The sequence below is a fragment of the Polyangium jinanense genome (genome assembly GCF_028435265.1).
GTDB lineage: Bacteria > Myxococcota_A > Polyangia > Polyangiales > Polyangiaceae > Polyangium > Polyangium jinanense.
In genome coordinates, this window is sequence record NZ_JAGTJK010000053.1 from 1 (window position 1) to 57,671 (window position 57,671).

The following is a 57,671-nucleotide window of genomic DNA, read 5'->3' on the forward strand; positions in this document are numbered from 1 at the left end:
CTGCGCATCGCGCAGTTCTTCCACCCCGAGTCCAGGGCTTGCCCTGGTTCGGGTCGAGGGGCGAACAGCCCCCGCGGGGCCCGGGGCAGCGCCCCGGCGCGGCGCCTCGCCCTGTCTATCTACCGGGCTTGCCCCGATTTCTCATTCGCTGCCCCCTCCGCGCCGGCGATGCATACACATGTCATGCATCCGCCGAACGTCACCACGATCAGCCCCAGAACGGCGATGAGCGCGACCGTCGAAGGGTGCATCTTGCCCTTGTTCGGATCCACTGGCGCCATTGGCTGCATCGGCTGCGCGCCATACGCCGTCCCGTAAGGCTGCTGCGGCGCCTGCAGGCCATACCCCTGCGGCGTCGCCCCCTGCGGGCCATACCCCGGCGGCGGCTGCGCATGGTATCCCGGCGGCGTCGGGCCCTGCGGACCATACCCTTGCGGCAGCTGCGAATGGTACCCCGGCGGCGTCGCCCCCTGCGGGCCATACCCCGGCGGCGTCGCCCCCTGCACGCCGTAGCCCGAATGCGCAGGCCCCAGCGTCGGGCCCGTCGCATACCCCGTCCCCGCGATCGTCGGCGCCACGCCGCCCTGCTGCACGGCCGGGCCCGGGCCCGGAGGCGCCACCGAGATGCCCGTCCGCGGCGCCACCATCGCCCCGGCCGGCGGGACGGCGACACCCGTGATCCGACCAATCCGCTCGGCGGACACACGCGCCCGCTGCGGCGCGAACGGGACGAGCGCCGCCGCGAGCTCGCCGACGCTCGCGAACCTCCGCGCGGCGTCCTTTTCGAGGCAACGCAGGATCACCGCTTCGAGCGCGGGCGGCGCGTCCGGGCGCAGCGCCCGCAAAGGCGCCGGGGGATCGCCGAGAATGGCGGCATAGACCTCCGGCACGGTCGAGCCCTGGAATGCGAGCTTGCCGGTCAAAAGCTCCTGCAGGATGACCCCGAGCGCCCAGATGTCCGTGCGCGGATCGACGTGCTTCGACGAACGCAACTGCTCCGGCGCCATGTACCCCGGCGTGCCGAGAACGCTCTGGGTCTGCGTCATGTGCTGAGCCTCGGGCGACGCGCCCACGAGCGCCGCCTTGGAGATGCCGAAGTCGAGCACCTTCACGCACGCCGAGCCGTCCGCACGCCGCGTCAAATACAGGTTCGCGGGCTTCAGGTCGCGGTGCACGATCCCCGCGACGTGCGCCTCGGCGAGCGCCTCGCACGCCTGCAGCAGATACTCGACTGCGTCCTCGATCGCGAGCGGGCCGTTTCGCTTTACGTGCTTCGAGAGGTCCGACCCCTCGAGGTACTCCATGACCATGTACGGCTCGCCCGTGTCGAGCGTGCCGACGTCGAGCACGCGCGCCACGTGCTCGCTCTGGATGCGGCTCGCGCTCCGTGCCTCGTTGGCGAAACGCGCGACGAGCTCCTGGTGCTTCAGGGCCTCGGGCTGCAGGAGCTTGATGGCCACGGTGCGGCCGAGGTGCAGGTGGTGCGCGGCGAGCACGACGCCCATGCCGCCCTCCCCGAGCACCCGCTCGATCCGGAATTTTCCCGAGAGGACATCACCGGGGCTCGGCGTGCTCATCGGGCCTCGGACGAGCGATAGAGGCAAACGGTCGCGATCATCGGCGGCATTCTTCCATGCAAGGGCCCTCCGAGCCAAGCGCCTTCGCGCGGGGGGCTTGTGCCACGCCGAGGGCCCATGCGATCCTCGCTTCCATGATCTTCCAAAGGCCCCTCTCCCGACTTCTCTTGACGCTCCCCACCCTCGCCGCGACGTTCGTCCTCGGCCTCGCCGCATGCGGCGACGACACCGACGGCACGACGCCCCCGCCGAAGTACACGCTCGACAACGTCTGCGCGCAAATCGCGCCCCAGCTCTGCGAGGTGCGCAAGACGTGTTGCGAGAAAGGCGATGGCTACGACGAGGCCGCGTGCATCACGTACGAGACCGAAGTTTGCGAGAAGAACGTGGCCGACGTGCAGGCGGGCCTCATGACCTTCGACGGAAACAGCATCGACGCCTGTCTCGTGGCGATGAAGCCCTACGCGGACAAGTGTTTCCTGACGATCCCCGACTACTACAACGCGCCGGAGGACCTCGCGCCGTGCTCGAAGGTCTTCGCAGGCAAGCTGACGGACGGCTCGACCTGCGAGCGCGACGCGCAATGCGCGTCCTCGGTCGAGAAACGTGAGATCGTCGAGTGCGACGACGACACGAAGAAATGCTCGGCGACGCGGTTCCTGCCGCTCGACGCGGCCTGCAAGGTCGAGGCGAACGCAAAGGAAGTCTGCGATCAGGGGCTCTACTGCGATTACGACTTCCTGGCAATGGAAGGTCTGTGCAAGCCGGCGAAGAAGCTCGGTGAGGCATGCACGCCGAGCCCGATCCAGCTCTCGTGTGGCCTCAACGCCTATTGCGACGCAGACACGAAGGTCTGCACCGAGGCGAAGGTCGAGGGCTCGGCCTGCCAAAGCCCACTCGAATGCCAGTCGCTGAAGTGCAACGCGATGGCCTGCGGGCCGATCGATCCGCTCTTCGACGGCGAGCAATGCAAGGGGAGCAGCGCGCCCTGAGCAGCCGCTGCGCCGGGGCGCTGCCCCGGACCCCGCGGGGGCTGTCCGCCCCTCGACCCGGACCAGGCACGGCCTGGACCGAGGGTGGAAGAACTGCGCTCCGCGCAGTTCTTCCAACGGGCCCGTTGGAGACCAGGGACAGCGTGGCGGTCTCGATTGGCAGGGTCGTCGTTGGTCTTGACCTGGCCTGTTCGATGAACTGCGCATCGCGCAGTTCATCGACCCCGAGTCCAGCGCTTGCGCTGGTCCGGGTGCAGGGGCGGATAGCCCCTGCTGGGGCCTGGGGCAAAGCCCCAGCGCAGCGCCTCCCAGATGAGACCCATGCTCAGCGTGCACGATTGGCGCGATCGGATTGGTCGTGGGGACTCGGTCTCGGTATGTTTCCGCCATGAACCGTGACCTCGTCCACCTCCCGTCGGCGGTGCGCGATCGGCTCGCGCGCCTCGGGGCGAACGTCGCTCCTGCGACTGCCGCCGCGCGGGTGCCGCCGAGCGGCGAGCTGAGCACCGAGCAGTTTTTTACCTTCTGGGAAGCGCTCGGGGCGTCGTCGCCGCCCGACGTCGGGCTCCGGTTGGCGGCGGAGACGCAGGTGCACGAGTACGACATCTCGTCGCTCGCGGCGCTGCACTCTCCCGACGTTGGCACGGCCTTGTCCAAGCTCGCCCGCTACAAACGGCTCTGCGGGATGAAGGAAATGGCCATCGACACGAAGGGGATGGAGGTGACGATTCACACGACCTACCTGCACGCGCCCGGACCCATGCCCCCGCGCCTGGTCGATGCCTCGCTTGCCTCGCTCGTCGTGCTTTTGCAACGAGGCAGCGGGCTTGCGCTTGCGCCGAAGCGCGTCGAGCTCTCTCGTGCGCGTAGCGACGAGCCGATGCTGCTGCGCTTTTTTGGCTGCCCGCTGCGGTTTCGCTCGGAGCGCGACGCGCTCGTCCTCGAGGAGCGCCTCCTCTCGACGCCGTTCGTCACGCACAATGCCGATCTCTTGCAGGTGCTCGTCCCCAGCCTCGACCAGAAGCTTGCGCCGCTCGAACAGGCCTCGTTCGTCGAGCAGGTCCGCGTGGTCGTCGCTCGCCGCATGTCGGGTGAGCGGCCGAGCATCGCGAAGGTGGCGCGGGAGTTGTCCCTCAGCACGCGCACGTTCCAGCGGCGCCTGGGTGAGCTGGGGGTCAGCTATCAGCACTTGCTCGACGAGGTCCGGCACCACACCGCGCTGCGCCTCTTGCGCAAGGACGACGTCGACGTCAACGAGATCGCCTTCCTGCTCGGCTTCGACGAGGTCAACTCCTTCACGCGGGCGTTCCGCGCCTGGGAGGGGACGACTCCGAAACGTTGGCGTGATTCGATTCATTTGTGGCGCGATCGGGTTTGAGGGCGGGCGCTTTGCGCACGATGCTTTGCGCAAAGGGAGGACATCATGGACCTGCATCTGAAAGACAAGCGCGCGCTCGTCACCGGATCGAGCTCGGGCATCGGCGCGGAGGTGGCGCGATTTCTGGCACGCGAGGGGGTCGAGGTCGTCGTGCACGGTCGCAATGCTGAACGCGCAGCGGCCGTCGCGAACGAGATCACCACGGCGGGAGGGCGCGCCGCCGTTGCCATCGGTGACCTGTCGACTGCCGAGGGGCTCAGTCGCATCATCGATGCCGCCGAGCGCGCCTTTGGCGGCATCGACATCCTGGTCAACAATGCGGGCGGCTCGACGAACCTGGCCCACGCGTCGTGGTTTGACGCGCCGTTCGAGGAATGGCTCGACGAGTACAAGAGCAACACGCTCCCTGCTGTGCGGCTCGTGCAGGCGTTCGTGCCGGGAATGCGGGAGCGGCGGTGGGGCCGCGTCATTCAGATCTCGTCGCGCAACGCGATTTCACCTCATGCGCAACTCGGTCCGTACGGCGCATCGAAGGCGGCGCTGAACAACTTCACGCTGAGCTTGTCGAAGGCCCTGGCCGGCACCGGCGTGACGTCGAATGGCATCATGCCTGGGCTCATCGAGACGCCCGCGCTCGACGGGTGGTTCCGCGAGGTCGCCGCCAAGCAAGGCTCGACCGATCCTGCCGAAGGACGTGCGTGGGTGTTGAAGAACATGGTGCATCAAACGGTGGGTCGTCTCGGCACGCCGGCCGATATCGCTGCGGCCGTGTGTTTCCTCGCGAGTCCGCTGACGGACTTCATGACGGGCACGACCTTTCGTATCGATGGAGGGGCCACGCCCACGTTGTGACGACGAGGGGAATCCCCCTTTTCCGGTCGCACACCGGGACGTCCCCAACGACGATCGTTCGATGAACTGCGCATCGCGCAGTTCATCGACCCCGAGTCCAGCGCTTGCGCTGGTCAGGGTCCAGGGGCGGATAGCCCCGGTGGGGCCTGGGGCAACGCCCCAGCGCAGCGCCTCCCAATGCTCAGGCTCAAGCCTGCGGCGCCGCGTCGACCGCCTCCAGCGTCACCGGTACGCCATTCAAGATGGCCGTCCCCGTGAGCGGCTCGACGTAGAGATCGTCGGTGATTGCATTCGCGTTTGCGCCGGGCACGCTTGCTGCGACGCGCATCGTGTCGGCTGCCGCCGCGTGCCCGTGCCCGTGCGGCAGGCTCACGACGCCCGGCATCACGTCCTCCGTCACGGCCATTCCTACGACGACCTCGCCCACGCGGCTCCGCACGCGCACGCGCGCTCCCGAGGAAAGCCCAAGCCGCTCCGCATCTGTCGGATGCACGAGCAACATCGAGCGATCTGGCCCCTTCACGAGTGACGGGACGTTGTGCATCCAGGAATTGTTGTTCCGCATGTGCCGCCGCCCGATGAGCACGAGGCCCGCTGCCGTCACCTCGTCGAGGAATCGCTCGAGACGCGGGACATCGGCGAGGATCTCGGGCGGCGCGAGGCAGACCTTTCCGGTCTTCGTGCGCACGCGCTCCCGGAACATGGGCCGGAGCGGGCCGAGGTCGATCCCGTGCTTGGCCTTCTTCAACTTTTCGAGGTTGAGCCCCTTCGAGAACGGGAGGAATCGATCCCCGTACGGGCCCATGCGGAGCAACAGATCGAGATTGCCGTCGGCGCCGAGCTTGTTCAAGAGCCCAACGAACCGCTCGGCGGCAGCACCGAGCGGTGACGGCGAGATACGCTTCCCGAGGACACGCCCCGCGAGCTCCACGAGGATCTCCGCATCGTCCTTCGTATCCGGCGGGGCCTCGATCACGGGTGCGGACCATTTTGCCGTGTTCCGGACCGCGAGCGTGTGGAAGAGCAGATCGTAATGGCTGCGCTCGAGCGCATACCGCGGCGGCAGGACGAGGTGCGCGTGGCGGGTCGTCTCGTTCAGGTAGATGTCGATCGCCACCATGAAATCGAGGTTCGCGAGGGCTTTCTCGATACGCTCCCCATTCGGGACCGAGAGGACGGGATTGCCCGCGACGACGACGAACCCGCGAATCTGCCCGTCGCCGGGCGTCTCCATTTCCTCGGCCATGGTGGTGGCGGGGAGGTTTCCGCCGACCTCGGGCAATCCACGGACCCGAGAACGGAAGCGGCCGGTGCCGCCCATACCGATCATCCGCGCGACCCGCACGACGTCCGCCGCGGGGGTCGGGAACATGGCGCAGCCAGGGCGATCGAAATGGCCGGTGACGATGTTCAGCGCGTCGACGAGATAACTCGACAGCGGGCCGAACGCGCTCGTGGAGAGACCCATGCGGCCATACGCGACGGCACGCGGCGCCTTGGCGAATTCGCGGGCGATGCGGCGAATGACGAGGGCCGGGACGCCCGTCGGTTCGGATACGCGCTCGGGGGAGAAGCGCTTCGCAATGGCCCGGAGCTCGGAGACGCCGTCGGCGATGTCGGAGAGGGCGCCGGCATCGTAAAGCTTTTCGTCGAAGACGACGTGGAGCAAACCGAGGAGGAGGGCCGCGTCGGAGCCGGGGCGAATGAAATGGTGCTCGTCGGCAAAGCCTGTGGTCTCGGTCTTGCGCGGGTCGAAGAGGACGAACCTGCCGCCACGCTCGCGCACGCCGGAGAGCCTGCCGCGGACGTCGCCGAGGGTCATGATGCTGCCACCGGAGGCCGCGGGATTCGCGCCGAAGACGAGGAAATAATCGGTGTGGTCGATGTCGGGGATGGTCAGGCTCGTGGCCTCGCCGTACATCTGGAGGGCCGCGTAAATGCGGGGATTCGCGTCCTGGGAGTTCGAATCGAAGCGGTTCTTCGTGCCGAGGGCCATTCCGAGCAAGCTCGCGCCGAGGATCGCGCCGTGCCCGTGCGCCGCGGGATTGCCGAGGTACATGCCGACGGAATCGGGGCCGTGCTCGCGCTGGAGGGCGGCGAGGCGCTCGCCCGCCTCGGCGAGGGCCTCGTCCCAGCTCACGCGGACGAAGCCCGAGGCGGTGCGGCGCATGGGGTGGCGGAGGCGATCGGGATCCTCCTGGAGCTCCCGCATGGCCGGGCCCTTGGGACAGATGTGGCCCCGCGAGAAGACGTCGTCCCGATCGCCGCGAATGTCGACGACGCGGTTGTCTTCGACGGCGACGCGCATGCCGCACATGGCCTCGCAGACGTTGCACGTGCGGAAATGAACCGTGGCCCCCATGGTGCGCTCCTTGGTCCGGGTCCGTCCGGATGGGGAGGCATCCTACCAAAAAAGGGCGGAGAAGCGGCAAGAGGAGGTCGGCACGTCCGGGCGGACGCTTGGCGCTGGTGCAAGCAAGGGTCCGGACGTCCGGCGAGACGCTTGGCGCTGGTGCAAGCGAGGGTCCGGACGTCCGGAGGGACGCTTGGCGCTGGTGCAAGCGAGGGTCCGGACGTCCGGAGGGACGCTTGGCGCTGGTGCAAGCAAGGGTCCGGACGTCCGGAGGGACGCTTGGCGCTGGTGCAAGCGAGGATCCGGACGTCTGGAGGGACGCTTGGCGCTGGTGCGAGCGGGAGTCCGGACGTCCGGAGGGACGCTTGGCGCTGGTGCAAGCGAGGATCCGGACGTCCGGAGGGACGTTTGGCGCGGGTGCGAAGGGGTGTCGGCGCGCGGGGACCGCTCAGGACCGCCGCATCGCCCGGATCTTGCCGGCGACGACGTCCGCCGTGAAGCCAAACGCCTTGGCGAGGTCCTTGTCCGGCGCGGAGGCGCCGAAGTTGTCGCGGCCGATGACGAGGCCACGCTCGCCGACGAGCGCGCGCCAAGGCAGCGTCGAGCCCGCCTCGATGACCACGCGCGGCGTGCCCGGAGGCAGGACCTCCTCGCGATACGCCTGATCCTGCCGCTGGAACTGCTCGAGGCAGGGCATCGAGACGACACGCACGCGGTCCCCCTCGGCGTCGAGGATCTTCTTCGCCTCCATCGCGAGCCCGACCTCCGAGCCCGTGGCGATGACCACGACAGCCGGCGGGTTCGTGGCGGAGTCGGCGACGACATAACCCCCGCGGAGCATGACCTTCGGATCAAAACCCTCGGGCCGCGGGAGCTCGGGGACCTTCTGCCGCGTGAGCGCAAGCACCGTGGGGCCCGAGCGGCGAAGGAGCGCATGCGCCCACGCCGCCGCGCACTCGAGGCTGTCGGCGGGCCGGACGACGTCGACGTTCGGGATGAGGCGGAGCGACCAGAGGGTCTCGATCGGCTGGTGCGTGGGGCCGTCCTCGCCAAGGAAGATGCTGTCGTGCGTGAAGACGAAGACGCTGTGCAGCTCGGAGAGAGCCGCCATGCGAATCGCCGGGCGCATGTAGTCGGCGAAGACCAGGAAGGTGGAGCCGAACGGGATGAAGCCACCGGCGAGGGCGAGGCCGTTGACGAAGGCGCCCATCGCATGTTCGCGGACGCCGAAGTGAACGTTGCGGCCGGAGAAGTCGCCCTTCTGGAGGGCCGGCGAGCCCTCGATGTAGGTCTTCGTGGAGGGATTCAGATCGGCCGAGCCGCCGACGAGCGAGGGCACGAGGGCCGCGGCGCGCTGCTCGACGATGCCGGCGCTCTGGCGCGTGGCCGCGTCCTTGCGAGGCGCAGCCTTGACGAGCTCGTCGAAGAGGTTTTCCGGTACCTCGCGGCGGATGAGGCCCTGGTAGAGGGACGCAGCCGCGGGGTCGCTCTGCTCGAGCGCGCGGAAGGCCTGTTTCCAGGCGTCGTGCGCCTTGCGGCCTTCGTCGGCACGGGTCGCGAAGATCGCGCGGACGTCGTCCGGAATCAGGAAGGTAGGCTCGGTGGGCCAGCCGATGGCCTTCTTCGTGGCCTCGACCTCCTTGGCGCCGAGAGGCTCACCGTGCGCCTTGGAGCTGCCCGCCTTGCCCGGCGAGCCATACGCGATGGTCGTGCGCGCAACGATGAGCGAGGGGCGCGCCGGCTCAGCGACGGCCGCATCGAGCGCGGCGCGGATCTGCGCATGATCGTGGCCGTCGATCCTCTGGACGAACCAGCCGTAGGCCTCGTACCGCTTGCCCACGTCTTCGCTGAACGCGAGGTCGGTCTTGCCATCGATGGTGATGTGGTTGTCGTCGTAGAAGAAGACGAGGTTCGAGAGGCCGAGGTGCCCCGCGAGGCTCGAAGCCTCGGCCGAGACGCCCTCCATGAGGTCGCCATCAGAAGCGATGCCAAAGACACGCGCCGTAGCGACGCCCGTCTTCGCGCCGAAGCGCGCCTCCATCATCTTGAGCGCAGCGGCCATGCCGACGGCGGTGGAGATGCCCTGGCCGAGGGGTCCGGTGGTGACCTCGACCCCGGGCGTCATGTGGACCTCGGGATGCCCCGGCGTGCGCGAGCCAAGCTGGCGGAAGCGCTTGAGCTCGTCGAGGGAGAGGTCATACCCCGCGAGGTGAAGCAGGCCATAGAGGAGCATCGACGCATGGCCCGCCGAGAGGACGAAGCGATCACGATCAGGCCAGTTCGGGTCCTGAGGGTCGTACCGCAGGTGCCGCGTGAAGATCTCGAACGCGATCGAGGCAAGCCCCATGGGCGCGCCGGGATGGCCCGAATTCGCCTTCTCGACGGCGTCGACCGCGAGCATCTGGATCGTGTGGACGGCCTTCGTAACTGTCGACTCGTCGATGTGCATCGGATCCTCCGCGCGCGTCTCTAGGCGAGATCAGCTCAGAAGGAAAGCGAGCCAGCTGGCAGGGCGGGATCTTGCTGCCCAGGGCGTAGCGCCGGGGTTTCACCCCGGACCCCGACCAGGGGTTGTCCACCCCTGGACCCGGACCAGCGCAAGCGCTGGACCCGGGGTCGATGAACTGCGCAACGCGCAGTTCATCGAACAGGCCCGTGGCAAGACCAGCGACGACGTTGCCCGTCAAGACCGCAGCGGGGGCGTGTCGACTCGAGGCGAGCAGCGCTGCCGTCTTGGTTGGCAACGCCGCTCGTGGTCTTGCCCAGGGCCCGCTGGAAGAACTGCGCATCGCGCAGTTCTTCCACCCCCGGTCCAGGCCGTGCCTGGTCCGGGGTGCAGGGGGCGGACAGCCCCCGCTGGGGTTTGGGGCAACGCCCCAATCTCTCCCCTCAGGCCGACGCAGCTTGCGCTGGACGATCCTGGATGGGCGGGGATGCGAAGATGTCTGCCTGGCTCTCGCTCGGCGGCGGAAGCTCCACGTAGCCGCGGAACTGGGCGAGCATGTTGAAACGGCGGGACATCCAGCCGGGGATCACGAGGGCGTAGGTGCGGGCGAGACGGCGCGGGTCGTCGAGTGTCCGCAGCATCGCCTGGTAGGTCACCTCGCCGTAGGCGGCTTTGAAGGCCGCGGCTTGTTCGGGACGGGAAACCCAGTTCATCACGCCGGGACGATCGGCTTCGGGGTGGAACTGGACCGACTCGACGCCGGCGGTCACGTCCAGACCGAGGATGGCGCGACCTTTGGACATGCCGTCGCGGCTCTCGCGGGCGAGGAGGGAGCCGCCGAGGGATTCGAGCAGGCGCTCGTCGAGGTCGACGGCTTCCCAGCTTCGGTGCTCGAAGGCGAAGAGACGGTCGCCGAAGGGGCGGAGGAGCGGGTGGGCTTGGCCTTCGGGCGTCGTGTAGATGGGCATCACGCCGAACTTGCGCTCGGTGCGGGGCACGACGGCGGCCAGACGAAAGTGCCGCACGACCATCTCGAACGAGTAACAGATGGCGAAGAGCGCGCTCTGGGTCTCGCCTCCGCGGATGGCCGAGTCGACCACGTGGTCCAGGAAGCCTGAATAGTCTGTGACCCAGGGCATCCCGTCGCCGTCGTAGGGGGATCCGGGGCCGCCGGTCGAGATGTACAGGTCGTAGTCGCGCGGGACGGGGTTTTGTGTGTCGCGCGGCGAGACTTCGCCGAGCACGCACTCGAGGCCCGGGTTGTGACGGCGGACGCGGTCGAAGAATGTGGACACGATGCCTCGCAGGCACCGCATCGCCTGGTTGACATGCCCGTTGTTCATGTCGACCAGGCAGATCCGCAAGGGGAGCAGTCGGGGCTCTCCGCTCACGTGCACCAACCTCCGGCCTGGGGAATTGCGATACGACCCATCACGCGCGTGACCTCAGCATCTTCCCCCTGCGTCGTGATTGTCGTAGCACGAAGGCTGAGCGCCGAAAAGACAGCATTTCTGTCACTTTCCACGCAGACTCCAAGCGACCGACCGCACGACCGGATCTCCGGATTGCGCTGCAGTTACAGCGGATTGGCGTGCCTGAGACGGGGCGAAGCGAGCGAGCGAGCGGAGCGCGGAGACGCGTAGATCGGTGCTCGCGTTTTCCTGGGTCGCCAGGGTCTCCGCGAGGGTGATGGCGCGGGCTCGTTCGCCGCCCTGCGCGACGCGGACGTAGGCGCCGAGTGCGCGGGCGCGGATCAGCTCGGAAGCCGTCTCGTCGATGACGAGCGCGCGGAGCTTGCTGGGCGCGGTGGCGCCGGCGATGCGGATGGCGAGGGCCTCGTAGTCGCCTTTGCCGTGCGCGCACCAGACTGCGCCGAGGACACGTTCGAGGGCACCGGGCTTCGCCGGGAGGGGCTTGTTCGGGCGGCGTGTGGCCGCGAGGGCGAAGGGGGGCTCGGGCGCGAGGGGCGACGGAGGCGCGGCGACCTTCTTGCTGGAGGGCGGGAGCGGAGGCGCAGGCTGACCGCCTTCTTCGAGGATGCCGCGGTAGAGCGCGCTGCCGTGGAGGACACGCTTCTGCGCTTCGGTCAGATCGGTCGCGCCGTAGGCGATCGGGAACATCGTGTTCGTGACGTCCGGGCAGTTGTCGGGGTTCGACTGCATCACGGACGTCGGGCACTCGACGGTGTCGCTGAGCGGATCGGTCTCCTCGATGGAGAACTCGGTCGTGTGGAAGAGGCCCGAGAGGTGACCGACCTCGTGGCGGAGGACGGTCGCGTCGTACTCCGGGTTGCCCGAGGGCATGTACGCGACGCCGCTCATGGTGGTCCCGTGGAGCGTGGTGCTGCCCGGGATGCCGCCCGCGACGCCGATGGCCTGGCCGAACTCGGAGCCGAAGCTGCCGATGACGAAGAGGTTCAAGGCCGGCGCGTCGCCGGCGCCCGCCGAGGAGGCGAGCAGGTTCCGGTACTCGTCGTAGTTGTCGACGCTCGTGAAGCTCGCGTCGAGCGGCAAGAAGGTGACCTTGCCGAGGCCGAGGCCCGCGTAGTCGACGAACATGTCGGAGAGGACCTGGTTCACGTAGTTCTGCGTGGTCGAGTTCGGCGCGAGGAAGACGTTCACGTCGACGACGCCGCCGTGGAAGAGGCCGTCCTTCGTGCGGCGGATCCACACGTCGACGTGCGCGCTCGTGACCGAGCCGTCGTCGTCGCCGAGCGCGATGCGCCACTGGCCTTGCTGCATGGGCCAGGCGTTCGCCGCGTCGGACTGCGGGCTTCCGCCGCCGACCCAGCCGTAGTTCGCGAACGCGAGGGTCGACTTGTTCGGCATCGCGTAGTTGAAGATGACCGACTCGCCCGAGGGAGGACGGAGGCGGTTGATGCCGACGACGTCGTTCACGTTCGCCGTGCCGACCACGACCGTGAGGCCGAGCGCGCGGTCGGGGACCTCGAAGGGCTGGAGCGAGTTCAGCGCGATGTCGCCGACGTCGATGTGCTCGAGCGACTGGAGCTCGCTCGGCCCCGCGCCCACGCCCGAGCCGCCCGCGCCCGTGCCGCCCGCGCCACCCGCGCCACCCGCGCCCGCGCCGCCCACGCCGGGGCCTGCGCTCCAGGTCTCGCCGCCTTCGCCGCCGGTGCCTTGGGTCTCCGTGCGGGTCGTCGCGCCGCACGCGGCGAGCGTGACGAGCGCGATCGCGGCGAAAAAGGAGGACCGGACAAGGCCGGCAGACGAGGCTCGAAGGGAAGCCGAGAGCGAACGGAAGGCGGTAGGGGCAAGCATCTTGCGATTCTAGCTTGCGCCTCCTTGGGGTAGAAGCGGGCGCGTGCAGAGCGTCGATCCGGCGGCGACGGGGACGAAAGGCCGCGAGGAAGCTCCTCCGAAGGCGGGAGGCGGCGCGCGCTCGGCGGCGCTCGTGACCGCGGGGATCGTGCTGTCGCGGCTCGTGGGGCTCGTGCGGCAGCGCGTCATGGCCCACTACTTCGGGACATCGGCCTGGGCGGACATGATCGCGGCCGCGTTCCGCGTCGGCAACATCACGCAGAACCTGATGGGCGAAGGGACGTTGTCCGCGACGTTCATCCCGCTCTACGCGCGGCTGCGCGGCGAAGGCAAAGGCGAGGAGGCGGCGCGGTTCGCGCGGTCGGCGCTCGGGCTGCTCCTCGTGGTGGTGGTGGCGGCGTCGGCGCTCGGCGTGCTGTTCGCGCCGTGGCTGTCGTGGCTCGTGGCGGCGGGGTTCGACGAGGAGAAGCTCGCGGGGACGGCGACCATCGTGCGCATCGTCTTCCCGATGACGGGCCTGCTCGTGCTGTCGGCGTGGGGGCTCGGCGTGCTGAATGCGCACCGGCGCTTCTTCTTGCCGTACGCGGCGCCCGTGGTGTGGAGCCTCGCGCAGATCGCCGCGCTCGTCGTGGCAGGGACGTTCCTCGGGCAGCGGGGCGGCGCGCTCGCCACGGCGCTCGCGTGGGGCGCGTTCGCAGGGGCGTTCTTGCAGCTCGTGGTGCTCTTGCCGGCGGCGCGGAGGCTGCTCGGGGGAATTGCGCCGAGGTTCGATGCGAAGGATCCGCACGTGCGGGAGGCCGCGGCGCGGCTGCCCGGCGCGCTCGTGGGCCGGGGGATCATCCAGATCTCGGGGCTCGTCGACACGCTGCTCGTGAGCTTTTTGGGCACGGGCGCGAACGCGACGTTCGGCTACGCGCAGACGATCTACCTCTTGCCGATGAGCGTGCTCGGGACGGGCGAGGCCGCGGCAGCGTTGCCCGAGTTTTCCCGCGACACGGCGGAGGCCGACGTGGACAAGCGGAACGCGGCCGTCCGCGCGCGGCTCGGCGCGTCGCTCGCGCGCATCGCCGTGCTGACCGTGCCGGCGACGCTCGTGTTCGTGCTGCTCGGCGGGGACCTCGTGGCGCTCTTGCTCCAGACGGGGACGTTCGATCAGGAAGCAACGGCGCGGGTAAAACCGCTCCTCGCGGCGTATGGGTTCGCGCTGCTCGGCAACGCGGCGGGGCGTGTGCTGACGACGACGGCGTACGCGCTCGGCGACACGCGCACGCCGGCGCGGTTCGCGGTGCTCCGGGTCGTCGTGAGCACGGCGCTCGCGCTCGTCTTGATGCGGCCGCTCGGCGTGCTCGGCGTGGTGCTCGGCGCGGTGACCGCGGGCTGGGTGGAGACGTGCGCGATGGGGATCCGGCTGTCCCGAGCAATCGGAGGGCTCGGGCTCGGGGCGATTCGCGCAGGGCGGATCGGGGTGCTCGCCGCGCTCTCCGTGGGCGCGGGCGTCCTCGTGCGGTCGATCCTGCCCACGGCGCTCGCGGGGACGACGATCGGCGCGATGTTGTCGCTCGGGACGTTCGGCGCGGCGTTCGTCGTGCTCTGCCCGCTGCTCGGGCTCTTCGACCCGCGTTCGCTTCTCCGGCGCGCGCGGCGCTGACCTCCTGCAAAGGGCGATGGCGCAGGAGCGCCGGGCGCTTCAAGAACGCGAGGTGACGCCTGGCAAGACCCTGCACCCCGCGCTCTTCCACCCTTATCGCGCCGCCTTCTACGTCTTCCTCGCCGCGCGCCGCACCCTGGTCGAGCTGTCGCCGGATCGAGGCTGGCGGACGTGGATCACGCCGGAGATCCTGCTCGGCGGCTTCCTCGTGCCGAGCGACGTCGCCGAGCTCGAGCGGCTCGGCGTGCGCGCCGTGGTGAACGCGACGAGCGAGCTCGTGGAGCCGATCGGGACGCTGCGCGCCGCGGGCATGGACTACCTGCAAATCCCCTGCTGGGACATGAACGCGCCGAGCCCCGAGGACGCGGACCGAGCGATCGCCTTCGTCGCCACGCACATCAAGGCGGGGCACCGGGTCTACGTGCACTGCGCGAGCGGCGTGGGCCGGAGCGTGACGCTCGTCGTGTGTTATCTGGCGCTTCACCGCGGGATGAGCGTCGAGGAGGCGATCGCCTGGATCAGCGCGCGGAGGCGCGTGGCGATGCGCGAAGGGCAGCGGCGGTTCGTGAACGACTACGTGTCGGCGCGCGGGGGCCGGGTGAGCGCGGAGAACGCGTAGTCCGAGGAACGCGTAGACCAGGGAACACGGAGAACACGGGCGCGTCGAGCGCGAAGCACCACGCGCTGGCACGCCCCTTCCAATCGAGGGCTCTGGGAGGCGCGAGCGCCTCCGCCTGGAGCCCCCATGAGAACGATCGCGCACGCTGTCCGCGGGGACGTGTACACGCTGCTCATCGTGCTCCCGCTCGTCTTCTTCGCGATCTCCCTCGGCTTCGACGTCGTCGCGATGCTGTCGGGCGCGCACGTCTGGGGCGTCGCGGCCGCCGTGAACCTCGCGGCAGGGCTCGTCAGCGGTTCCCTGTCGTCCGTGTATTTCGCCCGGGTGCACGACACGTATCGGCCGGGATCCCGGGCGCGGGACCTGAGCTTCCTGTTTCTCTGGCTCTCGATCTGCGCGCTCCTCCCCTTCGTGCTGAGCCTCGTCCTGCGCGCCGTGCACCCCCAAGGTCCGACGCCGCCGGCCAGCGTGGCGCTCTCCATCATGGCCCTCGGCCTTTCGACGCTGGCAGGTTGGCTCGGCGACGAAGCGGCCCGCGAACGGGGGTAAGGGCGAGCTCTTTCGACCAAACTTGGCCCATCGACGCGACCTTTGGCATGCGTCGCCTCGATGCAAGACGATCGCCCCGGCCCGAACCGATCCACGCGCCTCGGGCTCCCGCTCCTCGCCGCGCTCGCACTCGCGCCCCTCGGCTGCAAGGGCAGCAGCGCCCCCGCGCTCGCCAAGGGCGAGCCGACGGAGGAGCCCCCGCCGGACGTGCCGTCGCCGCCCGCCGATGGCCCGAAGCTCATCGTCCTGCAGAGCGGCACCATCGTGTACGACCGGCCCTCGACGAAAGGCCGTCCGCTGGGCGAGCTCCGCGCAGGGGCCGCGATCGCACGCTCCTCGGACGCGTTCACGCGAAGGGAATGCCCAGGCGGCTGGTACGTCGTCCGCCCGCGTGGCTTCGTGTGCGCAGGCGAGGCCGCGACGACGGATCCGTCCCTCGCCGCGGCGCTCCCGTCCGGCCCGGATCTCTCGCGCGCCCTGCCCTACCGCTACGGCCGAGCCCGGACCGAAGGCGTGCCGGTCTACACGCGCTTGCCGATGCCGGCGGAGCAATCCACCGAGGAGCCGGATCTGAAGCGCTACCTCACGAAGCGCGGCTCCCTCGACAGCGAGGTGCTCGGCGCGGCCGCGAACGACGTGCCCCTCGATCCGCGCGGCGTGCCCGCAGGCCCGCCCGTGCTGATGCCCGGCGTCGACGGCGCGGACGCGGTCGGCAAGCGCACGGTGGGCTCGTTCTTCGCGTTCCCGGCGCCCGCCGTCGCGCCCCTCGCGCCGCTCGCATCACGCGTGGCGGACCTGAAGGGCGGCGTGCTGCGCAAGGGCAGCGGCGTGGCGCTCGCGGGGTCGTTCGTGGCGTCCGTCGCGCCGAACCCCGGCGAGGGCCGGCGCTTCGGCGTGACGCCGTCCGGGCAGGTGGTGCCGATCGACCGGCTGAAGCCCGCGCTCGGAACGACGTGGCACGGGCTCGACGTGGAGAAGGTGGGGCTGCCCGTGGCCTTCGTGCACAAGGGCGGCGTGACGGCGTGGAACCTCAAGAAGGGCGAGGCCGAGCCGATCGAGGACGAGGAGCTCGAGCGGCGCACGGCGGTGCCGCTCAGCGGGAAGTTCCGGACGGTGAACGGCGTGCGCTTCGAGCAATCGCGCGAGGGCTACTGGCTGCGCGCGCAGGACCTCGTGGTGATCGTCCGCCGGACGAAGTTCCCGGATTTCGCGAAGGGCGATCAAAGGTGGCTGGACGTGAGCCTGGCCAACCAGACGCTCACGGCCTACGAGGGGCAGAAGCCGGTCTACGCGACGCTGATCTCGTCGGGACGCGACGTGCTGAAGGAAGCGGCCGAGAGCGCATCGACGGCGCGCGGGACATTCCGGATTCGTAAGAAACTGGTAACTGCACCGCTCGACAGCCGCGAGGTGCACGGCGACTTCGACGTCGCCGACGCGCCCTGGGTGATGGAGTTCGAACCGGGATACGCGCTCACGGGCACGTACTGGGGCGATGGGCTGGGGGAGGCGCAGACTTTCCATGCTGTCGCGCTCTCGCCCGTCGACGCGCGCAGGCTCTTCCACTGGGTCGGGCCCGAACTGCCAGAGGGCTGGCACGGCGTGACCGACGCAATGGGCGAAGGGACGACGGTCGTCGTGCGGCCTTAGCGTTCGGGGGCTCCGCTCGGACAAGCCGAGCTACGCCCCCAAACCCCCGAGCGTTCGGGGGCTCCGCTCAGACAAGCCGAGCTACGACTGTCCCGCAGCGTGACAGGCCACCGAGCAGGCTGTGCGTTCCCTGCTCGCACACGATGCGCGCGGATCGACATTGCCCCCGCCCGTGACACCGGACCTCGCGCGCCGCGCCGCGTCTCGCGTCGCCCCGCGCGGCTCTGCGACGCTCCCGACGAAGCACCCCGAGAGGCGCGATTCTCCCGAACAAGCCGCGGGAAACGCGCATTCCCTCGCGCGAAACCCCGTGCGTCACGGCGCGCCGGAGCGAGAGCGAGCGCGCTTCGTAGCGCTCGGCACGACCCTTGCCGACGACCACGCACGTCACCGCGACCTTCGCGAGCAAAAGAGGCGATGGCGGGGGAAACGCGTGGTCCGACGATCGGGTCGCGCCTCGAGACCGCGGTGGCAGAGGGACGAACCATGGCTTCCAAGACGACGACGACGCGCACGAAGAGCGCAGCCAAGCGCGGAGCGACAACGGCGCGTAAAGCCTCCGAGGCGGCGAAGGGCGCGACGAAGAGGACGAAGAGCGCCGGCAAGCGCGCGGCGGCCTCCAAGGCAGGAGCCCGAACGGAAACGGCCGCGCGCACGACGACGCGCAAGGCCGCCGCCTCGAAGCGCCCGGCCGCGAAGAAGGCGACGCGCAGCGCCGCCGGACAGCGCACGACGGCGTCCAAGGCGGCTCCGGCGCGTTCGCCCCGAAAGAGCGCCACACCAGCGCGCAAGTCGGCGACGGGAACCCGGACCCGCACGAGCAGCACCCGCACAACGGGCGCTCGCTCGGGTGCGAGCCAAGCCCGACGCGGGAGCGCTGCGGCCCCCGTGTCGTCGAGCGATTGAACCTGGTGCCGAAGGAGGGAATCGAACCCCCGACCCGGCGCGTATGAAACGCCTGCTCTAGCCAACTGAGCTACTTCGGCGGAAGCGGCGCGCACTATGTCGAGGGACGACGGACCTGTCAAGCGGGCTAACCGTCCCGGGGGCGTCTTTCTCGCGAGAGCGTGGGCAAACCCACGCGAAGGCCGGTGAGGAGGAGGCCGAAGGCGCTGTCCTTCGGCCCGCCGGTCCACCCCGCGAAGTGTCCCGAAAGCTCTACATTTTTCCGCGCGTCAGGGGCGCGCAGGATCCGGGGGACGCACCGCGGGGTTTTTCGCGACGAATGGCATCGACCAGGCGAACGTCGGACCGAGCTCACGGGGGAGCGGCTCGAAGGGAGCGCCGCGCAGGACCGCCTGCCGGCAGTTCTCGTCGAACTCGGGGATGCCGCTCGGCCGCGCCACACGCGCGCTCGCGACGCTGCCATCGGCGCGGATCACGAACGCCACAACGACGGTACCGCCGCGCCCCTCCGCGATCGCCCAGCGCGGGAACGCGTCCTTCCAGAGCGGATGAATCCGCGCGAGCACGCGACGCAGGTAGTCCATGCGGCGCTTGTCGAGCGCATTCGCGTCGAGGCCTGTGCCCTGCCCCGTGCCGAGCGGATCGGCGACGGAGCCGCGGCCCGCGCTGCCGCCCGATCCCGGCGCCGTGGGCCCGTTTTGCCCACCGGTCCCCTCGCCCGGCGCGCCACCGGCGGTGCTCGCGTGCACGATCGACTGGAGCGCGAGCGCGACCTCTTGCTCGCTGTCGACCTTGTCCGTAGGTCGCCCTTCTCGATCCGCGGGCACCGAGGGCGTCCCCGCCGTGACGAAGGGCCGCGCGAGGGGCACCTCGGCGCTCGCACGCGCGTCCTTGCCCGGCGCCCCATCACGCGCGCCGATGCCCTCGGAAGGCGCCATCACGCCCTCCTCCGCGCCGCCCACAGGCCGCGCCGCCTCGATGCCGTCGGGCGGGAGCGCGGCCGCGCCGAGCGCGCCTCCACGCCGCGTGGCGCGGCCGGCGCGCAATCCGCCCGAGGACGGATCGTGCACGGCGTACGTGCGCCGCTCGGGACGACTGCCGGAACGACCACTCGCGAGGAAGGTGAGCTCCATCGGCTCACGGCTCGCGCGTCGGTCCTCGCGCGATGCGCGCGCCTCGCCCGCGTCGATGCGCGGAACTTGCGTGCGATCGATCCGCGAAGGCACATCCGTGACGAGCGCGCGATCGTCCTGCCGATCGGCGAGGTTCGTCGCGCGCGCCGTGGCCGTATCCGTACCGCCGCGCCCTTTCGTGCCCGTATCGGGACGCGGCTCGGCCTCCCCTCCCCCGCGCGGAACGGCGACCGCTGGCAACTCGATGAGCTCGCCGGCGATCGATCCTTCGCTCAGCGTCGGCAGCTCGATCTCGACGACCTCGTCACGGAGCGGCGCTTCGAGCCCTCGCAGCGCGATACCCGGCTCCGCGCGCGTCGCGCGCGCAAGGAGGGCGCCGCCGGTCGCGAGCAGGGCGAGGTGCACCGCGAGCGAGAAAAAACTCGCGGAGACGAGCCTACGTCCGCCTTCGCCCCTCACGCCTCCAGTATGCCTCGTCTCCGCGCTCTTGCGTGCGCCTCACGCGAGGCCGAAGCGCCGGCGCGCGTTCTCCGTCGTGCGCGCCGCGAGCTCGTCGAAACGCTCGCCGCGGAGCTCCGCGACGCGACGCGCCGTGTGCACCACATAGGCGGGCTCGCAGCGCTTTCCACGCAGCGGGATGGGCGCGAGGTACGGGCTGTCCGTCTCGACGAGGATCCGCTCGGGCGGCGCCCACGCGGCGACCTCGTGGATGGCGCGCGCGTTCTTGAACGTCACGATCCCCGAGAACGAGAGATCAAAGCCGAGCGCGAGCGCCCGCTCGGCGAAGGGCCGATCCTCGGAGAAGCAGTGGATGATGCCGCCGACCTCACGCGCGCCTTCCTCTTCGAGCACGGTGATCGTGTCCTCGGCCGCCTCGCGCGTATGCACGACGATGGGCTTCTGGACGCGCCGGGCGAGCGCGATCATGCGCCGGAAGACCTCCTTTTGCGTCTCGCGCGGCGAGTGCATGTAGTGGTAGTCGAGCCCGATCTCGCCCACGGCGCGGACGCGCGATTCGCGGGCGAGTCGCTCGAGCTCGTCTTCCATGGGTCCGTCGAGGACACGCGCGTCGTGCGGGTGCAGGCCGACGGAGGCCCACACGTCGGGACGGCGCGCGGCGAGGCCCGCGGCGAAGCGCGCTGGACCGAGGTCTTCGCCGACCCCGATCACGACGAACGCCTCGACGCCAGCCTCGCGCGCTCGCTCGAGGACGGCGTCTTCTCCTTCGGGAAAGTAGTTGGGGTCGAGGTGGCAGTGGGTGTCGATCAACATCGTTCGTGGACCAACGACGTGCCCGTCAGGTGACGAGCTCGGCGAACCGCGCGCGGAGGAGCGCGCTGCCCGCGTCGAGGGCGCAGCTCTCGCAATACCCCATCGCCTTGAGCCGATCGAGCGCGGCGAGCGCGTGCTTGCGTTGCTCTTCCCGCAGGCTGCCGACGAGGGGCTCGTCGCGCACGCCCTGGGCCGCGTGGTTCGCCCGATCCCGCAGCATGGCCACGAGATCCCGGCAGAGCAGCGCCACGGCCTTGCGGCGCTCGGTGAACACGGCTTCGCGCAGCTTGCGGATCTGCTGCGGGAAGACGACGGCGTTGACGACCCTCTCGCCGGGATGATCGATGGCCCAGGCCGCGATCATCGCGATGAGCCCGCGGCGGTGATCGTCGTGCTTGCCGCGCACGCCGAGCAGGCCCTCGATCTCGCGCATCATGCGCTCGTCGGCGCCCTCGAAGTCGCCGGTGTGCGGGTTTCGGATCTTCTCGCCCTTCACCCAAGCGCCGACGTGCTGCACGTACCGATCGAAGAGCTCGCCGTACCGCGTCTCGTCGACGAGCCCGCTCGCCGAGCGCATCTCCTCTTCGAGCGTGTCGAGCAGCCGCGCGCGCACGACGTCGCGGAAGAGCTTGTGATCATGGTAGCCGCCCGCGAGCGGGCGCTCCTTGAGCCAGTCGTACTCCGAGGTCCGCTTGCAAAGCTCGTCGAGCTCGGTGAGGACGGAGAACGGCGACAAGCAGCCGTGATCACGGCTCTGCGCGGCGTCGAGGAGCAGCGAGCGGATCTCGCGTGGCGAGACGCCCGAGCGTCCCTCGAAGTCGACGGTCGCGTCGGTCTCCTGGTAGAGCGCGCGGATGTTCGCGCGGAGCAGCTTCTGCGAGTCGCCGTCGAGCCGCTCCGGCGGCGTCCCCGTCGCATACGCCTCCATCTTCTCGGCCGCGGTCAGCGACGAGACGATCGGCGCGAGCGCCTCGGGATACCGCTTCGCCTCCGGCTGCCGCATGCGCGTGAGCACGGCGAACTGCGCGGCCACGCGTGTCGCGTGCGGCGCGACGTGTCGCGTGACGAACGGCGCGATCTGCGCGTCGTAGATGCGCTGCTCGTCGAGGTAGCTCCGGAGGTACGGCGCGCGGAGCAACTCGAAACGACCGCGGAAGCTCGGGAATTCGGGGTGCTCGCGGAAGGCGTTCAGGTGAATGTCGTTCGCGCTGCCGATCATGACCACGTTCGTCTGGATCGTCTGCTGCGGCAGGCTCACCTCCCCGGTTTCGAGCGTGAGCTGCAGGTAGCGGAAGGCGTCGAGTGGCCTCTTCAGGAGATCGCTGAACTCGAGCACGCCGCCTGAGGCCTCGACGAGATCGCCGTGCGCCTCGAAAAGTGTCCGCGCCTGGAGCGCCGTGGGCAGCGCGGCGAGAGAACGATCGGCCGTGATCTGCCGTTCGCCTGCGTCGACGCTGAGCTCGGGCCCGATCGTGACCGCGCCCGTCCGATACCTCCGCGAGATGAACCAGCGCTCGACCTGGACGTGCCGCAACACATCGGCGAGCGAGCCCTCGTAGGAGACGAGCAGCGCCTCCATGATCTGCTGGTTCTTGTGCGAGAGTTTGCCGCTCATGAGCCAGTCGGGCGGCGCGTCGGCGATGCCGGCTTCCTCGTAGAGCTTCTTCAAGAGCTCGCGACGCTCCGGCACCGGGAGCAAGAAGAGCGGATGATCCCGGAGCTCGCTCACGAGGCGCGCGTCGATCTGCGTGTCCTCGAGGTGCGCGAAACTCCCGCCGATCGGCGCCGCGGCCCCTTCGCCGCCAAACCCGATCGCGCCGCGTGTCGTCTTGCGGCTCGGGAACACCCAGTGAAACCGGTAGAGCGCGCCCTCGTCGAGCGTCGAGTAATGCTCGAGCGCGCGCAGGACACAGCCGGCGATCGTGCTCTTGGCCGATCCATTCGGGCCGTGCATCAAGACGAGCCGATTGGCGCGACCCTCCTGCACGAAGTTCGAGAGCGCGCGGTAAATCTCGCCCTGCAGCTCCTCGTGCCCGATGAGCGCCGCGTCGCGCCCGTGATACGGGGCCCGACGCCCATTCGCGCCCGACGCTCGCATCGGCTCGGGCTCCCAGGGCAGATCGAAGAGGCGGTACCGCGTGCACTCGCCCCACGGGCGCTTGACCGGGTACGTCCCGAAGTGGTCGAACATGTCACGCACGTACCGGGCGGCATCACGCCCGTGGCGCGCGGGATCAGACGCGAAGAGCTCCAGGTACTCCTGGAATGAGAGCAAGCGCCGCCCCGTCTGGAAGCGACGCTGCATCGAGGTGACCAGGTTGGAAAGCTCGGCCAGCGCGAGCTCGGACCTTCGGCTTGCCCGGGCGTCGGACTCTTTCACCCCGGGAGTTTAGCCCCCGGCTCACTTCACGTCGACGTCGACCTCGAGGTCCAGCTTCTCCATCAAGCAGTTCGCCGCGCTGCACACGCTCATCGAGAGCGTGCCGGCGATCTTCGCTTTGCCCGCCCGGGACGCCACGAACGGCACCTTGAACGATCCCTTCTTCTCGTCGAACGTCCCGTCCTCGCGCTTGAGCAAGGGTTTCGGATACGTGACGCCTTCGGGCGCGGGATCGACGAGCTTGAACTTGTACGGGTACTGATCGTTCATGTGATACGCGCCCTTCGGCACGATCGAGATCTCGAGCGTCCCTTCCTTGCCCGCCGCGTACGGACCCGTCGCCTTCATTTCGACCGCGTACGAATCGCTCTCGGCCTTGGGGCCCTTGGCGACGACGGTCTTCTCCTCGCCGCGCTGCGTGGCGGCTTCGCTCCGGCCACATCCAGAGGCCAGCACGAACGTCAGGCCCGAGAGGACCACGAGGCACGCGAGGGTGGAGAGAGGACGTTGGCGCATCGGAGGCTTCTTCATGAGGACTCGAAATACCACGGCGGTTTGCTCCTGACCACGGGCGGAGGGTCGACGAAACGGCGCAAGCAGCACGGGTTCGACGGAAGGGCCACCCAAGCCATGCACGAGCCCGGTGTTCAGCGCGCGCCGAGCGCCACGATCGCCAAGGCGACGAGGACGACGAACACAATGGCGGGAAAAAGCCAGCGTGGTCGTGTGGTCGGGATGGCGGCGACGTCGTCCTCCGGGAACGCGCCTTGCTCCGATGCCACCGCCGCGCCCGCGAAGGCGGCGTCCAGCGCGCTCAGATCGCCGGCCGTGCCCTGCTCCTCTTCGAGCCGCGCGAGCACGCCGGGAAGACCCGCGCGGATGCGCTCGCCAAGCTCGGCCTGCGGCATCCGCGCCCACGCCACGTGGCTCCCCTCGAGCCCGTACGCGTGGCCGATCCGATCCGCAAGCGCGCCGACCGTGGGGATGCGCTGCGCGGGATCCTTCGCGAACGCGTGATCCATCACCGCGTCGAGCGAGCGCGGCACGCCGTGCGCGCGGCCCACTTCGCTCGGCGGACGGTGCGGACGCGTCATGATGCTGAGCAGGATCTGCGGGCCGGATTTGCCCTCGTACGGGACCTTGCCCGTGAGGCACTCGTACGTGATCGCCGCGAGCGACCAGACGTCGGCGCGATGATCGAGCGAGGCGAGCCCCTGCGCTTGCTCGGGCGACATGTAGAACGGCGAGCCGATCGTCGTGCCGACCGCGGTGATCTTCTTCGCGCCCACGCTGTTGTCGCGGACGCTGCCGAAGTCGAGGAGTTTGACCTCGTCACCGCCGCACAAGAAGACGTTGTCGGGCTTGAGATCGCGGTGGACGATCTTGCGTTCGTGCGCGCCTTCGAGGCCGAGCGCGACCTGCGAGACGAACCGCACGACACGCTCGGGCGGCAGTACGTTCTCGCGGCGCATGAGCACACGGAGCTCCTCGCCTTCGAGGTACTCCATCACGATCACGTAGTTGTTCTCGGCGTCGTGCTCGAACGCGTGCACACGCACGACGTGCTCGTGCGGCAGGACCGCGCTCACCTCGAACTCGCGCTTGAACCGCTCGAGCGCCACCGGATCCTGCGCGACCTCCTCGTGCAGGATCTTGAGCGCGACCGAGCGCTTCTCCTCGCGGTCGAGCGCCTGGTACACGCGGCCCATGCCGCCCTCGGCGATGACGCGAAAGATCTGGTAGCGCCCGCCGCACACCGCGCCGCCGACGCGCGGATCGCTAGGATCCGGCTTCGGCGCGACCTCGTCGATCCCCGCGAGCTTCTGCCCTTCGAGCGGGCAGAAGTCCGCGTCGTCTTCGTAGAGGCGATGGCAGGTGGTGCAGGCTTTCACGCGCCGCGAGGAGATCGGACGAGACGAATCCGAGGATCAGGCGCGTGAAGACGTCGAGCTGCCCTCGGCGGCGTCGCCCTCCGGGGCGCGCACCGGCGCGGGCGTGTAGTAGAGGATGCGGCGGCAGTGCGGGCACTGCTCGAACTCGGCCTGCCGCAGCATCTTCTGGAACATCATCGGCGGGATGGTCAGGTGGCAGCCGAGGCACGTGCCGTCGTGCGTGGCCGCGATCGGGTGCGGGCGCCGCGTGCGAACCGATTCGTACCGACGGTAGAGCGTCGTCGGCAACTTCTTCACCGCGAGCTCGCGCTCCTTCACCCGCGTCGCGCGTTGCGACTCGGCAGCGTCGAGCTGCCGCGTCGTGCCCTCGGCCGTGCCCTCGATCTGCTGCACGAGGGTGCGGTACTTCCCGTCCGTCGCGTCGATCGACTTCTTCGCCGCCTCGGTCGCGGTGTTGAGGCGCTCGATCTCTTCCTCGCGGTCGCGGTGCAGCTTGCGCAGCTCCTCGATCTCGCGTTGCGCGGCGTTGCTCTCGCGCTCGTTCCTCGATCGCGCGAGCTTCTCGCGCGATCGCTCGATCTGCTGCGTCATCTGGCGCAGCTCGACGCTGAGCTCGCTCCGCGTCTTCTCCATCTGCGAGAGCATCTCTCGGTCCACCCGGAGGCGGTCCTCAAGAACTTTCGCCTCCGCCCGCATCCCCTCCAGGCTTCCCCGCTGCTTGCCGATCTGCTCCTCGAGCCTCCGCAGATCGTCGTCGATGGTCGCGAGCTCTTCGAGGGGTGCGATCTGGTCGCGGATACTCACGTGGATGCTCTGCTCCTTGCGAAAAGGGATAGGCCCACCTGGACTCGAACCAGGAACAGCCCGGTTATGAGCCGGGGGCTCTGACCGATTGAGCTATGGGCCCGTGTTCGCCGGATCGCCCTGCAGCGACCCGGGGGACAAGCTAGTCCAACATCGAGGCCGTTGGAAGGGGAGGGCCGCGTCATCGTTCACTTTGAGCTTGCCCCCCGGAAAAAGCCGTGCGGTCCCCTCGTGCGTCCCGCCGGACCAAACCTCGAAGCATCGAACTTTCAAGGACTTTCCGGCGCAGGCTTCGAACGCTCCGGGACCTTCCGTGGCGGAAGGTTCATCCGGCCGAGCCTCGGCCGCTTGCCCGTGGGCGCAGGGCCCGCCCGCCCCCCGTCCTTCGGGTCGGCGCAGCAGCGGAAGCCGACCTGGTAGAAGCTGAACCACTCGTTGTGGGTCGAGGTGATCGGCCGGCAACGCGCGCGGATCGGCCCCCAGGAGCCGCCTTTCAAGGACGATCGGTAAGGCGCTTCGAGGCGCTTGCCCTGGGTGTTGTCGACCCACTCGTCGACGTTGCCCGTCATGTCGTGCACGCCGAAGGGGCTGACGCAGCGGTGCATCTCGCCCGACGCGACACGGCGATCGAGCCGGTCGACCTCGTCGGCGATGCGTCTGGGATCCGAGAAGGCGTCGAAGTCCGGCGGCTCGACGGGCCGGTCGATGTTGCAGGCCTCGGCGTCGCGCTCGGCACCGTACGGGTAGGGCCACATGCCTGGGCCTTCGCAGGCGAACTCCCACTCCTCGACCGTGCAGAGGCGCTTGCCCTCGACCTCGCAGGCGCGCCGCGCCTCGTTCCAGTCGGCCATGACCGCGGGCTTGACGCCTTCCATGTTGGGGTACTCGTAGACGTCGACGCAGAACCGACGGCGCTCGAGCCGGCCCTCGCAGAGGACCTCGGGTCCGAAACGCTCGCACACGTCCTTCACGTCTTCGCGATACTTCAAGCATCGATGCCCGACGAACGGGCAGTAGATGCCGTCGACGAGCACCATGCCCGGTCCACACGCCGTCGCGCTCTCCGGGCTCACCTGCACGTACGAAGGCGGCGGCGGTTTTTCCTTGGGCGTGGGCGCGGGCGGAGGAGCTGGCGGCAGAGGCTCTTCGATCGAAGCAGGCGCGGAGGCAGACGCCTGCGCCTCGCGTCGCTCGGCCGCGCGAGGCGCGAGGAGGAGCGCCGCGAGCCCGAGCGATCCCGCGAGCACGAGCGGAAAAACGACGACCTCGCGGGGCTTCACCCGTCCTCACGCTCGCGATCGATCCACGGCTTCGGCGGCGGTACCTCCACGCCGTCGATCGTGTCCGCGCAGCAGCGGAAGCCCACCTGGTAAAACGCGAACTTCGGGCCGTGCGTCTTCGTCGAGAGCCGACAGGTGTTGCGCACCGGGCCCCAGTAGCCGCCGTTCAGCGTCGAGGGCTGGTTCGTCTCGGGATCGTCGGCGAGGTTGTCGGTCCACTCATCGACGTTGCCGGACATGTCGTACGCGCCGAACGCGCTGATGCACGCGGGGTGCGATCCGATCGGATCGGCTTGCCAGAGGCGCGCGATCTCGGCCTCGCGCGTGCGCTCGTCGATCATCGCGTTCACGTCGAAGGGGATGGCCGCGCGATCGACGTTGCACGGGCTCGGCTGGCGCACGAAGCCCCACGGGTACGGCAGGCGCTTCGGTCCTTCGCAAGCGAGGGTCCACTCGGAGCGACGGCACAGACGTTTGCCCACGGACTGACAGAGTTCTTTGGCCTCAAACCAGTTCACGTAGACGCGCGGAGTCTCGCCGACGCGGTTCGGCCACTCGTGACGATCGATGCAGTACCGGCGCGGGTCTGGCTCGCCGCCGCACGGCACGCCGCGCACGTACTCGGCGCAGCCGTGGCCGAGCTCGCTCGATCGACGGCCGCAGCGGTACTCGAGCTTGGGGCAGAAGTCGCCCTCGACGAGCGCCATGTCGGCCGGGCACGCCGCGCGAACGGCCGGATCGGCGGAAAAACGATCGACCGGCGTGAACGCGGGCGCCGCGGGATCCGCGGGCATGGACGTTTCGGGCGCGCGCGGGGACGGTGCCTTCGGCGAAGACGGCGCGGGCTCGGATGCGGCACGCGCGGCCGAACGGAAGGACACGGCCGAGGTGCGCGCGACCAAAGCGAGGCCGCCGACCACGACGCCGACGCCTACCGAGATGATCACGCTCCTCGTCGTCGTACCCACGAGCTCTGCAGGGCTTCTCGATCGTCGCCCGTCATGCAAGTAGAACCGAGGAACCGCGAGGGGGAAAAATTTCGAGCGAGCAAGCGCGGCGCGGCGGCCCCGATGTCGTGAAAACGCGGGGGTCGCCCAGGGAAGCGGTTCGTCCTCGTCGGCCTTTGGGAGAGCCGGGAGGCCATGGACAACACGGGAGCCCCCGCACGATGAGCGTGCTAGGTGTCGCGAGTCCATGGATCGCCTGGTCATTCGCGGCGCTCGCCAGCACAACCTCAAGGACGTCAGCCTCTCCCTCCCGCGGGACCGCCTGGTCGTCATCACCGGCCCGAGCGGCTCGGGGAAGTCGTCGCTCGCGTTCGACACGATCTACGCCGAGGGACAGCGACGTTACGTAGAGTCCCTCTCGGCGTACGCGCGGCAGTTCCTCGAACAGCTCGCCAAGCCGGATGTGGAGTCGATCGAGGGGCTCTCGCCCGCGATCGCGATCGAGCAACGGGCGCTCGCGAAGAGCCCGCGCTCCACGGTCGGGACCGTCACGGAAATCTCGGACTACCTGCGCCTGCTCTTCGCTCGCGTCGGCACGCCGCACTGCCCGAGCTGTGGCGCGCGCATCGAGGCGCAGACGGTGCAGCAGATCGTCGACCGCATCCTCGGCCTCGGCGAAGGCGCGCGCGTCACCGTGCTCGCCCCGATCGCCCGCGCCCGCCGCGGCGAGCTGAAGCTGGAGCTCGATCGCCTCCGCCGCGAAGGTTTTGTTCGCGCGCGGATCGATGGAGAGGTCGTGGATCTCGGCGACGAGATCGTCCTCGATCGGACGAAGGCGCACGACCTCGACGTGGTGATCGACCGCATCGTGGTGAAGGAGGGCGTGAAGGGCCGGGTTACGGATTCGGTCGAGCTCGCGCTGAAGCTCGGCGAAGGGCGGCTGCTCGCGGATCCTTCGACCGAGCGCTCGCGCGCGGAGCCGATCTGGATGAGCGAGCGCTTCGCCTGCATCGCCTGCGGCATCTCGCTGCCGCCGATCGAGCCGCGGATGTTCTCGTTCAACGGCCCGCACGGCGCGTGTCCGGCGTGTGACGGCATCGGGTTCCGCACGCGGATCGATCCGGAGCGCGTCGTGCCCGATCCGAAGCGCACGCTGCGCGAGGGGGCGATCGTCGCGTGGGGGCGGCGCGGCTCGCTCGCGCTCTCGACGGAGACCGAGCGTGCGGTGAGCGCGCTCGGCGTGAACCCCGACGTGCCGTTCCGCGATCTGCCGGAGGTCGATCGGAAAGCGCTGCTCTTCGGCGCGGAAGCGACCGCAGCGAAGGGGCGGAAGAAGGCGAAGGAAGGCTACGAGGGGATCGTGCCGCGGCTCGAGCGGCAGCTCGAACAAGGCGACGGCGTGATCTCGGGCGAGGACGACGACGATCTCGACGACGACGTCGCGGGCTCCGAGGACATCGGCCGGTACGCCGTCACGCGCGTGTGCGACGTCTGCAAGGGCAAGCGCCTGCGGGCCGAGGCGCTCGCCGTGAAGATCGCGGACAAGAACATCGCCGACATCGGCACGATGGCCCTCCGCACGGTGCGCTCGTTCCTCGAGACGATCGCGCACAAGGACGGTCCGCTCCAGCCGCGCGAACGGGCGATCGCGGAGCCTCTCCTCCGCGCGGTGATCGCGCGGCTCGGCTTCCTCATCGACGTGGGCATCGACTACCTCACGCTCGATCGATCGGCGCAGACGCTCTCCGGCGGCGAGGGACAGCGCATCCGGCTGGCCACACAGATCGGCGCGGCGCTCGTGGGCGTGCTGTACGTGCTCGACGAGCCGAGCGTGGGCCTGCACGCGCGGGACAACGCGCGCCTGCTCGAAGCGCTGCGCAGGCTCGTGGATCTCGGCAACAGCGTGGTCGTGGTCGAGCACGACCGGGACGCGATCCTCGCGGCCGATCACGTGGTCGACATGGGGCCCGGGGCTGGCGTGCACGGCGGCAAGATCGTGGCCGAGGGCACGCCCGCGGAGATCGCGAAGAACCCGCACTCGGTCACCGGGCCCTGGCTCTCGGGCGACAAACACCTGCCGATCCCGACGAAGCGTCGCAAGGGCGACGGGCGCGTGATCAAACTCGTCGGCGCGCGCGCGCACAACCTCACCGGCGTCAACGTGGAGATCCCGGTCGGCGTGCTCTGCGCGGTCACGGGCGTCTCGGGCTCGGGCAAGTCGAGCCTCATCGTGGACACGCTCCTGCCCGCGGCGCGCGCCGCGCTCTACCGCACGAGCGCGCCGATCGGCGAGTGCGACGGCATCGAAGGCCTCTCGCACATCGACAAGGTCATCTCCATCGATCAGGCGCCCATCGGGCGAACGCCGCGCTCGAACCCGGCCACGTACACCGGCGTCTTCAGCTTGCTGCGCGAGATCTACGCTGGTTTGCCGGAGTCACGCGCGCGTGGCTACAAGGCCGGGCGCTTCTCGTTCAACGTGAAGGGCGGGCGCTGTGAGGCGTGTCAAGGCGATGGCGTCCTCCGCGTCGAGATGCACTTCCTGCCGGACGTGTTCGTCACGTGCGAGACGTGCGGCGGCAAGCGGTACAACCGCGAGACGCTGGAGGTGCTCTACCGCGGCATGTCGATCGCCGACGCGCTCGAGCTCACGGTGGATCAGGCGATCGAGCAGTTCGAGGCGATCCCGCGTGTGCGCGAGCGGCTCCTCGCCCTCGCGCGCGTCGGGCTCGGCTACATCCGGCTCGGACAACCCGCGACGACCATCTCCGGCGGCGAGGCGCAACGCGTCAAGCTCGCGCGTGAGCTCGCGCGCAAGGCCACGGGCCGCACGCTGTACGTCCTCGACGAACCCACGACGGGCCTGCATTTCTCGGACATCGAGGTGCTCATCGGCGCGCTGTCGAGCTTGCGCGACGCGGGCAACACGGTCGTGGTGATCGAGCACAACCTGGACGTCGTCGCGTGTAGCGACTGGGTCATCGACATGGGCCCAGAGGGAGGCGAGCGCGGCGGATTCGTCGTGGCGTGCGGGCCGCCGGAGCACGTGGCCGGCGTCCCGGAATCGCATACCGGGCGCTACCTGCGCGAGGTCCTCGAATCGGGGCGCAAGCGGCCGGGGAAGCGCTCGAAGTAAAGACAGCAGCGACGGACCTGGGGAGCGCCCCGCCCGCGCGGGGCGCGTAGGGGGTTGGGCCCGGCCCAACCCCCTCCACAAAAGGATCAGCCGTAGTCCTTCTCGGCGCGCTCCTGATCCTCTTTGCAGCGGATGCAGAGGCTCGTCTCGGGGCGGGCTTCGAGGCGCTTTTGCGCGATCTCTTCCTCGCATTCCTCGCACTGACCGAACGTTCCGTCCTCGATCTTGATGAGGGCCTTCTCGATCTTGTCGAGGAACGACTTCTCGCGGCCGCGGAGCCGGAACGTGAAGGATTGCAGATACTCGCTCGACGCAAGATCCATCTCGTCGGGGAGATCGCTCGCGTCGAGGGCCATGTCCTCACTCAGCGTCTGCTTTGCTTTCTTGACGATCTCGTCCCGCTTCGCCTCGAGCAAAGCCTTGAACTTCTTGAGCTGGGCCTTGTTCATTGTGCAATTCCCTCGACGTGTCGCCCTTCGGGTGCCCCCCGCCTCATGCAATCCGGGCACCTCGACGAAGTACGGCTAGAGACGGATGAATACCGTCCATTTCCGGCCCTCCCGTGAAGGAGGGCGCGGAAGGCTAGGCGACGGATTCCCTGACGTCAACCACGGTCGAGACCGGTCGAGATGCGTGTTTGACGACGTCCTCTCGACGTGGGACAAAACCTTCCACCTTGCTGGAATTCGACATCAACCGAAATACGAGCCAACCCCGTGATGCCGCCACCGTCGTCGTCATTCGCGACGGGGCCCAGGGACTCGAGGTCTTCTGTGTGCGGCGCCACGCGAAGTCCGCGTTCATGGGCGGGGCGCTCGTCTTTCCCGGCGGAAAGGTCGATCCGTCGGATCTCGATCCAGCCTGGGAAACCGCGGCGAGCGCCGCGGACGCGCGGGTCCTCTCGATGGCCACCGAGCAGACGAGCGCCCTCGGGCTCTGCGTCGCGGCGTGCCGGGAGACGCTCGAAGAGGGGCGGATCCTTCCGGTCACACCCGCGGCCCTGGGGCCGGAGCTCGACGCGATGGCGGCCGAGCTCGTGGCCGGGACGCGGCTCTTCGACGCGCTCGTCCGGCGCGGAAGGCGTCTTTTGGTCGACACGCTCGTGCCGTTCGCGCGGTGGGTGACGCCCGAGGCAGAGTCCCGTCGGTTTGATGCTCGTTTTTTCCTGCTCCCTTTGCCCGAGGGACAGGAGGGACGGCACGACGATCACGAGACCACGATGAGCCTCTGGGCGCGGCCTTCGGATGTCCTCGACGCCGCGGCGGAAGGGCGTTTCTTTCTCGCGCCGCCCACGTCGCGCACCCTGGAATTGCTCGCGGGCGAGCGAGACGTGCACGGTGCGCTTGCCCTCGCCAGTCGCCAGTCGCTCCTGCCGATCTGCCCGGTGTTCGTCCCGGGCGAGGGCGACGCTCCGCCTTTCATCGCTTTGCCCGGTGATCCTGCACACTCTGTGAGGGAGCGACGGGTCGCCGGGCCCAGCCGCTACGTCCTGCGTGATGGCCGTTTTGCTGCCGAGGACGCGCCCGAGTTCGGCAAAGGATTCGCTTCTCCCGATGTGCCGGGGGTCGAGACGAGCCTCGACGAGCGGGACGTTGCGACTTCGGTGGACGATGGGGGTTCGGGGACTTAGCTCCCTTTTGTCGGAGCTAACGCCCCCGAGAGAGTGGACTGGGCCGAGGAGGCCGGAAGTCATGGAAGCCAAAGAAAACACGACGCCGACCACGACCACGACGACGACGAACCAGCCGGAGCTGTTCACCGCGAGCGACGTGGCGCGGTTTTGCCAGGTGGATCTGAAGACCATCCACAACTGGGCGGACAAGGGGGAGATCCGGCACTTCCGGACGCCGGGTAGGCACCTGCGCTTCCGGAGGCTCGACGTCCTCGATTTCCTGCGGAAGTACGGCTACCCGATCCCGGAGGTGCTCCGCCTCGGCAAACCGAAGGTCGTGGCCGTCGACGACGATCCGGTTGTCCTTGCCTCGCTCCGCAAGGCGCTGAGCAAGCGCTTCGAGCTGACCACGTTCCAGGATCCGTTCGACGCGCTCGTGGCCGTCGGCAGCATCCAGCCCGACGCCATGGTCTTCGACGTCCGGATGCCCGGGCTCGACGGCGTGAAGTGTCTCGAACGGCTGCGGTCGATCGACACGACCTCCCACATCCGCTGCATCGTCTACTCGGACGCCGAGGAGATGAAGAAGAACGCGACGGAGGCCGGGGCCTACGACTTCATCAAGAAGGGCGAGGCCGCGGAGCTGCGCGACTCGCTGGAGCGGCTGATGGGCCTCGAACGGGAGTGAGGCGGGCGGATCATTTACCTTCGCGGTAGGCGCGGATCGCGTTCGCCACGGCATCGGCGAGCTTCTGCCGATAGTCGGCCGTGGCGAGGCGGGCCTCGTCGTCCGGGTTCGAGATGAACGACGTCTCGAACAGGACGGCGGGCATGTCCGCGCCGACGAGCACGAAGAAGCCCGCGGTCTTCGTGCCCTGATCCTTCGTGTCCGGCCAGCGCACGCCGAGCGACGCGAGCGCGGAGCGCTGGACCAGATCGGCGACGTGGCGCGACCGGGCCATGAGGTCGCCGACGTCGAGGTTCGACGCGATGAGCGCCATCTCCTCGTCGATGGAGCGCGCGTCGCCCTCGCCTCCGTTCTTGCGCGGACGGGAGGCGTTTTCCCGGGCCGCCACGCGCATCGCGAGGCCCTCGGGATCCCGCACGCGATCGAGCGAGAACGTCATGGGCCCGCGCGCCTGGCCGTTCTCGGACGCGTTGCAGTGGACGGAGACGAAGAGGTCCGCGTGGAACGCATTGGCCCGCGCGGTGCGGAGGTCGAGGGCGACGTACGTGTCGTCGTCGCGCGTGAGCAAGGTCTCGATGCCGAGTTCGCGCGAGACGATGGTCGCGGCGCGGTGCGCGATGTCCAGCGTGACGTCCTTCTCCTTGAGGCCCGTGGGTCCGACGGCGCCGGTGTCGTTGCCGCCGTGGCCGGGATCGAGGACGACACGACGCACCTCGCGTTTGCCCGAGGCGTCCTGTTCGTCCTTCCGAACCGGCGGGCGCGTGCTCACGTCGATGACGATGCGGAACGGGTCGGGTAGGTAGAAGACGCGGCGATAGAGGGAGGCGGCGAGGTCGAGGACGACGCGGGTGCCGCCGCCCTCCTGGGCGCCGAGGCGGACGCGACGCACGACGCCGCCGACCTCGGTTTCGCGCGGGACGCCCTTGGCGCTCGCGCGGGCGATGTCCACGAAGACACGCGCGTCCTTGCCCGCGGCGGCGTCGGCGCCGAGGGTGCCGACCTGAAAGGTGGTCGGGCCGCTCAGGTGAATGACCACGCGGCCGCCCTTCTCGGAGCCGAAGGGTTCGAGCGAGACGAGCTTCACCGGCTCCTTGGCCGCGGCCGCGTCACGCGGGGTCACGACGACCTGCCCCTCGGACGCAGCCTGGGTCGAGGTGGACGATGGAGGGGCGGACTCCGGGGAGACGGCGCCCGAGGGCGGCGGGGAGGCGGCGAAGGCCGACGGGGACGGTGCGCCGCGCGAGGCGGCCTCCGAGGCGAGGTCACCTTCCCGTTCGAGGGCGCGGAGCGCATCGGCGCGGGGGCGATACGCGGACGACATCGCGAGGGTGCGTTCGAGCGCGGCGTGGCAAGGCGTGCGCGGGGCAAGGACGGCCTGGCGGCGCGAGGCGAGGTAGGTCTCGCGGTAGGAGACGGCGGCGTCGCGGGCGAGGTCGCCGGCAAGCAGGGCGCGGCGGCGATCGGCCTCGCAGCCCTGGAGGGTGCCAGCGACGGCGCTCGCGGCGGCGGCGTAGAGCTCGAGGGCCTCGCGGGCGTCGGCTTCGGCCTGGTCGAGGCGGAAGGAGCGGGCGCGGAGGTCGGCGGCGAGCATGGCGAGGGCGGCGCCACGTTCGGTGCGGCCAGCGCGGGAGGAGGCGATGGCGACGGCGTCGGCGAGGGCCACGACCTCGGCGCGGGGCGGAAGCGCGGCGGCGGGGTCGAGGAGGGCCTGGGCGCGCTGTTCGTCGCTCGGGGGCGGCGCGGGTGTGCCCGACGTACCCGAGCCGCAGCTGAGGAGGGGCGCTCCGCACGCAAAAAGAATCGCCGCGGCGCGGAGGGCGGAGATACCATGGGAGCGCTGCACCGCGGTACGCCGGTGGACCGCGAACGACGGGGCAGCGCCCGCGGCGACCCCACGCGTCGCGGGGCCCGAGCACATCTTCCGGAGGATCCCCGTGTCCGACTCCACGCCCACCTCGATCCCTATCTACGCCGACCGGCTCTCCGGCGAGAACTTTGCCGACGCGACTGCGATGGTCAACGCGTATCTCCGCCGCTACGTCGCGAAATACCTCCCGGCGAGCGAAGCGGGTCACGAGGGGCACGTGCTCGACGACGGCGGATATGCCCACGTGCAACGCGGGGTGGTCACGATCGGGATCAACGTGCTCGAACGGCAGGGCGTTCTGATGATTTTCGCGCCCATCATGGCGGTGCCGACGCGGGGGCGGGAGGGCTTCTACCGGAAGCTCCTGGAGCTCTCGTTCGTGCGCACGAGCGACGCGGCGTTCGCGATCGACGCGGCGCGCGACGACGTGGTGGTGCGGTGCCTGCGGCGCCTGTCCGCGCTCGACTACGAGGAGTTCGAGGACATCGTGACGACCGTGGGGGACGTGGCGGACGAATGGCAGAACAAGCTCGTCGCCGAGTTCGGGGGGAACGAAAAGCCGGCCTCCGCGTTCGGCGACTGACGCCATCGGCCCAGCCTTCACGATCGACGCCGCTGCGTTGCCGCTCGCACGCGACGGGTGATACGTTCTCGTCTGGTCATGACTGTCCAAGAACCCCAAGCGAAGCCGCGAGTCCCCACGCCGGACGAGCTGGATCGGCTCGCGCTGCAGTACAAGCCGTCCTGGGAGCAAGACGATCCGAAGGCGGCGCCCGCGCCCGAGATCGCGGCGAGTCCGGTCGTGGCCCCGCCGCCGGCGCCGGCGCGCGCCGAGGCGCCCGCTCCGCCCGCGGAGAATGGTGCGGCGAAGACGAACGGGGCGGCCGCGGCCCACGTGAACGGCGCCGCGAAGGTCGACGCGCCGAAGGTCGATGAAGCAAAGGCCGAGGCGCCGAAGGCCGAGGCGCCGAAGGTCGACGAAGCCAAGGCCGAGGCGCCGAAGGTCGACGCGCCGAAGATCGACGATGCCAAGGCCGAGGCGCCGAAGGTCGACGCGCCGAAGATCGACGATGCCAAGGCCGAGGCGCCGAAGGTCGACGCGCCGAAGGTCGACGATGCCAAGGCCGAGGCGCCGATGGTCGACGCGCCGAAGGTCGATGAAGCGAAGGTCGACGCGCCGAAAGCCGACGAAGCCAAAGCAGAAGAGCCGAAGGCGGACGAGACAAACGCCGACGAAGCGAAGGTCGACGAAGCGCAGCCCGACGCGGAGAAGGCCGAAGCTGCACCCGCGCCCGCGCCCGCGCCGCCTCCCGTGGACGAAGCGAGCCTCTCGCGCATGGACGCCGCGATGGCCGACGAGCCGCCCGAGATCCCCGTGAGCGGCCCGCCGAAGGGGATTTTCGTGAAGGTCGCAGTCGCGCTCGTGGGCCTCGCCGGGCTCGCGTTCGCCGCGAAGGGCATCCTCGGCGGCTCGGACAAACCCACGCCGCCGCCCGTCACGACGAGTGCAACCGAGGCGCCGAAGCCCGCGCCGAGCCCCACGCAAAACGCAGCGCCGGTCCCTTCGCCGACGATGGAAGCGCGTCCCGTCGAGACCGTCGTCACGCCTCCCACGCCGGAGCCCCCTCCCCCGACGCCGACGGCCACCGCAACGACGGCCCCCACCAGCGAGCCCGCCGCCGCCGCGACAACACCGAAGGTCGAACCGCCGAAGGTCGAACCTCCGAAGGTCGAACCGCCGAAGGTCGAGCCGCCGAAGCCCGTCGAAACGGCTGCAGCCACCACGAAAAAACCCGCTGCATCTGCACCGACGACCGCAAAAACTGCGGCCCCCAAACCTCCCGCTACGACAGCCCCGAAGCCCGGTGGCGGCATCATCCGCGAGACGCCGTTCTGAGCGCTCGCTAATCGCTTGCCCGTGCCCTCCTCGGGGTGCGAAGAATGCCGCAACGAAGACCGCATCGCCGGCCGCCGCGATGCACCGAGGGTTCGATGAAGACACGCGCTTGCGCCACCGCCTTGTTCCTTTCGCTCACGGTCCCTGCCCTCCTCGGCGAGGCCGGGATCGCTCCCGACCTCATGGAAGCACGCGCGTTCGCGCAGGCCGACGCCGTCACCGAGGTCGCTCGTCAACGCTACGAGGACGGCGTGAAGGCGTTCGACGCCGGTCGCTTCGAGGACGCGCGCTCCGCGTTCCTGCAAGCCTACGCGCTGAAGCGTCACCCCGCCGTGCTGCTCAACCTCGGCCAGAGCGAGCTGCGCTCGAACCACCCCGAGGACGCAGGCATGCACCTGCAGCAGTTCCTCCGCGACATGCCCTCGGCCTCGCCCGATCAGAAAGCCGTCGCCGAAAAGGGCATCGCCGAGGCGAAGAAGAAGACCGGCCACATCGTGGTGATCGTCGACGCGAACGGCGCCGACGTGTCCGTCGATGGAACGAGCTACGGCAGGTCGCCGCTGCTCAACGTGATCTTCGTCAAGCCAGGCGCGCACACAGTCACCGCGACGTACGGCGGCAAGACGACGACCACGAAGGTCGACGCGAAGCAAGGCTCGGCCACCGCGGCAAACCTCGTGCTCGGCGTCGGCGGCGCTGCGACTCCGCCGCCTCCGCCGCCTCCGCCGCCGCCCCCGCCGCCGCCTCCGGCCGCGGCGCCCCCGCCCGCGACGACGACCACGACGACGACGCCCGCCGCGAACCCGTACGGGTCGCAGGCGAGCACGGGCACGCCGCCCGCAGGCGCGACGACCGCGAGCTCGGGTCTTCCGCCGATCGACGCGGGCGGGCCCACGCCCCAGGAGCCCGACACGACGACGGGCACGCGTGAGCCGTTCCTGAAGTGGTACACGCACAAGCCCCTCGCGTGGGTCGGCTCGGGCGTCGCGGTGATCGGCCTCGGTCTCGGCATCGGCTTCTCGATCGGCGCGAGCGTCGCGAGCGGGAAGGCCGATCAGCACGCCGCCGAGATCCGCACGTACGCCTCGACCGATCCGAGCACGAACTTCGGCAAGAACCCGCCCTGCGGATCGACCGAGGAGGCCGGCAGCGATCTACCGGGCTACGACCAGGCCTGCGGCGTGCTGCGCAAGGATCTCTCCGACTACGACACGAACGTCGCCGTGGCCACGACGGGCTGGGTGCTCTTCGGCGTCGGCGCGATCGGCACGGGCGTCTACGCGCTGCTCGACTGGTACCTGCCGAAGAAGAGCTCGACCACGGGTTCGAACGACGGCCCGCGTGTCCTCGCCGTCACGCCGAGCGTGTCGTCGACCTATCAAGGGCTCGGCGTCGTCGGCACGTTCTGAGACAACCTCGCCGTCGCTCCCGCGGCGCGCAGGAGGTCCCGCATCGTCGATCGCGGGACCGCCGCGCGCCGCGCCGCTTCACTCGTATTGCCACCCGCTTCCTCGAACAACCGTCGCGCATCGTCGGGACAAAGCTTGACGCGCCGTCCGCCGCGCTCCGCGAGCACCGACGTGACGTGCTCTGCCTGAATCACGCCCGGCGCACGTACGGCCGCCTGCACGATCACGTTCCGAAGCTCGCGCACGTTGCCCGGCCACTTCTCCGCACGCAGCGCCGCAAGCGCGCCAGGCGAGAGCTCACGCGGGCCGATCTCCGAGGTCGCGAAGAGGTGCATGCAAAGCGCCGCAATGTCCTCCGTGCGCTCGCGCAGCGGCGGCACGCGTACGAGACAAACCGCGAGCCGCTCGTACAGATCCGCCCGAAACCGCCGCACCGCGACCATCTGTTCGAGCGGCTCGCACGTCGCCACCACGAGCCGCACATCGACATGCGTAGTCGTCTCCGCTCCGAGCGGTCGCACGATCCCCTCCTCCACGACGCGCAAAAGCTTTGCTTGCACATCGAGCGGGAGCGCCGCGATCTCGTCGAGGAAGAGCGTGCCCTGGTGCGCCTCCCGAAATGCGCCACGTCGATCACGCAGCGCGCCCGTGAACGCGCCGCGCTGATGGCCGAAGAGCTCCGACTCCGCAAGCTCACGCGAGATGGTCGCAGCATTCAGCGCAACGAACGGTTTTCCCTTGCGCGGACTCTCCTCGTGCAGCGCACGCGCCACCAGGTCCTTGCCCGTCCCCGACTCGCCGCGGATCATCACAGGCAGTCTGAGCGGCGCAAGCCTGCGCACCGCGCCGCCGAGCCTTCGCATCGGCGCACTCCGCCCCACGAGGAGCGAAAGCGGCGCGCCCTGGTGCGTCTCCCCCGCGAGCGCACTTCCGTCGACGCGCACCACGGCATGTCCAAGCTCGACCATGCTCCCCATCGACAAAAAGGCCCGCGCGACGCGCGTGCCCGCCACGCGCATGCCGTTGCGTGATCCAAGATCGAGCACCTCGATCACGCTGCCGCGATGCACGAGCGCCGCGTGGCGCGCGCTCACCGTCCGATCGACGAGCTGCACGTTCACCCCCTCGCCCGAGCCGAGGACGATCTCCTCGCCGGGCCCGAGCCGCCAAACGCGCTCATTCCCGCCGTCATCCACGCGGATCCACACAGCGCCAAGCGCCGCCTCGCCTCCGCCAATCTCCACCGTCGTGTCCCGCGAACGTTCGTTCTTCACGAACGCTCCATCGACGCGCAGTCGTCAGCAGTTGCGAGAAAAGTTTCGAAGCGTAGCGCCGCGCCGGGGTTTCACCCCGGACCCCGACCAGGGGTTGTCCACCCCTGGACCCGGACCAGCGCAAGCGCTGGACCCGGGGTCGCTGAACTGCGCGATGCGCAGTTCAGCGAACAGGCCGAGGCAAGAGCAGCGACGCCCTTGCCAGTCAAGACCGCAGCGCAGGTGCAGCGCCACCGTCTCGGCTGGCAACGCCGCTCGTGGTCTTGCCCCGGGCCCGTCGGATAAACCGCGCATCGCGCGGTTTATCCGCCCTCGGTCCAGGCCGTGCCTGGTCCGGGGTGCAGGGGGCGGACAGCCCCCTGCTGGGGGTGCGGGGCAAAGCCCCGCGCTCTCAGAACGCCGCGGCGACCGTGGACGGAGCGCGCACCTTTCCGCCGCGGAGCGGGTCGAACGTGACGCGCAGGCCCACCTGGAAAAACCCGTACACGCTTGGCGACGTCCCCGGATCCGGGCGCAGACGGTACGAGCCGACCGTCCCCTCCAGGAACGGCCCGAAGCCGAAGACCGGGTGCGGGTAGAACGTGCCGCCGAGGGTGATCCGCGCGAAATCGATGCCCTGCGAGCGGCCGATCCCGAACGCCGGGGCGGCGCCGGTCTCGGGCGCTTCCACGAGCGAGGTGCGGAAACCTACACCGTAGCTCGCCCAGGGATCGAAGGCGATGCCTTGCGCGAGGTGGTAGACGAGGCGCATTCCCACGCCGAGCGTGCTCCCTGAGCACGTTGTGCAGGTCTCGCCGCCGCTGAGCAGGCCGTAGTTCCCTTCCAGCTCGAAGGATACGTGCCGGCTCAGACCGAAGCCGAGCCCGGCGGAGACGCCGGGCCCGCCGGAGACGAGGTCGGCGGCGGTCACGCCCGAGGCGATGCTGCCGAGGGGCACGACGTAGCCGCCCCCCACGGACAGGAGGAAGGCTCCTTTGCGCCAGTCGGGCGCGTAGGCCCTTGGGGTTCCGGCGCCTGGCTCCGGCGGCTCCTCGACCTCGGCGGCGTCGTCCTGGGCCGGATCGGGCGTCTGCGCGAGGGCGGGCAAGGGGGCCACGACGAGCGCGGCGGCGACGAACGCGCGAAGGGAGCGGGGGAGCGTCACGGCAGGGCTCTAGAACGACCACGGCCCGCGCGCAAAGCGCAAAGCGCACGGCCCTTGGGAACCTTGTTCGACCGCCGCGTATGAGCGCGCCCACGACGGAGGGGTCATGGGGGGTGGACTGCGCGGCAGACCTTACGAGGAACTAGCCGAGGACCAGGGAGCGGCCGCTATAATCGCGTGTCGCATGTCCAAGACCCAGCCGCGCCACACCCTTCGCCTCGTGGCCGCGGGCATGACCGACGTAGGCCGCCAGCGCAGGCACAACGAAGACAACGTGCTCGTGGCGCAGAGCCTCGACCTCTTCGTGGTGGCCGACGGCATGGGCGGACATTCCACGGGACACGTCGCCAGCGCCCTCACGGCGACATCGATGCAGAACTTCTTCGAGGCCACGGCGCAAGGGGAACTCCCCTTGCCCACGCCGAACGACGAAGTCGATCTGCCGCGCCCTGCCGAACGCCTCGCGCAGGCCGTGCGCAAGGCCAACCGCGACGTCTACGAGATCTCGTCGACGCACAAAGAGCACCGCGGCATGGGCTCGACGATCGTCGCGATCCACTACGACGGCGACGAGAGCTTGCACATCGCGCACGTCGGCGACAGCCGTTGCTACCGCATCCGCGGCGGCGGGATCGAACAGCTCACGCGTGATCACTCGCTCATCAACGACGCGCTCGCGCTCAAGCCCGACCTCACCGAAGACGAGCTCGCGCGTTTGCCGAAGAACGTGATCACCCGCGCGCTCGGCATGAAGGACGCGGTGAAGGTCGACGTGCAGACCGTTAAGATCGAGCCGGGCGACACCTTCCTGCTCTGCTCGGATGGTCTGAGTGGTATGATCTCCAACGAACAGATTCTCGAGGTCTTCGACCTGACGGGGGATCTGTCGGAGGCGTGCGAGCTCCTCATCGCGATGGCGAACGAGGCTGGCGGCGTCGACAACATCTCGGCGCTGCTCGTTCGTGCGGACGACGCGCCGCCGGCCTCGGAGGCGCATATCTCCGCGATGGAGGTCGACGCGCCCGAGCTTGCCGTGGAAGAGGTCGCCGCGTCGATCCCGTTCTCGCAGCGGTACCGCGACATCCAGGACACGGAGCGCGTGCGCTCGTATCGCCCGCCCCCTGGCGATCCCATCGAAGAGATGGTCGTCGGGGCCGAGCTCGACGGGCTGCGCGAGGTGATGACCCCGGACGACCTCGCGATGCTCGCGGCCGGCGGTGACATCGAGATGGATGGCCCGCGCTCGATCGACGAGATCCGCGTGGCGCGTTGCATGCGCTGCGATCACGAGCTCTACGTCGGCAACGCCTTCTGCACCGAGTGCGGCATGAAGATCGAAAGCGACTGATGCCGGGGAGCGGCCCTTCGAGCCCACGCACACGTGTCCTGCCGATCGCGGAGCGCCTCGACGCCGACACGCGTTATGCCGGGCGCGGCGTCACCATCGCGTTCCTCGACTCGGGCTTTTACGCGCATCCCGATCTTACGACGCCGTACAATCGCATCGCCGCCTACCACGACCTCTTCGCGCCGCATGCGGGGCTCGAGGCGCTCGAGCGATCGGACGTCTCGTCGTGGCACGGCATGATGACGAGCGTCGTCGCGGCGGGGAACGGCGCGCTCTCGGCGGGGCAGTTTCGCGGCCTCGCCTGGGAAGCGAACGTCGTGCTCGTGAAGGTCGGCTCTGCGCACCGCATCGTGCACGACGACATCCGCCGTGGCCTCGACTGGGTCCTCGCGAACCGTGAGCGTTATGGCATCCGCGTCCTCAACATCTCGTGCGGCGGTGACTACGAAGAGTCGTTCCTCACCGATCCGCTCTCGCGCGCGGCCGACGAGGCTTCGCGACAAGGCATCGTCGTCGTCGCGGCGGCTGGCAACGCGGGGCACCTCGCCGATCATCAGGTCTTGCCGCCTGCCAGCGCGCCGAGTGTGATCGCCGTGGGTGGGCTCGACGACGGCGGCGCGGGGCTGCAGTCGCAGCACTACCACTCGTCGTACGGCCTCACCATCGACGGCCTGCAGAAGCCCGAGATCATCGCGCCTGCGATCTGGGTCGCCGCGCCGATCCTCCCGGGCACGTCCACCGCGACCGAGGCGCGCTTGCTCGAGCGGCTCGACGATGCCCCGGACGACAAACTCTTCGATCTGCTCGCCGCGCACGCCGGCTCCAACGCCGATCTCGACGCGATCGCGGGCCGCCGCGAGCCGTACCTCGTGCGCCAGATCGTCGCGGCGAAGCTGCGCGATCGCAAGGTCCTCTCGGGCCACTACAAGCACGTCGACGGAACGAGCTTCGCGGCGCCGATCGTGGCGAGCGTGGTCGCGCAGATGCTCGAAGCGAACCCCGCGCTGCGCCCGCATCAGGTGCGGCGCATCCTCATGACGACGGCGCGCGGCACGCCGGGGATCGCGCTCGAACGGCAGGGCTGGGGTGTGGTGCAGCCGCGCGCCGCGGTGGAAGCCGCGCGCGGCGTGAGCGTGGGCTAGTTCTTACTGACCGAAGAGACCGCCGAACGGGTTCGGCGCGCCGCCGGTCATGCGCCACGAGTTCGCTGTCTGCTGCACGATCGGCAGACGCACCATCGGGTGCGGGTGCGTGCGCTCGAAGTTGAAGACGATCGTCGCCGGCGTGAGCTGATCGAGGTTCGCGAAGAAGTTCAGGGTCAGCACCGCGCCGCCCTCGGTGAGCCGATAGCCGCCGTTGCGACGCGCGCCCGCGGAGAGCACGTTGTTCGTCCCGGCCACGTCGGCGGCGATCTCGTTCGGCTGGTTGAATGCGGGCAACGTGCGCGAGAGCAACCTGCCGAGATCGGCGGGGTTCACGCCGCGGCTGCCGCCCTGGTTTGCCGTGCAACCGAGGTGGCCGAGGTGATGGTGCCCGAGCTCGTGCCCGAGCACGAAGCCCACCTGCTCGTCGAAGAGCTGGTGCTGGCGCTGGATCTTGCGCCCGTCGATCTGCTGCATCGGATCCACGAAGCCCACGGGCGGCTTCACCATCGCGCCCTTCTGCGCGAGCAGCCGGAGGTACTCGTCGAGCTTGCGCGTGCCGAACACCTCGTCGTTCGCCTTGTACTGCGCGATGTACGCCTCGATCTCGAGCAGGCCGTCGGTGATCGCCATGAGCGGCAGGCCCTGATCGTCACACGCGGCGAATGCGTTCACCTCGCCGGGCGTGGGATCGGCGACGAACGGGATGTCGCGCACGATGGACTGCTTGTTCGCGGGTAGCGCGGCGATGAGCTCGCCCATCACGACGCCGGCCTGACTGCGCAGGAAGTTGATGTCGACGTTGTTGATCGGATCGTTCAGCGGCGTGGTCGGCAGCCCGCCCGTCGTCGGCGTCCCGGTCGTCGGCGTCCCGGTCGTGGGGAACGGCCAGGGAAAACCGGGGAATGGGCTCGTGGGCTGGGGCGCGGGCTGCTGCGGGGTCGTCTGCTGCGGCTGCTGCGGATAGCCTTGCTGCGGGTAGCCCTGCTGCGGATAACCTTGCTGCGGATAGCCCTGCTGCGGGTACCCCTGCTGCGGGTAGCCTTGCTGCGGATACCCTTGCTGCGGCGGGGGCTGCGTCTGGGCGTAGGTCGGCCGGGACTCGCGCTGGCAACCTGCGACGAGCGCCGAGGACAGGGCGATCGCCGAGGCGCAGAGCGTCAGGAACGGGAGAGGGCCGCGGGGTCGCGACACGAACGAAGGCATACGGACGAGCATAATCCATGGACGGACATCGAGCCAAACGAGCCAAAGGAGGCACGTTTGCAACCGATCGAAGGGCTCCCCGGGGGTCCGATCGCGGAGGCTACCCCCGCGATTCCTGGTCGGCTGACAGATACGCGACAGAAACCCGGAGGGCTGACAGAAACCCCGGCGACGGACACGACGGCCCCACCGGCGAGCAGGCTACCGCGGCCGTCCGGGCGGCTCTCGACGCGCCGCTTGCGGTCGGTGACTCCGAGGGGGGCCGTGTCCGGTCTGGCTCACCGCGACGGGCGACGCGTGGACGAGGGGACGGGCGGATCGCTGCGATCGGTGGGTGGCGGAGCCGAGACGGGCCCGGACGCCTGCCCCCGGAGATCGGTCCCGACGACAGCGGCGGATCGTCGGCCTTGATCTCGATGTCGCGCAAGTCGTGGTTGTCGTTCAGGCAATGCCAGTCATCGGCGCCTCCGTAGAAGCATCGGAGCACGGCACGGATAAGCCGATGCAAGGGCCCTTGTGCAATTGTGCGGCCCGCAATCGTCCGTGCCCGATTCCGCAGTTCGTCATGATTGGGGACATCACCTGGCGCAACCTTCTCACGTTGCAAGAGGCTTGCTCGGCACCGCTCGACCCCCACCACGAGGCAGCGCGAAAGCGCCTCGTTCACTCCGTTACGATGCACGTGACGAAGAAGTGGCCGTCCGCGTCCTTCAGGCATTCCGGCAGCCCTGGCGCGGCCACGCAGAGCACATCGTTCAGACATCCGCACATCGCGTCCGGCGACTGGCAGGCCGCAGGGAGCGGCTTGCACCGGTAAGAGGAATTGAGCCTCTCGCAATACTCGGTTCCGTTCTCGCAGAGGACCGGACCACATGCGAAGGGCTCCGCGGGCGCCTGACAGGCGTCCTGCAAGCCCACGTCGACGCCCGACCGGTACGCCTCACACGCGTTGATGTAGACTTGGCCGTTGCAGCCGCACGTGATCGCCATCGACTCACCGGCGCAATCCTTGGGCTTCGGCGTGCAGGTTCCGAGCACGCCGCCGCCCGGACAGGTGCCCTCCGGGGCATCGCAATACACGCCGTTGCCGCACCACGTCGCGAACGTGCCGTCGCAGGACTTCGGGCCCCCGGCTCCCCCTTGCCCGCCCGAGGAGGACGACGACGCGCTGCCGCCGCCCGCCCCCTCGCCGGCGGCGCCCCCCTCGCCGCCCCCCTCGCCGCCGCCCCCGCTGGAGGCCCCGGTCGAGGTGGATGAGGGGGAAGCTCCTGAGCTCTCGGTGCAGGCCGGAGCGGCGCAGGTGAGGAGGATGAAGAAGAGGCCTACGGTGCATGTGGTGATGCGCATTTCTGATGAATATCAACCGCTGGGGTGATGTCTACACCGCCTTGCTTTACAGTCGGTATGGAATGCCCACTTCTTGCCGGCCCCGCTCTCGGCGACGAACGCCCCCTCGACCCCGCGGCGCAGGGCCGCGACGAGCTCCCGGACGATGCCGCCGACGTGGGCACGACGTCCAGGACCACGGCGCTCACCTCCACCCGCACGGCGCAGTGCCGTCGGCTCAGTCGAGGAACACGTTCCAACAGAGTGCGTTTCGCAGTTTTTGATCGTCAAGAACGAGGTCTCGTATTTCGCCAGGCAGTTGTTCCCACTGCCATTGGCGTTCGGCTCGCGCAGCCGCGTCCCCTTGGCCCGATGGTGCGGCTTCCCTGGCAGCCCTGATGGCGTACGCCGCAGCCCCTAACTCATGGGCGGCGACATGCGCCACGGCCACCGCCTGACCCGCCGACAGGGCGGCCAACCGGGCGGCGGGGGGCGCCTCGCGGCCTGCGGCGTTGGAAGCGAACGCCGCGTTGTGACACTCTTTCATTGTGGCCTCGCCTCGGGTCCACGCTCGCACCAGTGCAATCGCTCTCCGCGGCCGGTCATCGTCTGGCCTGTATTCATCGAAAAACCCCATGACGTGCTGCGCGCAATCTGCGGCCCAGATTGCCAACGCGTGATGGGTGCCTTCATCCAGGAGCCCTCCGCGGCGGATGGTGATGAACCGTGGGTCACGTTTTTTGGGAAGAATCATGGTGCTCCTACTTACACTGTCCATGGATATACTCGAGCGCGGTCACGGCGGCGAGACCTCGGGGGAGATTTCGACGCTCGCCGCGCCCCCGCCACTGTTCGCGCGACCCTTCGGACCCGAGCCCTCGCAATGGTCTCTTCTTGAGGCCGCCGCGCCGGGGCGCTGCCCCGGGCCCCGCGGGGGCTGTTCGCCCCTCGACCCGAACCAGGGCAAGCCCTGGACCGTTCGTGGAAGAACTGCGCGATGCGCAGTTCTTCCAACAGGCCGGTGGCAAGACCAGGAAGGTGCGTTGCACGCTGGCGAAATCGTTACGAACCCCGACCGCTGGCCACGATGCGCCCGCGTCCGGGATGAAGAGCACCCGCAAGCGGCGCGGGGCGTAGGGTGCGCACTTGCAGTGAGCTCCCCTTCCCTCGATTCGCGAACTTCACGTTCAGCCGCTTCCTGCACTGCCCATTGCGGTGGTGGAATGTCGCGCTCACAGCGGATGCGATTCTCCGGGCGCCATTTGCCAGCGTCAGTGTATACGCATTTTGACAGCACGAGCAATTTCGACGAGCTCGACCATTCGTGCCTCCCACGCGCGCTCCACAACCGTGTCTCCCTGTTGCAGCGCTGTTTTCGATGGTCTACGACTTGGCCACGGCCGCTGCGTCGGCGGCCGTTTTACCTTGGGAGGACGAATGCGTGTCGGCAAACTGGGTGTTCTGCTGGTCATTGGTGTGCTTGGGTCGGCCGGCTGCCTGGACGGGAGCGCGACGGGTGAGGATCTCGGTGCAGGCGGGAGCGACGGCACGGGTGATAAAGGCCCCGACACGATAGGCGAGAGCGGCGACGGCAATGGCCAGTTGCTATCGACGAACGTCGTGTTCGAGCTCGAGCCGCGCGATCTCACCGTCTCGGTGGACGACGCGGGCTCGACCCACAACGCCGGACCCATCACGACCTTCGCGTGGTCCTTCGGTGACGGCACGACGGCGACGGGGGTCACGCCGCCACCACATCGCTACGCCGCGGCTGGGACGCACACGATAACGTTGACCGTCACGACAGCGAGCGGAGCTTCCGCGTCCGCGAGTCGGACCGTCACGGTCGCCCAGCGAAACCCTGGTGACTATGCGCCGGGTGACGCGACGACCGGCGTGCCCGACGTGGTCGCCGACCGGTTGCATCTGCTCGACCTCGAGAAGCCCAACAAGTCGAGCGTAAACACGCCGAGCGCCGCCGAAGAGACCGTGGTCATCACCAAGAGCGGCGATACCTACAAGCTGACCTGGAATGGAAATCCCGTCACGCTGCCCGCCGCGCACGCCTACAACGAAAACGGACAATTCGTCCTCGATCGGCTCCACGTGAGGGGCTACGTGAACGTGCGCGCGCCGAACGTCACGATTCGTCGTTCGGTGGTCGAAGCCGTCAGCATCCCGGAGGCGCCCGATAGCGCGGCGCCCTCCGGCGTGGACGTCGGCCGCCGGATCGTCAGGGGCAACGACAGCGCGACGACGGGTCTGATCCTCGAGGACATCGAAATCCGCGTGCCGGAAGCCGTGCGCCGCGGCGCGAACATCAATGCGGCGTTCCATCACGGCATGGCGCTCGAAGCGTCCCGTCTGCACATGCTCCGCTCGGAGATCGACGGCTCCGTCGACGGAATGCAGATCCACGCGGGCAGTGCCAACCACACGAGCGTCGTCATCGAGCGCTCGTGGATCCACGACATGCAGTACTACCTGCTGGACAGTGACCGTGCCGATGGGGATCCGACCCACTCCGACGCCATCCAGGTCGAGTGCAGCCTGCCGGCGGCGGGAAAACAATTCGGGGTCGAGCTCCTCGGCAACACCCTCGATCTCACCAATGATCCGAACCTCACCGCGGCGATCATGGTCACGCGTAATGCGTGCGCGACGTCCGGGCTGCGTATCGAGAACAACTTCCTCGACGGCTCCGCCATGCCGATCAACATCGGCGGCGGGACCTCCACCCAGCACATCACCCTGTACGTCAATGGCAATCGCTTCGGCCCGAACCGCGCCGCCGGCACAGCTCCGAACAAGACGTGGAAGACGACCACGACCGCGGCGGTCGTCGCCGCCAAGTCGAACACGGACAGCTCCGCGGCCTACGAGAACTACGATACGACGCGCCCCCAGAGCTACGTCTATCTCTCGTACGATCCGCCCACCACGCTCGGCGCCACCCCGCCTACGGGCGAGCAGAATCGTAACGTCATGGTCGAGCACGCACGCGGCACGCAGACATGGGGCACGAGCTCGCTCGGCACGGCGAAGTTCGGGCTGTACTGACGCAGCGCTCCCTGCGTCGACGACGCACAAATCGTCACCGGCAAAGCGCATTCTTCAAGGACGGTCCCACGCCGTTCCTCGCGTAATGCTCCGTTCGCGGAAAAGGATGCCTCCCGCGAAACGCCTCATTCCCCGCGCCTCCCCTCTCCATTGCCTTGCCCATATCCCACCTCCAGCTACACTGGTCCCAAGAGTCCTCGCCGAGGCGTCGCCCCAAGGCGCGCACGGTCGGGGGCGGAACCGCGAAACGGCGGACGGTGCCGGCGCCGAGGGTGAAGGTGTGCGCTCATCGGACGGCACCGTCCGCCGTGAAGCAGGGAATGGGGGAGGTCCATCATGATCAAGCGATGGAATGTTGTCGGGATCATCTTCGGCAGCTTGGCGGCAATGGTCATCGGTTGCGACGCTGACGATCCGGCCGGCGAGGGAGCGCTCGGCAGCACGAGCGATGAGGTAGGCGAGGCCTGGGGGACGCCCATTGCAAGCGACCCGTTCACGCCCAGGACGGGGTGCCGGGGATTCCATTGCGCCTCCGAGCTTCCGCCGGGGCGCTGCAGCTACGGCAGGGACTGCGCGGTCTCGTGCGTGTTTCCCGCCGGCGGCTGCGAGCCGGGGAATGACGCGTCGTGCCTGGGATATTGCCTGGCGGACGCCCAATGCATCCCCGACCCGACCTGCGGGGGCGGGCAGCGCTGCCTCGAATGTGGGGGGTCGACGTACGGCGCGGGGTGCATCGAGGTCTGCGCGCCGATCGCGCCTCCGCCTCCGCCGCCGCCGCCACTGCCGCCGCAGCAGGGGCCTGTGCAGCAGCCTCCGCAGCAGGGGCCTGTGCAGCAGCCTCCGCAGCAGGGGCCTGTGCAGCAGGAGCCTCTGCCGCCTCCGCCGCCGCCTCCGCCGAAGGACGATTGTCCCCTCGACACCCTGCCGCCGCCGCCCCCGCCGCCGGCGCAGCTCCCCTACTGAGCCATTCAATGAAAAAGGGCGCGGGAGACCGTCCCGCGCCCTTTTCACTCCTTCTCGCCGTTCCCGCGAATCAGTGTGCGTGGTCCGTGCAGGCCTCGTGCTCGAGCTCGCCTTGCGCCTCGACCGCGTCGATCGGCAGCGGCACGAAGAACTCCGGATCGTTCGGGTCACGCGAGAATGCCTCGTCCACGCCCTCGATCTCGCCGTTTTGATCGTCGTACATGATCGCCGAGCCGCACGTCGCGCCCTTCGCGAAGCCGCCCGCGGGCGACTTCTTCATGCGCGCCTCCGTCTGCGGGCCCCACACGCCGTCGACCGAGATCGTATCGCCCGGGTTGTTGCGGTTCCACAGCCGCTGGAACGCCTTCACGTCGAGGCCCTTGTAGCTCACCGCGCCCGAGCCCGCGTAATCGAAATGCACCGCGTCGCTCGACCCGAGCCACTTGAAGCCCTTGTTCGTCAGAATCGTCTTCCACGTGCTGTACTGGCTCACGTCGAGCGCGAGGCCCGTCTCGTGATTGCTGTTGCCAGGCTTCGCCGCGAGGCTGATGCTGCACCGGCCATTCTGGTACCAGTTGTAAAGCATGTATTGCTGCGCCACGGTCCGGAGCGCCGAGTTGATCGTCATCGACTTGCCGGGGTTATCCTTCAGCGCCGCCACGAGCCTGTCGGCCGCGGGCTTCTCCAGGTACGCAAAGACCGCGCTGCCGAACGTCACGTTCGAGGTCTTCGTGATCGGCACGTACGCGTCGGGATTCAAGCACCGCGCCTCAGCGATGATCTGCAGCGAGAGCGCTTTCACGCTCGACGTCGAGCAGCTCGACGCGGCGGCCTGCGCGACGGTGCTGCCGGCCACGGCCTCGTCCACGGTATCGGTCGGCTCGGGGGATTCGACGCCTTCGGGCTCTCCGGCGAGCTCCTCGGGCGGGGCTTCGGCCATACAGCCCGCAAACACGGGCATGGCGGCGAGGGCAGCGGCGAAGGCGAGAACACGGAATTGGGTCGGGCGAGCGTCCATGCCGGCCTCTACAGCACGCCGCGTGCCGCGCGCGCCCGAGGCCTTTTGTCGTCCAATCGTCTCGAATTGCAGCCCGAATGGGGTGGATCGCCGATGCCCCAGGTGGAAAAAGGATCCACGCGCGGGCCCCTCGTCTCGATGTCGACGCAATCGCGCGAGCATGGGCGGGGTTCGAAAAAAACTTCACACCGGCGGAGCTTCCGCGTAGAGGTGAGCCGGCGGGCAAGGTAGGCCCGCAATCTCGCGATGCGCTCCCTGCCCATGCCCCTCACGCGCGTAAAAATCTGCTGCATCGCCTCCGAGGAAGAGGCGTGGATCGCCGTTCGCGCGGGCGCCTCCGCCCTCGGCCTCGTCGGCCCCGTCCCGAGCGGGCCAGGCGCGATCACCGAGGAGCAGATCACCGCCATCGCAACGCGCGTCCCGCCGGGCGTCGCCACCTTCCTCCTCACGAGCCACCAAGACGCCTCCGCCATCATCGAGCAGCAAAGACGCTGCCGCACGAGCGTCGTGCAGATCCTCGATCGGCTGCTGTCGGGCACGTACGAGGAGCTGCGCGCCGCGATGCCCGGCATCGGCATCGTGCAGGTCGTGCACGTGATGGGCGAGGAGGCAATCGACGAGGCGATCGAGCTCGAAGGCAAGGTCGACGCGGTGCTGCTCGACTCAGGCAACCCGAACCTGCCCGTGAAGGAGCTCGGCGGGACAGGGCGCACGCACGATTGGCAGATCAGCGCGCGGCTCCGCGAGCGCGTGCGGCTGCCAGTCTACCTCGCAGGCGGGCTCCGTTCGGACAACCTCGCGACCGCAATCCGCACCGTGCGCCCCTTCGGCGTCGATCTCTGCAACGGCGTACGCACCAACGGCAAGCTCGACCCGGCCAAGCTCGAAGATTTCTTCGCGGCCCTCCCCGCACGCTGAGCATTGGTCTCTACTTGATGCCGCCGCGCCGGGGCGCTGCCCCGGGCCCCGCGGGGGCTGTTCGCCCCTCGACCCGAACCAGGGCAAGCCCTGGACCTTTGGTGGAAGAACTGCGCGATGCGCAGTTCTTCCAACGGGTCCGTGGCAAGACCAGGGACGACGTTGCCAGTCGCGGCGATCTTGGCTGGCAGCGTCCTTCGCCGGTCTTGCCTCGGCCTGTTCGATGAACTGCGCATCGCGCAGTTCATCGACCCCGGGTCCAGCCCCTGGCTGGTCCGGGTCCAGGGGCGGATAGCCCCTGGTGGGGCCTGGGGCAACGCCCCAGCGATCGATGCTCTACTCGTCGGCGCCTGGATTCTTGATCCGCCGCACGAGCCCGCGCACCGTGCTCATGCCGAGCAGGCGCGTGAACAGGACGAACCCGACGACGGCCGAGAGCACGGTCAGCCACAGGGGGACGTGGAAGACGAGCTTGGCCCACGTCGCCCACGCGTTCTCTCCGACGAGGTCCTTCCACGCGACATCGAACGAGGGCAACGTCTCGCGCTCGAAGATCCCGATCACGAGCCCGACTGGCGTGAGGACGAGCGTCAAGAACGCGAGCACCTGGTTCAAGAGGTCGGCGCGTTTGTCCGACAGGTACTCGTCGATCTCGGTGATCTCGCCCTTCACCTCCTCGAAGAGCCCGCCGATGTCGAGCGCGTTGCGCAGGCCGCAGTAGAAGCGGTCGTGCCGCTCCTCCGAGCTGATGTGGCCGAAGCTGAACTTCGCCGTGTACTGCAGCAGCGCGAGGCGCAGGCGGCCGAAGATGCGGCCGTCGGGGCGGTTCGACATGCTCGCGCACGCCGACGAGAGCTCCAGCAAGAACAGCCGCTCGTGCTCGATGAGCACCCACTTGTAGAGGTAACGCTCGAGCATTGTGGACTCGAACTGCGAGAGCAGACCCTTCGCGTCGAGCGGCCAGATCATCCAGGTCACGCCGACGGGGGAGAACACGCAAAGCTCGCGCGCCGAGGGCTCCCACATCGCCGGATGTCCCTCGATGCGGCAGTCGGCCGCGGATGGGTCGATCGGCTGATCACTCCCGTGCGCGAGCCGCAGGCGATGCCGCGCCGCGGCGTCGGGCAGACCTTCCGTGTAGAGCACGTTCACGCTCATCGGGTTTGGCCAGCTCCCGATCGGCGCGTCGAGCATCACGTCGGGGATGAAGAGCTTGAGCCAGTGCCGGACCGTCGTGTCGTCGAGATGCGCCTCCTCGCCCATCGCCACGAGCGGATGCGCCTTCATCTCGCCGTCCTTGCCCGCCTTCTTGCGCGGCATGCTTTCCGGCAAGAGGTGCGTCATGCCGCGACGCACGACGGCCGCGTAGAGGTCCTGGAACGCGGTCAACGTGAGCGCCGTCGGCTTGATGCCGACCACGACGAACACGTACCCCGTCTCGATCACGAAGAGCCGCGGCGGCGTCGTGATCTTGCAGGGCATCCCGCCGTTCTTGTCCTTGCGGGGCTCCTTCGACGCGGACGCGTGATCGGGTTTGTCCGCGTCCGGTTTGTCTGGTTTGCCCGCTTCGGCCTCGGGCTTCGCCTTCTTCGGCGCGCGCTCGAAGACCCACGTCGCGCGTGGATCGAAGAGGTTCGCGAGCTTGCCCGTGGGCTCGTAGGCGCGGAGGAGCCGCCCGTCGCGCACGTGGATGTTGAGGTGCGGCAAGAGCGCCGGATCGTCGATCTTCTTCGGCTTGAAGTCGCCGCGCGCGAGGAGCTTCTTCTCGTAGCCTTCGAGGTCGAACGTGCCTGCGAGCCCGTCCGGGTGGCGGTACGAGACCACGAGGTACAGCGTCGATTTCGGCCCGATCGGGGGCTCCGCCGCGCGCGGCATCGAAGACTCGTCAGCGGATTTCGTACGTCCTCCGCAGGTACTCCGCGATGTCGGCCGACTCGAACATGTCCACGCCCGTGTTCGGGTCGTGGAGGAAGGGCACCTGCATCTTGCCGCTCCGCGCGATGAAGGCCTGCCGGCTCGGGCTGAACTTCGCCACGTTGTGCAGCCGGTACGGGATCTCCAGGCTGGAGAGCACCTCCCGCGTGATGCGGCAGTACGGCGAGGCCTCGAAGCTCCAGAGCTCGAGCGGTTTTTCGGGCGCGCGCGAGGGCCGCGCGAACGCGCCGAACCCCGGCCGGAACGCCGACGCCATCATCGCCGTGGCGTTCGTCAGCGGGCCGAGGCCGAGCCAGAGCGGCACCTTGCCGTCGCCGTAGACGCGGAAGAGATAGGCCACGATGTCGTTCGACTCGTACATCGAGACGCCCGTGTTCGGGTCGACGAGGAACGGGAACTGGTGCTTGCCGCCGCGCTCCTTCACGACAGCGCGGAAGCGGCTCCCGCCGCGCGGGCACGGGTAGATCATCGCCTCGAGGTCGAGGATCGTGAGGGCCTCGCGCACCTTGCGGCAGAACGGACAGCCCTCGAACTCGTAGAGCTCGAGCAGCTTGTCGGGACGCTCGCCGAGGTGTCCGGAACGTAAGCCCCCGGCGAGACGCGCCAGGGTGGCTGCGAACGAGGTCGCGACGTCGAGGGTTCGATTCATGGACTCCTGGTTACGTGATCCCGGGGCAGAATTGAAGTGCCGACGGCGTGCGCGCGGGTAAAGCTGCGGGCGCTGTGCGCTCCGTTCATCGCCCGAAGACCCTCTTCTTCCTGCCCTCGCTGCTCGTATCCATGGCCTGTTCTGGAAACCCCCCTCCGCCCGCCGATCCGCCCCCGAATCACCTCACAGGCTCCCTCGCCCCCACGGCGAGCGCCGTCGCCGCGCCCACGCCCGCGCCCGCTCGCCGCGAGCCGCCCGTGCCCACGCGGCGCGAGGACATCGTCGAGACGCTGCACGGCAAGGAGATCCACGACCCTTACCGCTGGCTCGAAGACGGCGAGAGCGACGAGGTGAAGGTCTGGCAAGCGGCGCAGAACGAGCGCACGGCGAAGGCCCTCGCCACGCTGCCCGGCCGCGCCGCGCTCACGCGCCGCATCGAGTCGCTCTTGCGGATCGGGTCCGTCGGCACGCCCGCGGTCTATGCCTCGAAGAAAGGCAAAGGCCGTTATTTCTACACGCGCCAGGCGCCGTCCGAGGATCAGCCGGTGCTCTACGTGCGCGACGGCGTGGATGGCGCGGATCGCAAGCTCGTGGATCCGAACACGCTCGGCAAGGACGGGCTCGTCTCGCTCGATTTCTGGGTGCCGTCGCAGGACGGCAAGAAGCTCGCGTACGGGCTCTCCTCGGGCGGCGACGAGCAAAGCACGCTCTACGTGATGGACGTGGAGACCGGGAAAAACCTGCCCGAGACCGAGGTGATCCCGCGCGCGCGGTACGCCTCCGTCGCGTGGCTGCCCGACGGGAAATCGTTCTATTACACGCGCTTCCCGCAGAAGGGCGACGTGCCCGCGGGCGAAGAGCATTATCACCGCAAGATCTACCTGCATCAGATCGGTCGGCCCTGGGAGAAGGATCCGCTGGTGTTCGGTGAGGGCCGCGCGATGACGGACTCGCCGAGCGTCTTGATCTCGCCGAACGGCCGCTGGCTCGTGGCGACCGTGCACATGGGCTGGAGCCGGATCGAGGCGTACCTGCTCGATCGCAAAGCCGGGCCCCAAGCCACGTTCGTGCCGTTCGCGGTGCCGAAGGAAAACGCGATCTACGACGTCGACGTGTACGACGACTCCCTGCTCGTCCGGACGAACGACAGCGCGCCGACGTACGAGCTCTATCGCGTCGACCCGCAGAAGCCCGCGCGCGAGCACTGGAAGAAGATCCTGCCGGCGACGAAGGACGTGCTGCAGGCGGTCACCTCGATCGGCGGGCAGATCTTCGCGACGTACATCGTCGACGCGCACTCGGTGGTGAAGCGCTTCTCGGCGACGGGCGAGCCCAAGGGCGAGATCACGCTACCCACGATCGGCACGACGGGCGGCGCGAGTGGCGAGTGGGACGGGCACGAAGCGTTCGTCGGGTTCACCTCGTTCGCCGTGCCGAGCACGGTGCTCCGTTTCGACCTCGCGACGGAGAAGGTGAGCACCTGGGCCGAGATCAAGCCGCCCGTGGACGCGTCCGAGTTCGTCGTGACGCAGGAAAAAGCGCGCTCGAAGGACGGGACGTTGGTGCCGTACTTCCTCGTCCACAAGAAAGGCGTGGCCCGGGACGGGAAGGCCCCGACGGTGCTCACGGGGTATGGCGGGTTCAATATCGCGCAGATGCCGGCGTTCGCGGGCTCGCGGTACGTGATGCTGGAGCAGGGCGGCGTGGTGGCGGTGGCGAACCTGCGCGGCGGCGGTGAATACGGCGAGGCGTGGCACCGCGCGGGGATGCTCGCGTCGAAGCAAAACGTGTTCGACGATCTGTATGCGGTCGCCGAGAAGCTCCTTGCGGACCAGGTGACGTCCTCGGAGCGGCTCGCGGTGATGGGCGGCTCGAACGGGGGATTGCTGGTCGGCGCGGCGATCACGCAGCGGCCGGAGCTCTTCCGCGCGGCGGTATGCGCGGTGCCGCTGCTCGACATGATTCGCTACCACAAGTTCTTGATCGCGAAGCTCTGGATCCCCGAATACGGCTCGGCCGAGGATCCGACGCAATTCGAGTGGCTGCGGGCGTATTCGCCTTATCACAACGTGAAGCCCGGGACGCCCTACCCCGCCGTGCTCTTCGCAACGGCGGAGGGCGACAGCCGCGTGGATCCGCTGCATGCGCGCAAAATGGCGGCGCTGCTGCAGGCGGAGGCGGGCGGGGACAAGCCGATTTTGCTGCGCGTCGAAGGGAAAGCCGGGCACGGCGCGGGCAAGCCGATCTCGAAGAAGATCGAGGAGGCGACGGACGTGTATTCGTTCCTGTTCTGGCAGCTCGGCGTGACGCCTCCCGGCTGACCTGCACCTACATCTCGGTACGACGTAAGTTCACCCGGGGGGCGTGGTCGGCGAGGCCCCGGAGGAGATCCGATCAGGGCGGGGGTCTCGTCGGCGAGGCCCGGAGCAGGTCCGATCAGGGCCGGGGTCTCGTCGGCGAGGCAAGCGGCGGAGTCCGATCAGGGCGGGGGTCTCGGCCGCGAGGCCCCGGAGCAGGTCCGATCAGGACCGGGGTCTCGTCGGCGAGGCAAGCGGCGGAGTCGGATCAGGGCGGGGGGCTCGCCGGCGAGGCAGGCGGCGGGATCGGGTCTTGGGCGCGCCGTGGTGGTAGAGTGGGCGGGCCGATGAAAACTGGGAAGCGCGAGAGCGGTGGGGCCGGGAAGCGGCGCTCGGGAGCAGCGGACGACCAGGAGCAGAGGAGCGTCGGCCAGCTCATCGATCGCCTCGCCGAGCTGAGCTGGAAGCCGTGGGGGCCGCGAAAGGACTACGGGGAGGACTTTCACGTCCAGATCTGGGACGGCGGCGAGTCGACGGGGCTCTCGTTTTACGTGCAGCTCAAGAGCGTGCGAGACGCGGAGCAACGAAAAGGGCAGCGTACGCCCGATACGCTGAAGTACCGCCTCGATGCGAAGGATCTTCGGCACTGGGAGAAACAGACGCAGCTCGTGGTGCTCGTGATCTGGGACGTGGAGATGCGGCGGGGATACTGGGAGACGGTGCCGCGGATCCTGGAAGCGCTGGAGAAGAAAGGAAAAGGGTGGCGGAAGAAGGAGACGGTGACGGTGGAGGTGCCGGCCGCGCACGGAACGGATGCCGAGGGAAT

44 protein-coding genes and 2 tRNA genes (1 of these 46 running past the window's edge) are annotated in these 57,671 nt (G+C 69.1%); 21 read left to right on the plus strand and 25 right to left on the minus strand.

Annotated elements, in window-relative coordinates; all coding sequences use genetic code 11:
- Nucleotides 1–119: 119 nt before the first annotated feature.
- The gene (locus tag KEG38_RS45350; RefSeq protein WP_272426980.1) at nucleotides 120–1,577 is read right to left on the minus strand and encodes a serine/threonine-protein kinase; all 1,458 of its coding nucleotides are present in this window, start codon (nucleotides 1,575–1,577) and stop codon (nucleotides 120–122) included.
- Nucleotides 1,578–1,711: 134 nt separating this feature from the next.
- On the opposite strand from KEG38_RS45350, the gene KEG38_RS45355 reads away from it, so the two are divergent.
- From KEG38_RS45355 to KEG38_RS45365, 3 genes are all read left to right on the plus strand, one after another.
- On the plus strand, nucleotides 1,712–2,569 hold the full coding sequence (locus tag KEG38_RS45355; RefSeq protein ID WP_272426981.1) for a hypothetical protein: 858 nt from the start codon (nucleotides 1,712–1,714) through the stop codon (nucleotides 2,567–2,569).
- A 388-nt stretch (nucleotides 2,570–2,957) separates the two neighbouring features.
- A complete protein-coding gene (locus KEG38_RS45360) occupies nucleotides 2,958–3,947 on the plus strand; it encodes an AraC family transcriptional regulator (protein ID WP_272426982.1) in 990 nt (329 codons plus the stop codon).
- A 45-nt stretch (nucleotides 3,948–3,992) separates the two neighbouring features.
- Nucleotides 3,993–4,799 carry an SDR family NAD(P)-dependent oxidoreductase gene (locus KEG38_RS45365; RefSeq protein ID WP_272426983.1) on the plus strand — a complete coding sequence of 269 codons (807 nt, stop codon included), beginning with the start codon at nucleotides 3,993–3,995 and terminating at the stop codon, nucleotides 4,797–4,799.
- 187 nt (nucleotides 4,800–4,986) lie between these two features.
- Here the strand turns inward: KEG38_RS45365 and KEG38_RS45370 are convergent, their stop codons facing one another.
- The 4 genes from KEG38_RS45370 to KEG38_RS45385 all read right to left on the minus strand — a co-directional run bounded on the left by KEG38_RS45370 (nucleotide 4,987) and on the right by KEG38_RS45385 (nucleotide 12,876).
- Entirely contained in the window at nucleotides 4,987–7,161 is a 2,175-nt protein-coding gene (locus KEG38_RS45370; RefSeq protein WP_272426984.1) for a molybdopterin-dependent oxidoreductase, read from the minus strand.
- A 439-nt stretch (nucleotides 7,162–7,600) separates the two neighbouring features.
- On the minus strand, nucleotides 7,601–9,601 hold the full coding sequence (tkt, locus tag KEG38_RS45375; RefSeq protein ID WP_272426985.1) for a transketolase: 2,001 nt from the start codon (nucleotides 9,599–9,601) through the stop codon (nucleotides 7,601–7,603).
- Between the two features lie 440 nt (nucleotides 9,602–10,041).
- Complete coding sequence (locus KEG38_RS45380; RefSeq protein WP_272426987.1) at nucleotides 10,042–10,989, minus strand: type 1 glutamine amidotransferase family protein; 948 nt, start codon at nucleotides 10,987–10,989, stop codon at nucleotides 10,042–10,044.
- A 123-nt stretch (nucleotides 10,990–11,112) separates the two neighbouring features.
- Nucleotides 11,113–12,876: a zinc metalloprotease gene (locus tag KEG38_RS45385; RefSeq protein ID WP_272426988.1), complete on the minus strand. Its 1,764-nt coding sequence runs from the start codon at nucleotides 12,874–12,876 to the stop codon at nucleotides 11,113–11,115.
- 43 nt (nucleotides 12,877–12,919) lie between these two features.
- On the opposite strand from KEG38_RS45385, the gene murJ reads away from it, so the two are divergent.
- The 4 genes from murJ (at nucleotide 12,920) to KEG38_RS45405 (ending at nucleotide 17,342) form a co-directional block, all read left to right on the plus strand.
- Complete coding sequence (murJ, locus tag KEG38_RS45390) at nucleotides 12,920–14,524, plus strand: murein biosynthesis integral membrane protein MurJ (RefSeq protein ID WP_272426989.1); 1,605 nt, start codon at nucleotides 12,920–12,922, stop codon at nucleotides 14,522–14,524.
- A 16-nt stretch (nucleotides 14,525–14,540) separates the two neighbouring features.
- The gene (locus tag KEG38_RS45395) at nucleotides 14,541–15,143 is read left to right on the plus strand and encodes a protein-tyrosine phosphatase family protein (RefSeq protein WP_272426990.1); all 603 of its coding nucleotides are present in this window, start codon (nucleotides 14,541–14,543) and stop codon (nucleotides 15,141–15,143) included.
- A gap of 126 nt (nucleotides 15,144–15,269) precedes the next feature.
- Nucleotides 15,270–15,692 (plus strand): DUF2231 domain-containing protein, encoded by a 423-nt coding sequence (locus KEG38_RS45400; RefSeq protein WP_272426991.1) that lies wholly within the window; start codon nucleotides 15,270–15,272, stop codon nucleotides 15,690–15,692.
- A gap of 60 nt (nucleotides 15,693–15,752) precedes the next feature.
- The gene (locus tag KEG38_RS45405; RefSeq protein WP_272426992.1) at nucleotides 15,753–17,342 is read left to right on the plus strand and encodes a L,D-transpeptidase; all 1,590 of its coding nucleotides are present in this window, start codon (nucleotides 15,753–15,755) and stop codon (nucleotides 17,340–17,342) included.
- Between the two features lie 909 nt (nucleotides 17,343–18,251).
- Here KEG38_RS45405 and KEG38_RS45410 read toward each other — a convergent pair.
- From KEG38_RS45410 to KEG38_RS45455, 10 genes are all read right to left on the minus strand, one after another.
- Nucleotides 18,252–18,328 (minus strand) — tRNA-Met (locus KEG38_RS45410).
- 189 nt (nucleotides 18,329–18,517) lie between these two features.
- Nucleotides 18,518–19,840, minus strand: coding sequence for an energy transducer TonB (locus KEG38_RS55855; RefSeq protein WP_272426993.1), 1,323 nt, complete (start codon nucleotides 19,838–19,840; stop codon nucleotides 18,518–18,520).
- A 39-nt stretch (nucleotides 19,841–19,879) separates the two neighbouring features.
- Nucleotides 19,880–20,653 (minus strand): TatD family hydrolase, encoded by a 774-nt coding sequence (locus tag KEG38_RS45420; protein WP_272426994.1) that lies wholly within the window; start codon nucleotides 20,651–20,653, stop codon nucleotides 19,880–19,882.
- A gap of 25 nt (nucleotides 20,654–20,678) precedes the next feature.
- A complete protein-coding gene (locus tag KEG38_RS45425; protein WP_272426995.1) occupies nucleotides 20,679–23,033 on the minus strand; it encodes a PrkA family serine protein kinase in 2,355 nt (784 codons plus the stop codon).
- Nucleotides 23,034–23,054: 21 nt separating this feature from the next.
- The gene (locus KEG38_RS45430; RefSeq protein ID WP_272426996.1) at nucleotides 23,055–23,549 is read right to left on the minus strand and encodes a hypothetical protein; all 495 of its coding nucleotides are present in this window, start codon (nucleotides 23,547–23,549) and stop codon (nucleotides 23,055–23,057) included.
- Nucleotides 23,550–23,680: 131 nt separating this feature from the next.
- Nucleotides 23,681–24,925 carry a serine/threonine-protein kinase gene (locus KEG38_RS45435; protein WP_272426997.1) on the minus strand — a complete coding sequence of 415 codons (1,245 nt, stop codon included), beginning with the start codon at nucleotides 24,923–24,925 and terminating at the stop codon, nucleotides 23,681–23,683.
- A gap of 36 nt (nucleotides 24,926–24,961) precedes the next feature.
- Entirely contained in the window at nucleotides 24,962–25,729 is a 768-nt protein-coding gene (locus KEG38_RS45440) for a zinc ribbon domain-containing protein (RefSeq protein ID WP_272426998.1), read from the minus strand.
- Nucleotides 25,730–25,758: 29 nt separating this feature from the next.
- Nucleotides 25,759–25,832, minus strand: a tRNA-Ile gene (locus KEG38_RS45445).
- A gap of 166 nt (nucleotides 25,833–25,998) precedes the next feature.
- Nucleotides 25,999–27,009: a formylglycine-generating enzyme family protein gene (locus KEG38_RS55860; RefSeq protein ID WP_272426999.1), complete on the minus strand. Its 1,011-nt coding sequence runs from the start codon at nucleotides 27,007–27,009 to the stop codon at nucleotides 25,999–26,001.
- Nucleotides 27,006–27,803 (minus strand): formylglycine-generating enzyme family protein, encoded by a 798-nt coding sequence (locus tag KEG38_RS45455; RefSeq protein WP_272427000.1) that lies wholly within the window; start codon nucleotides 27,801–27,803, stop codon nucleotides 27,006–27,008. Before KEG38_RS45455 ends, KEG38_RS55860 begins: the two co-directional genes overlap by 4 nt.
- Between KEG38_RS45455 and KEG38_RS45460 the strand changes: the two genes are divergently transcribed.
- Together KEG38_RS45460 and uvrA are read left to right on the plus strand one after the other, a co-directional pair.
- The gene (locus KEG38_RS45460; RefSeq protein WP_272427001.1) at nucleotides 27,802–28,020 is read left to right on the plus strand and encodes a hypothetical protein; all 219 of its coding nucleotides are present in this window, start codon (nucleotides 27,802–27,804) and stop codon (nucleotides 28,018–28,020) included. The two genes, KEG38_RS45455 and KEG38_RS45460, sit on opposite strands and share 2 nt — an antisense overlap.
- 183 nt (nucleotides 28,021–28,203) lie before the next feature.
- On the plus strand, nucleotides 28,204–31,092 hold the full coding sequence (uvrA, locus tag KEG38_RS45465; RefSeq protein WP_272427002.1) for an excinuclease ABC subunit UvrA: 2,889 nt from the start codon (nucleotides 28,204–28,206) through the stop codon (nucleotides 31,090–31,092).
- An 86-nt stretch (nucleotides 31,093–31,178) separates the two neighbouring features.
- Here the strand turns inward: uvrA and KEG38_RS45470 are convergent, their stop codons facing one another.
- On the minus strand, nucleotides 31,179–31,541 hold the full coding sequence (locus tag KEG38_RS45470) for a TraR/DksA family transcriptional regulator (RefSeq protein ID WP_153817702.1): 363 nt from the start codon (nucleotides 31,539–31,541) through the stop codon (nucleotides 31,179–31,181).
- A gap of 227 nt (nucleotides 31,542–31,768) precedes the next feature.
- Here KEG38_RS45470 and KEG38_RS45475 point away from each other — a divergent pair, with 227 nt between their 5' ends.
- The gene (locus KEG38_RS45475; RefSeq protein WP_272427003.1) at nucleotides 31,769–32,722 is read left to right on the plus strand and encodes an NUDIX hydrolase; all 954 of its coding nucleotides are present in this window, start codon (nucleotides 31,769–31,771) and stop codon (nucleotides 32,720–32,722) included.
- Nucleotides 32,723–32,783: 61 nt separating this feature from the next.
- On the plus strand, nucleotides 32,784–33,392 hold the full coding sequence (locus KEG38_RS45480) for a response regulator (RefSeq protein ID WP_272427004.1): 609 nt from the start codon (nucleotides 32,784–32,786) through the stop codon (nucleotides 33,390–33,392).
- Nucleotides 33,393–33,402: 10 nt separating this feature from the next.
- Here KEG38_RS45480 and KEG38_RS45485 read toward each other — a convergent pair whose 3' ends face one another.
- Nucleotides 33,403–35,340, minus strand: a complete 1,938-nt coding sequence (locus KEG38_RS45485) for an N-acetylmuramoyl-L-alanine amidase (protein WP_272427005.1) — start codon at nucleotides 35,338–35,340, stop codon at nucleotides 33,403–33,405.
- Between KEG38_RS45485 and KEG38_RS45490 the strand changes: the two genes are divergently transcribed.
- The 3 genes from KEG38_RS45490 (at nucleotide 35,327) to KEG38_RS45500 (ending at nucleotide 38,565) form a co-directional block, all read left to right on the plus strand.
- Nucleotides 35,327–35,842, plus strand: coding sequence for a YbjN domain-containing protein (locus tag KEG38_RS45490; RefSeq protein WP_272427006.1), 516 nt, complete (start codon nucleotides 35,327–35,329; stop codon nucleotides 35,840–35,842). The genes KEG38_RS45485 and KEG38_RS45490 overlap by 14 nt on opposite strands.
- Nucleotides 35,843–35,920: 78 nt before the next feature.
- Nucleotides 35,921–37,156, plus strand: a complete 1,236-nt coding sequence (locus KEG38_RS45495) for a hypothetical protein (RefSeq protein WP_272427007.1) — start codon at nucleotides 35,921–35,923, stop codon at nucleotides 37,154–37,156.
- A 95-nt stretch (nucleotides 37,157–37,251) separates the two neighbouring features.
- Nucleotides 37,252–38,565: a tetratricopeptide repeat protein gene (locus tag KEG38_RS45500; protein WP_272427008.1), complete on the plus strand. Its 1,314-nt coding sequence runs from the start codon at nucleotides 37,252–37,254 to the stop codon at nucleotides 38,563–38,565.
- Here the strand turns inward: KEG38_RS45500 and KEG38_RS45505 are convergent.
- Together KEG38_RS45505 and KEG38_RS45510 are read right to left on the minus strand one after the other, a co-directional pair.
- Nucleotides 38,535–39,839 (minus strand): FHA and sigma-54 interaction domain-containing protein, encoded by a 1,305-nt coding sequence (locus KEG38_RS45505; protein ID WP_272427009.1) that lies wholly within the window; start codon nucleotides 39,837–39,839, stop codon nucleotides 38,535–38,537. The genes KEG38_RS45500 and KEG38_RS45505 overlap by 31 nt on opposite strands.
- 391 nt (nucleotides 39,840–40,230) lie before the next feature.
- Nucleotides 40,231–40,983, minus strand: a complete 753-nt coding sequence (locus KEG38_RS45510) for a hypothetical protein (RefSeq protein ID WP_272427010.1) — start codon at nucleotides 40,981–40,983, stop codon at nucleotides 40,231–40,233.
- Between the two features lie 184 nt (nucleotides 40,984–41,167).
- Between KEG38_RS45510 and KEG38_RS45515 the strand changes: the two genes are divergently transcribed.
- A complete protein-coding gene (locus tag KEG38_RS45515) occupies nucleotides 41,168–42,331 on the plus strand; it encodes a Stp1/IreP family PP2C-type Ser/Thr phosphatase (protein WP_272427011.1) in 1,164 nt (387 codons plus the stop codon).
- On the plus strand, nucleotides 42,331–43,473 hold the full coding sequence (locus KEG38_RS45520; RefSeq protein ID WP_272427012.1) for a S8 family serine peptidase: 1,143 nt from the start codon (nucleotides 42,331–42,333) through the stop codon (nucleotides 43,471–43,473). Before KEG38_RS45515 ends, KEG38_RS45520 begins: the two co-directional genes overlap by 1 nt.
- A 3-nt stretch (nucleotides 43,474–43,476) precedes the next feature.
- Here KEG38_RS45520 and KEG38_RS45525 read toward each other — a convergent pair whose 3' ends face one another.
- The 3 genes from KEG38_RS45525 to KEG38_RS45535 all read right to left on the minus strand — a co-directional run bounded on the left by KEG38_RS45525 (nucleotide 43,477) and on the right by KEG38_RS45535 (nucleotide 46,759).
- The gene (locus KEG38_RS45525) at nucleotides 43,477–44,667 is read right to left on the minus strand and encodes a M48 family metalloprotease (protein ID WP_272427013.1); all 1,191 of its coding nucleotides are present in this window, start codon (nucleotides 44,665–44,667) and stop codon (nucleotides 43,477–43,479) included.
- Nucleotides 44,668–45,342: 675 nt separating this feature from the next.
- On the minus strand, nucleotides 45,343–46,026 hold the full coding sequence (locus KEG38_RS45530; protein ID WP_272427014.1) for a hypothetical protein: 684 nt from the start codon (nucleotides 46,024–46,026) through the stop codon (nucleotides 45,343–45,345).
- Between the two features lie 217 nt (nucleotides 46,027–46,243).
- Nucleotides 46,244–46,759: a putative immunity protein gene (locus KEG38_RS45535; RefSeq protein WP_272427015.1), complete on the minus strand. Its 516-nt coding sequence runs from the start codon at nucleotides 46,757–46,759 to the stop codon at nucleotides 46,244–46,246.
- Nucleotides 46,760–47,442: 683 nt separating this feature from the next.
- On the opposite strand from KEG38_RS45535, the gene KEG38_RS45540 reads away from it, so the two are divergent.
- Both KEG38_RS45540 and KEG38_RS45545 read left to right on the plus strand, forming a co-directional pair.
- A complete protein-coding gene (locus tag KEG38_RS45540; RefSeq protein ID WP_272427016.1) occupies nucleotides 47,443–49,065 on the plus strand; it encodes a PKD domain-containing protein in 1,623 nt (540 codons plus the stop codon).
- 336 nt (nucleotides 49,066–49,401) lie between these two features.
- A complete protein-coding gene (locus KEG38_RS45545) occupies nucleotides 49,402–50,028 on the plus strand; it encodes a hypothetical protein (protein ID WP_272427017.1) in 627 nt (208 codons plus the stop codon).
- 70 nt (nucleotides 50,029–50,098) lie between these two features.
- Here the strand turns inward: KEG38_RS45545 and KEG38_RS45550 are convergent, their stop codons facing one another.
- Complete coding sequence (locus tag KEG38_RS45550) at nucleotides 50,099–51,046, minus strand: M15 family metallopeptidase (RefSeq protein ID WP_272427018.1); 948 nt, start codon at nucleotides 51,044–51,046, stop codon at nucleotides 50,099–50,101.
- Between the two features lie 261 nt (nucleotides 51,047–51,307).
- Here KEG38_RS45550 and KEG38_RS45555 point away from each other — a divergent pair, with 261 nt between their 5' ends.
- Nucleotides 51,308–51,964 carry a phosphoribosylanthranilate isomerase gene (locus tag KEG38_RS45555; RefSeq protein ID WP_272427019.1) on the plus strand — a complete coding sequence of 219 codons (657 nt, stop codon included), beginning with the start codon at nucleotides 51,308–51,310 and terminating at the stop codon, nucleotides 51,962–51,964.
- A 336-nt stretch (nucleotides 51,965–52,300) separates the two neighbouring features.
- Here the strand turns inward: KEG38_RS45555 and KEG38_RS45560 are convergent, their stop codons facing one another.
- Nucleotides 52,301–53,839, minus strand: a complete 1,539-nt coding sequence (locus KEG38_RS45560; protein ID WP_272427020.1) for a hypothetical protein — start codon at nucleotides 53,837–53,839, stop codon at nucleotides 52,301–52,303.
- Nucleotides 53,840–53,849: 10 nt separating this feature from the next.
- The gene (locus KEG38_RS45565; protein ID WP_272427021.1) at nucleotides 53,850–54,548 is read right to left on the minus strand and encodes a glutathione S-transferase N-terminal domain-containing protein; all 699 of its coding nucleotides are present in this window, start codon (nucleotides 54,546–54,548) and stop codon (nucleotides 53,850–53,852) included.
- A 47-nt stretch (nucleotides 54,549–54,595) separates the two neighbouring features.
- Here KEG38_RS45565 and KEG38_RS45570 point away from each other — a divergent pair, with 47 nt between their 5' ends.
- Complete coding sequence (locus KEG38_RS45570; protein WP_272427022.1) at nucleotides 54,596–56,869, plus strand: prolyl oligopeptidase family serine peptidase; 2,274 nt, start codon at nucleotides 54,596–54,598, stop codon at nucleotides 56,867–56,869.
- Nucleotides 56,870–57,192: 323 nt separating this feature from the next.
- A protein-coding gene (locus tag KEG38_RS45575; RefSeq protein WP_272427023.1) for a DUF4365 domain-containing protein crosses the window boundary here: on the plus strand, nucleotides 57,193–57,671 show its beginning. Its footprint extends 1,573 nt past the window's final position; the window shows 479 of its 2,052 coding nt (coding positions 1–479); the start codon lies at nucleotides 57,193–57,195; its stop codon lies off the right edge, out of view.

Excerpts from the sequence above, each read along its gene's own strand:
- KEG38_RS45350 (WP_272426980.1), bottom strand. The coding sequence starts at position 1,577 with ATGAGCACGCCGAGCCCCGGTGATGTCCTCTCGGGAAAATTCCGGATC.
- KEG38_RS45355 (WP_272426981.1), top strand. The coding sequence starts at position 1,712 with ATGATCTTCCAAAGGCCCCTCTCCCGACTTCTCTTGACGCTCCCCACC.
- KEG38_RS45360 (WP_272426982.1), top strand. The coding sequence starts at position 2,958 with ATGAACCGTGACCTCGTCCACCTCCCGTCGGCGGTGCGCGATCGGCTC.
- KEG38_RS45365 (WP_272426983.1), top strand. The coding sequence starts at position 3,993 with ATGGACCTGCATCTGAAAGACAAGCGCGCGCTCGTCACCGGATCGAGC.
- KEG38_RS45370 (WP_272426984.1), bottom strand. The coding sequence starts at position 7,161 with ATGGGGGCCACGGTTCATTTCCGCACGTGCAACGTCTGCGAGGCCATG.
- tkt (WP_272426985.1), bottom strand. The coding sequence starts at position 9,601 with ATGCACATCGACGAGTCGACAGTTACGAAGGCCGTCCACACGATCCAG.
- KEG38_RS45385 (WP_272426988.1), bottom strand. The coding sequence starts at position 12,876 with ATGCTTGCCCCTACCGCCTTCCGTTCGCTCTCGGCTTCCCTTCGAGCC.
- KEG38_RS45395 (WP_272426990.1), top strand. The coding sequence starts at position 14,541 with ATGGCGCAGGAGCGCCGGGCGCTTCAAGAACGCGAGGTGACGCCTGGC.
- KEG38_RS45400 (WP_272426991.1), top strand. The coding sequence starts at position 15,270 with ATGAGAACGATCGCGCACGCTGTCCGCGGGGACGTGTACACGCTGCTC.
- KEG38_RS45405 (WP_272426992.1), top strand. The coding sequence starts at position 15,753 with ATGCAAGACGATCGCCCCGGCCCGAACCGATCCACGCGCCTCGGGCTC.
- KEG38_RS45420 (WP_272426994.1), bottom strand. The coding sequence starts at position 20,653 with ATGTTGATCGACACCCACTGCCACCTCGACCCCAACTACTTTCCCGAA.
- KEG38_RS45430 (WP_272426996.1), bottom strand. The coding sequence starts at position 23,549 with ATGCGCCAACGTCCTCTCTCCACCCTCGCGTGCCTCGTGGTCCTCTCG.
- KEG38_RS45460 (WP_272427001.1), top strand. The coding sequence starts at position 27,802 with ATGGACGTTTCGGGCGCGCGCGGGGACGGTGCCTTCGGCGAAGACGGC.
- KEG38_RS45455 (WP_272427000.1), bottom strand. The coding sequence starts at position 27,803 with ATGCCCGCGGATCCCGCGGCGCCCGCGTTCACGCCGGTCGATCGTTTT.
- uvrA (WP_272427002.1), top strand. The coding sequence starts at position 28,204 with ATGGATCGCCTGGTCATTCGCGGCGCTCGCCAGCACAACCTCAAGGAC.
- KEG38_RS45470 (WP_153817702.1), bottom strand. The coding sequence starts at position 31,541 with ATGAACAAGGCCCAGCTCAAGAAGTTCAAGGCTTTGCTCGAGGCGAAG.
- KEG38_RS45480 (WP_272427004.1), top strand. The coding sequence starts at position 32,784 with ATGGAAGCCAAAGAAAACACGACGCCGACCACGACCACGACGACGACG.
- KEG38_RS45495 (WP_272427007.1), top strand. The coding sequence starts at position 35,921 with ATGACTGTCCAAGAACCCCAAGCGAAGCCGCGAGTCCCCACGCCGGAC.
- KEG38_RS45500 (WP_272427008.1), top strand. The coding sequence starts at position 37,252 with ATGAAGACACGCGCTTGCGCCACCGCCTTGTTCCTTTCGCTCACGGTC.
- KEG38_RS45515 (WP_272427011.1), top strand. The coding sequence starts at position 41,168 with ATGTCCAAGACCCAGCCGCGCCACACCCTTCGCCTCGTGGCCGCGGGC.
- KEG38_RS45520 (WP_272427012.1), top strand. The coding sequence starts at position 42,331 with ATGCCGGGGAGCGGCCCTTCGAGCCCACGCACACGTGTCCTGCCGATC.
- KEG38_RS45530 (WP_272427014.1), bottom strand. The coding sequence starts at position 46,026 with ATGCGCATCACCACATGCACCGTAGGCCTCTTCTTCATCCTCCTCACC.
- KEG38_RS45535 (WP_272427015.1), bottom strand. The coding sequence starts at position 46,759 with ATGATTCTTCCCAAAAAACGTGACCCACGGTTCATCACCATCCGCCGC.
- KEG38_RS45540 (WP_272427016.1), top strand. The coding sequence starts at position 47,443 with ATGCGTGTCGGCAAACTGGGTGTTCTGCTGGTCATTGGTGTGCTTGGG.
- KEG38_RS45545 (WP_272427017.1), top strand. The coding sequence starts at position 49,402 with ATGATCAAGCGATGGAATGTTGTCGGGATCATCTTCGGCAGCTTGGCG.
- KEG38_RS45550 (WP_272427018.1), bottom strand. The coding sequence starts at position 51,046 with ATGGACGCTCGCCCGACCCAATTCCGTGTTCTCGCCTTCGCCGCTGCC.
- KEG38_RS45555 (WP_272427019.1), top strand. The coding sequence starts at position 51,308 with ATGCCCCTCACGCGCGTAAAAATCTGCTGCATCGCCTCCGAGGAAGAG.
- KEG38_RS45560 (WP_272427020.1), bottom strand. The coding sequence starts at position 53,839 with ATGCCGCGCGCGGCGGAGCCCCCGATCGGGCCGAAATCGACGCTGTAC.
- KEG38_RS45565 (WP_272427021.1), bottom strand. The coding sequence starts at position 54,548 with ATGAATCGAACCCTCGACGTCGCGACCTCGTTCGCAGCCACCCTGGCG.